Origin of the sequence: Blastococcus sp. TF02A-35, from assembly GCF_004571075.1 — a bacterium.
Classification (GTDB): Bacteria; Actinomycetota; Actinomycetes; order Mycobacteriales; family Geodermatophilaceae; genus Blastococcus.
The window spans coordinates 1-44,477 of the sequence record NZ_SPQP01000032.1 but is presented as its reverse complement, the minus strand read 5'-3'; the positions used below and the strand labels follow the sequence as shown (position 1 = coordinate 44,477).

Sequence of the window (44,477 nt, the reverse complement as noted above, 5' to 3'; positions counted from 1 at the left end):
ACCAGCGGGCGCTGCGCCTCCACGCCCAGCGTCCCGGCGCTCTCGAAGCCCATGAAACCGACGACGCCGAGGACGACGCCGACCGCGAGCCCGCCCCACCGCGCGTCGCCGTCCACCACGGGAGCCGCCGTCCCCGGGCCGCCGTCGGCCGCCAGCAGCAGCACCCCGAGCACGACGACGACCAGCGCGATCGACACCACCTCCAGGGCCAGCGCCAGCCGTGCCGAGAGCTGGATCCCGCGCACCGTGCTGCACCCGGCGAGCACCCCGACCGCCAGCACGAGGGCGACCAGGACGCCGGGGCCGGAGAGCCCGAGCAGCGCCCGCAGGTACAGGGCGCAGCCGACCATCGCCGACATCGACACCGCGGCGTAGCCGATGGCCAGCGACCAGCCGCCGACCAGCGCCCACGAGGGTCCGAGCCCCTTGGCGGTGTAGCTGTAGACCCCGCCGACGGCGGCCATCCGGCGGGCGAACTGGGTGACGCACCAGCCGACCAGCAGCACGAGCACCGTCGCCACGACGACGGCGGGCAGCGCGGCCGCGCCGCTCGCGGCGAACATGATCGCCGGCACCGTCACCACCGCGGCCGACGGCGCGAGCGCCGACACCGACTGCGCCAGCACCTCGAGGAAGCTCAGCCGCCGTCGGTGGAGCCCGGCGACCGGGGACACCCGCGAGAGCAGAGCGGCAGGCGGCACGGGCACTCCTCGGCGGTCGGCGACCCGCCGACGGTTGCAGCCGACCGTTGCGCCGGTGTTTCGGCCCTGTGCTCGGCGCGTGCACGCGGATGAGAAGGCGGTTCCCGTCCCGCCGCACTCGGCGGTGCTGGAACGTTCGCCGGCGGAGACGCAGCGGCAAAGTCCCGCGACCAGGGTCCTGCACCGAACGGCGCCGACCCCGGCGCCGCCGGACCCAGGAGACCGCATGGCCATCTCCGACCCGCCCGCCACCGGCGCGCCGCCGGCTGCCGGCGTCAGCCCCCGTACCCCCGACGTCGCCACCCGCAACCTCACCGGCTCGCTCGGCGTCAGCGCGATCGTCTTCATGGTCGTCGCCGCGGCCGCCCCGCTGACCGTCGTCGCCGGCGCCGTGCCGATCGGCATCGTCGCGGGCAACGGCGCGGGCTTCCCCGCCAGCTACGCGATCAGCGCGGTGATCCTGGCGTTGTTCGCCGTCGGGTTCGTCGCGATGACCCCGCACGTGCCGCAGGCCGGCGCCTTCTACTCCTACGTGCAGCGTGGGCTGGGCCGGGGCACGGGGCTCGGGGCGGCGATGCTGGCCCTGCTCACCTACATCACCATCCAGGGCGCGGTCTTCGGCTTCGTCGGGCAGGCGATCGCCGACCTGCTCGCCCGCTACGGGGTCGCCTCGCCGCCGTGGTGGGCGTGGAGCCTCGCCGTCGTCGCGGTCATCGGCTGGCTCGGGTACCGGCACATCGACCTGTCCAGCAAGGTGCTCGGGCTGCTGCTGGTCGCCGAGGTGGCGATCGTCGTCGTCCTCGACGTCGCCATCGTCGGCCAGGGCGGCGGCGAGGAGGGCCTCTCCGGCGGCATCGTCGACCTGGCGGAGATCACCTCCGGCTCCCCTGCCCTGGGCCTGATGTTCGCCATCGCCGGCTTCATCGGCTTCGAGGCGACCGCGGTCTTCCGCGACGAGGCCCGCGACCCGCAGCGCACGATCCCCCGCGCCACGTACCTGTCGCTGGCGGTCATCGGCGTCTTCTACTCCGTCTCCAGCTGGGCGATCGTCAGCGCCTGGGGCGACGCCGGCGCCCTGGAGCGGGCCGCCGCCGACCCGGGCAGCATGGTCGTCGAGACGACGGAGGTCTTCCTCGGCACCCTCGCCGCCGACGTCCTCAACGTCCTGCTCGTCACCAGCCTGTTCGCCTGCGCGCTGAGCTTCCACAACGTGCTGGCCCGCTACTACTTCAACCTCGGCAACACCGGGGTGCTGCACAGCGGCCTCGGCAACGCCCACACCCGGCACGCCTCCCCCAGCTCGGCCTCGCTCACCCAGACCGTCATCAGCGTCGCGCTCATGGTGGTCTGCGCGCTGGCCGGCCTGGACCCGGTGCTCGAGGTCTTCACCTGGCTGTCGGGCATCGCCACCGTCGGCATCGTCGGGCTGATGCTCCTCACCTGCGCCGCGGTGCTCGTCTTCTTCCGCCGCACCCGCGTCGACACCCGGCCCTGGCAGACGCTGGTCGCCCCCGCGCTCGGCTTCCTCGGCCTCGCCGCCGTCCTGGTCGTCCTGTTGCAGAACCTGGCCCTGCTCATGGGCGGCTCGACCGCCCTCGGTGCCGGTGCCGGCGTCCTGCTGCTGCTCACCCTGCTCGCCGGCCCGGTGCTGCACCGGTTCCGCCCCGACGTCCCGCTGTCCCGCTGACCCCTCAGGAGTTCCCGCTCATGACCATGACCGCGCCGGTCACCACCGCCACCCACCCGCTGTCCCGGCTCACCGCCGAGGAGATCACCGCCGCGACCGAGATCGCGCGCGACGCCGGCCTCGTCGCCGAGCGCACGAAGTTCGTCTACGTCGGCCTGGAGGAGCCGCACAAGCGCGAGGTCCTCGCCTTCTCCCCCGGCGACCCGGTCGAGCGGAAGGTGCGCATGCTGCTGCTCGACCGCGCCACCGGCCACGGCCGCGACGTCACCGTCTCGGTCACCGGCGGCGCCGTCGTCCGGGACGACGTCATCGACGCCCTGGTCGACGGGCAGGTGCCGATCCTCGACGCGGAGTTCGAGGACATCGAGCCGATCCTGGCCGCCGACGAGCGGTGGGTCTCGGCCATGGCCAAGCGTGGGCTGGACGTCGCCGACGTGCGCAGCGTGCCGCTGTCGGCCGGGTCCTACTTCCCCGACGAGCACGGCCACCGCATCGTCCGCGTGCTCGGCTTCCACCAGGCCGACCCGGCCGACCTGCCTTGGGCGCACCCGGTCGACGGCGTCGTCGCCTTCGTCGACATCACCCGCGGCGTGGCCATCGACGTCCAGGACCACTTCGACCTGCCGGTGCCGGTGGAGCGGGCCGACCTCGACCAGGCCACCCACCCGCACGCCGTCCGCGACCTCAAGCCGATCGAGATCACCCAGCCCGAGGGGCCGAGCTTCACCGCGGACGACGACGTCGTCCGCTGGGCCGGCTGGGAGTTCCGCGTCGGCTTCGACGCCCGCGAGGGGCTGACCCTCAACCAGCTGTCGATCGACGGCCGCTCGGTCGTGCACCGGGCCTCGATCTCGGAGATGGTCGTGCCCTACGCCGACCCCTCACCGGTCCGGTTCTGGCAGAACTACTTCGACACCGGCGAGTACCTCTTCGCCCGGTACACGAACTCGCTGGAGCTGGGCTGCGACTGCCTCGGCGAGATCCACTACTTCGACGCCACGCTCGCCGACGAGGACGGCGCCCCGCGGGTCATCCGCAACGCCATCTGCCTCCACGAGGAGGACTACGGCGTGGCCTGGAAGCACACCGACATCTTCAACGGGATGGTCGAGACGCGGCGGTCGCGCCGGCTGGTGATCAGCTTCTTCACCACGATCGGCAACTACGACTACGGCTTCTACTGGTACCTCTACACCGACGGCACGATCCAGCTGGAGAGCAAGGCCACCGGCATCGTGTTCACCTCCGCCTACCGCGGGGAGGAGCACCCGTACGCCACCGAGATCGCCCCCGGCCTGGGCGCGCCCTTCCACCAGCACCTCTTCTCCGCGCGGCTGGACATGGCCGTCGACGGCGTCGGCAACACGGTGCACGAGGTGGACGCCGTCCGGATGCCGGTCAGCGACACCAACCCGTACGGCAACGCCTTCACCCGGAGGCTCACGCCCCTGACCCGGGAGTCGGAGGCCGCTCGGGTCACCGACGCCACCGTCGGGCGCACCTGGCACGTGGTCAACCCGTCGAAGACCAACCGGCTCGGCCAGCCGGTCGGCTACGCGCTCCACCCGGAGGCCTCCCCCGTGCTGCTGGCCGCGGACTCCTCCTCGGTGGCGTCCCGGGCGGCCTTCTCCACGAAGAGCCTGTGGGTGACCGAGTACGACCCGGCCGAGAAGTACGCGGCCGGCGACTTCGTCAACCAGCACCCGGGCGACGGCGGGCTGCCGTCCTTCGTGGCCGGCGACGCACCGCTGGAGGACGCCGACGTCGTCCTCTGGCACACCTTCGGGCTCACGCACTACCCGCGCCCCGAGGACTGGCCGGTCATGCCGACGGACTACAGCGGCTTCACCCTCAAGCCGGTCGGCTTCTTCGACCGCAACCCGGCGCTGGGCATCCCGAGGTCGACGTCCTCCCACTGCGCCGCCGACACGGGCCACTGCTCGTGACGACGACGGTCATCGCCGCCCGGCCGGGGGCTCTCGCCCTCGGCCGGGTGGCCGCCCCCCTCGCGCTGGCGTCCGCCGCGGTGCACCTCCTGCTGCTGGACGCGACCTCCCTCGGCTCGCTGGTCATGGTCGCGATGGCCGCGGCGTGCCTGCCGTGCGCCTGGCACCTGTGGCGCTTCCCGACCGGTCCGGTGTGGCGGTTCACCGCCGCGGTCGACGCGGCGATGCTGCTGGTGCACGCCCAGATGCTGGCGGGGACGGACCCGGGCGCCGGCATGCACCACCACGGCGGCTCGACCGGTGCCGGCGCGCTCATGTGGGTGGGCCTCGCGCTGGTCGTCGGGCAGCTGCTCCTGGCGTCGGCCGCTCTGGCCCGGCGCTGATCGGTGGTCGTGCCCCTCGTGCTCGGTCTGGGCGCCGTCCGGCACCGGGACCACCGGCCCGAAGAGCCCCTCGGGCTCGCCGCTGGTGTCGATGCGGTCCCCGACGAAGTCCAGGCAGGCCTCGACCGCGGTGTCGTCGGCGCGGTAGGGCTGCCCGGTGGCGACGGCCAGGTCCCAGCCGTGCACCAGTACCTCGTTCAGGGCGACGGCGGCCATCGCCGGTGCCGGCAGCCGCACGTCGGCCACGTCCGCCATGCCCTCCCAGGCGTCCGGCTGCCGCCACGCGTCGGCCAGCGCCGACAGCTGGGCCGGGAGCCGGGTGCGCCAGTCCGGCGCGAGGTTCGCCGCGGCGGCGGACGGCCCTCCGGCGAACGGGGTCTTCTCCGCGGCGAAGCGGAACGCCAGGGTCAGCCCGACCAGGTGGTCGAGCAGGGCCGCGACCGACATCCCTTCGCACGGGGTCGGATGGCACAGCTGGAAGTCGCGCACCCCGGCGGCCACGCGGGCCACCTCGGCGGTCTGCGGCCCGAGGTCGAGCGTCGTCGTCTGCATGCCGGTTCCGACCGCCGCAGCGACGGGAACTCATCGGGTGCGGCAGGCTGCAGGTCGTGAGCGACCCCCACGACCTGCAGCGGTTCGTCGACGCCCAGCGCGACACCTACGACCAGGCCCTGTCCGAGCTGCGCGCAGGGCAGAAGCGCACGCACTGGATGTGGTTCGTCTTCCCGCAGGTCGCGGGGCTGGGCCGCAGCGGCATGGCGCAGCGGTTCGCCGTCGCCGACCTCGACGAGGCCCGCGCCTACGTGGCGCACCCGGTGCTCGGCCGGCGGCTGGTCGAGTGCGCCCGTGCGCTCACGGCGCTGGACGTCGACGACCCGGTGGCGGTCATGGGCCCGGTCGACGCGGTGAAGCTGCGCTCCTCGATGACGCTGTTCGCGCACGCCGCACCGGACCAGCCGGTGTTCCGCGAGGTGCTGGACCACTACTTCGCCGGCGAGGAGGACGACGCCACCACCAGCCGCCTCTGAGGCCTGTGGACAACGCCCACGCGGGTTCCGCGACCTGACACGGTGGCCGGCATGACGACGCCCTCCCTCGACGACGCCCCTGTCCGCTCGGCCGCGGAGCTCACCGCGCGCTGGCGGGTGCTGCTCGACCCCCCGCTCTTCACCGCCCGCAGCCTGTGGCTCACCTGGCTCGGGGCCGACGGCCGTCAGCTGCCCATCGTCATCCCGGTCGACGGCGTACCGCTCGGTCCCGACGTCGCGCTGCTGGTGGACCTGCGGCAGGTGCACGGGTCGGTCGTGGCCGACCAGCTCGGCGGTCGCGGCCACCTGGCGCTGGCCCTGTGCCGGCCGGGCACCTGCTCCCCCACCCCGGAGGACGACGCGTGGGTCGAGGCGCTGCGCGAGCTGCTGGACGACGCCTCGTGGAGCCTGCACCTGGCGGCCGACGGCGACGTCGTCGCGCTGGTCGCCGGTCCCGATGTCAGCCGAGGCTCGTGAGCAGCTCCACCGAGCGCAGCCGGTCGGCGTGCTCACCGGCCAGCGGCGTGACGTTGAGGGTGGTCACGCCCGCCTCGGCGAAGGCGGCGACCCGCTCGGTCACGTAGCCGCGGGGGCCGACCAGCGAGACGCCGCGGACGAACTCGTCCGGCAGCGCCGCAGCGGCCTCGTCCTTGCGGCCGGCCAGGTAGAGGTCCTGCACCGTCGCGGCCGCCTCCTCGTAGCCGTAGCGGACGGCGAGGTCGTTGTAGAAGTTCTTGCCGCGTGCGCCCATGCCACCGACGTAGAGCGCCAGCTGGGCGCGCACCCGCTCCAGGGCGGCTGCCTGCTCGTCTGCGTCGTCGCTGACGAGCAGCTGCGCGTCGACGACGATCTGCAGCGGCCCGAGGTCGGGGTCCCGGCGTGCGGTCCCCTCGGCGAGCGCGTCGCCGAACACCGTCACGGCGCCCTCGGGGAGGAAGAACGTCGGCTGCCAGCCCTCGAACAGCTCCGCGGCGAGCGCGACGTTCTTCGGGCCGATCGCCGCCAGCACCATGGGGACGCGCTCCCGGACCGGCTGGTTGATCAGCTTGAGCGGCTTGCCCAGCCCGCTGCCCCCTCGCTCGGGGGTGAGCGGCACGTCGACGTGCTTCCCGTGGTGGTCGAGCCGCTCCCGCCGCCAGACGGTGCGGCAGACCTCCACGACCTCGCGGGTGCGGGCCAGCGGGGCGGTGTACGGGACGCCGTGGAAGCCCTCGACCACCTGCGGTCCGGAGGCACCGATGCCGAGGGTGAACCGGCCGCCGGAGACGAAGTCGAGGCCGGCGGCGGTCATCGCCAGCAGCGCCGGCGTGCGGGAGTAGATGTTGAGGATCCCGGAGGCGATCTCGACCGTCGACGTCCGCGCGGCCAGGTACCCCAGCTGGCTGACGGCGTCGAAGGAGTAGGCCTCGGCGACGAAGACGGTGTCGAGCCCGACGCTCTCGTACTCGGCGATCACCGCGGCGGTCTCGGCAAACCCGCTGCTGTAGGAGATGGGCATGCCGATGCGCACGGGTGCTCCTGTCGCCGAGGGAGGTTCCCCGGCAACGTAGCGAAGCCGACGGCGCTAGCGGAGCCGCGGCACCTCGGTCCAGCCGTCCGCCTCGCGCAGCGCCGTCTTCAGGACCTTGCCGCCGGCGTTGCGCGGGAGCGGCCCGTCGACCAGCCGGATGAACTGCGGCGTCTTGAAGTCGGCGAGCCGCTCGCGGGCGAAGTCGCAGAGCGAGGGGATGAGGCCGTCGACGTCGGCACCCGGCCGCGGGAGGACGACGGCGCCCACCTTCTCCCCCATGACCGGGTCCGGGACGCCGACGACCGCCACCTCGACGATGTCCGGGTGCGCGGCCAGCGCGTTCTCCACCTCGACGGAGTACACGTTCTCGCCGCCGCGGTTGATCATGTCCTTGGCGCGGTCGACGATCCGCACGATGCCGTCGGTGATCGTCGCGAGGTCGCCGGTGTGCAGCCAGCCGTCGACGATCGTCTCCGCCGTCTTCTCCGGGGCGCCCCAGTAGCCGGCGACGACGTTCGGGCCGCGCACCAGCAGCTCCCCCACGCCGGTCTCCGCGTCGGGGCGGTGCAGGCGGACGTCGTCCACCGGGGCCGGGAAACCGACCGCGTCGGCGTGCGTGGCCGCGTACTCGTGCGGGAGGAAGGTGGCCAGCGCCGTCGTCTCCGAGAGGCCGAAGCCGTTGCCGAGCCGAGCCTCCGGGAAGGCGTCGAGGAGCCGGTGCACGAGCTCGGGCGCCATCGGGGCGCCGCCGTAGCTGAGGGTGCGGACGCTGCTGACGTCCGTCGTCGGGAACGACGGGTGGCGCAGGACGAGTTCGTAGATCGTCGGCACGCTGGTGACCAGGGTGATCCGGTGCTCGGGGATCGCGGCGAGGAAGGCGGCCGGCTCGAAGCGCGGCATGATCACCGACGTCCCACCGACGGCGACCTGCGTCATGAACTGCGAGCAGCAGCCGGTGACGTGGAACAGCGGCACCGAGACCAGCGTGGCCTGGTCGGGGTGGCGAGGCAGCTCGCGACAGCGGATGACGCTCTCGACCGTCGTCACGAAGTTGTCGTGGGTGACCATCGCGCCCTTGGGCCGGCCGGTGGTGCCGCTCGTGTAGAAGAGCGCGGCGACGTCGCTGCGGCTCGGGTCCGGGAGGTCGACCGGCTCGCCGTCGGGCAGCGGCTCCCCCGGGCTGACGACGTAGGCGGCTGCGCAGTCCTCGAGGATGTAGGCGGCCTCGGGCCCGGAGAGCCGGGTGTTCATGGGGACGACGACGGCGCCGGCGAGGTGCGCGCCCCAGTAGGCGAGCACCCAGTCCAGGCCGTTCGGCAGGTTGACGGCGACGCGGTCGCCGACCTGGATGCCGCTGGCCCGGAGGCCGCCGGCGACGCGGCGGGCGCGGTCCCAGAGCTCGGCGTATGTGGCGGTCGGGCCGTTCAGCTCGACGACGGCCGTGCGGTCGCCGTGGCGCTCGACGGTCTCCTTCAGCAGCGTGACGACGTTCGCCGTCAGGCCCGTGTAGCGCTTGATGCCGTCGGCGCCGACCTCGATGCCGCTGGTGTCGAACGGTCCCTGCTCGGCCACGTCCACGCGCTCCCTCGTCCCGGCGGCCACGGTTCGGTCGCCCGTTCCGCATTCTGCGCCTGCGGTCCGAGGGCGCTTCACCCGATCCGGGAGCGGAGGACGCGCTGTCCACAGATACGGAACCGACGACGTCCGGTCCTGCGTAGTCTGCGGCGGTGCGTGATCTTCGTGGACTGCGTCGCACCCTGACCGCTGCTGCCCTTGCGGCGCTGGTGTTGAGCGGGTGCTCGGAGAAGCAGGAAGCCAACGACACTCTGCCGACCGCCGCGCCGGAGACGACCGAGTCGCTCCCGCCAGTCGGCCCGGCCGACTTCCCGGTGCCCGACGAGGCCCGCACCCAGGACGCCGCCGGCGCCGAAGCCTTTCTGAAGTACTGGATCGACCTGCTCAATCGGCAACGCGCCGTGCCTGCCGGCCAAGCCATCACCGACCTGGGTCCCGGGTGCCAAGAGTGCGCACGAATCGCTGGAAACTACGACTCTGCGGCATCGGCCGGCAATCGCTACGAGGGCGGTGAATTGACCATCACCGAAAGTGTGGCGCCTCAGATGGGGGACGGCGAAGCGATGATCGCGTTCGTCGCTCGGAGAGAGCCCGTCTCTCTAGTGAACCGGGATGGAGCGATCTTGGAGGCCCGGCCCGACCCGGCCCCGGCGCTGAGCTCCGGCATCACCTTGAACTGGTCCGAATCCGATAAGTCCTGGCTCGTGAAAAGCTTCACGCTCGGATGATCCGTAAGGTCGCTCGGACTCTGACCGTCCTACTGCTGACGGTCGTAGCCATGCTGGCTGATCTTTCCCCTGCGCTGGCCTGCACGTTCGACGACTGCGGCAACACCAATGTCGACAACGGAACGATCGATGTCGGCTTCGAGGGCCGCGGCGTGGCTGACCTCGTCGCCGGTAGCCCCGAGGGCATCGCCGACTACATCTGGCGGCTTCGGCACCTGTGCGTGCTGTCCGACGAGCGTGAGGGCGCGTGTTCGCCCATGGACTTTCGTCCATGCCCGGAGGAACCGGGGCGAGTGATCCGCTATCTAGTGGTCCAGCAGCGCCGAATAGTTCGCGAGGACGGAACGGTCGCACCAAACGCCGACGGAACGCCAGTCGACGTACCAAGTGTGCTGGGTCCGGGTGACCCGGTAGGCGACTGGGTCGATGTACGCCAGGGCTGCATCGACATCACGCCCCTGAACCCACCCCCTTCCGGCGACGAGGTGTTCAGCTACTTCCAGCGGCTGCCACTACCGACCCTCACGACCCAGCACCAGCCACCGGGCAACGGCCTGGCCGGGCTACCGGTGATCTTCTACACCGACTCCCCCACCACCCAGACCTTCACCGTCGACATCCGCGGCTTCAGCGTCGTCATCCAGGCCACCGCCGAGCAGTTCACCTGGCACACCGGCGACCCGACCGGCCAGATCGTCACCACCCACCCCGGTCAGCCCTACCCGAACCAGACCATCGAGCACGACTACCGGTCCGGCACCTACACCGCGCACCTGACCGTCACCTGGGGCGCCACCTTCACCGTGAACGGCAGCGCCCCCGCCGACGTCCCCGGCACCACCACCACCGACGGACCACCGGTCACCTTCGACGTCCTCCAGGCCCGATCGGTCCTCACCAACCCCTACGACTGACCGGACGTCGAGGACAGACCATCGCCGCGGCGGAGCGCTGTCCACAGTTACGGAACTGACGACGTCCGGTCCTGCGTAGTCTGCGGCGGTGCGTGATCTTCGTGGACTGCGTCGCACCGTGACCGCTGCTGCCCTTGCGGCGCTGCTGTTGAGCGGGTGCTCGGAGAAGCAGGAAGCCAACGACGCCCTGCCGACCGCCGCGTCCAGTCCTCAAACAACCGATTCACGACCGCAGCTCGGTCCGGAGGATTTGCCACTCCCCGACGCTGCGCGCACTCAGGACGCGTCTGGGGCTGAGGCATTCGTCCGCTACTACTTCGATCTGCTTAACTACACGGCCACGACTCTGGATGCTGCTCCCCTTCGGCAGCTAAGTGAGAACTGCGATGACTGCGATCGCATCGCTGAGAACGCGGAACTGAGTGCCAAGGCCGGTCACCGCTACGACGGCGGGAAGATCACCATCACGGAAACAGCACCGCCGCTGATCCGCGATGCACGGGCTGACATGGCGATCCGGCTGGATCAGACGCAATTGGTCGTTCGTGACGCGTCGGGCAATCCCCTGGCTGAGGGAGGATCGGACGCCTTCATCGGTCTGCCGGGCAGCGTCGCGCTCAACTGGGACCAGGAGCTTGAGTCCTGGCGGATGACCTACATGGCCTTCGGATGAGAAGAGGCGCGTGGGCTTGCATGCTCTTCGGCGTCGCTGTGCTTGCGCTCGTCCTTCCATCCCAGGCGTCCGCTGACCAGCGCTGTGGGCTGCTGCTCTGCCCCAATGTCGGCTTCAGCCCGGGTTCCCTCTACGCAGCGAACGTCGAAGGCGGCGCGGGCCATCAGTGGGTCGCCAACAATGCCGCCCCGCCCGAGCCTCCCTACCGTTACCAACTGTCACACCCATGCGTCGTCGACGACCGCGACAACGGCGCATGCCGAGCCAGCGACTTCCGCAGCTGCCCAACCGCGCCCGGACGAGTTATTCAGGACTTGGTGCTCGAGAGACAGAATCTGGTGCTTCCGAATCGCCCTACAACGATTGACGGGATACCAGTCCTGCCCGGAACCCCGCCTGGGACTCCGCTAGGTGGGTGGGATTTCCTCGACCGCGGATGCGTGGACGTCACGGCACTGAATCCGCCGCCCTCGCCGGAGGAAGTGTTCAGCTACTTTCAGCAACTCCCGCTGCCGACCCTCACGACCCAGCACCAGCCACCGGGCAACGGCCTGGCCGGGCTGCCGGTGATCTTCTACACCGACTCCCCCACCACCCAGACGTTCACGGTCGACATCCGCGGCTTCAGCGTCGTCATCCAGGCCACCGCCGAGCAGTTCACCTGGCACACCGGCGACCCGACCGGCCAGATCGTCACCACCCACCCCGGTCAGCCCTACCCGAACCAGACCATCGAGCACGACTACCGGTCCGGCACCTACACCGCGCACCTGACCGTCACCTGGGGCGCCACCTTCACCGTCAACGGCAGCGCCCCCGCCGACGTCCCCGGAACCACCACCACCGACGGACCACCGGTCACCTTCGACGTCCTCCAGGCCCGATCGGTCCTCACCAACCCTCACGACTGACGCGGACGTCGAGGACAGACCATCGCCGCGGCGGAGCGCTGTCCACAGATACGGAACCGACGACGTCCGGTCCTGCGTAGTCTGCGGCGGTGCGTGATCTTCGTGGACTGCGTCGCACCCTGACCGCTGCTGCCCTTGCGGCGCTGGTGTTGGGCGGGTGCTCGGAGAAGCAGGAAGCCAACGACACCCTGCCGACCGCCGCGCCGGAGACCACCGAGTCGCTCCCGCCAGTCGGCCCGGCCGAGTTCCCGGTGCCCGACGAGGCCCGCACCAAGGACGCCGCCGGCGCCGAAGCCTTTCTGAAGTACTGGATCGACCTCATCAACCGTCAGCGTTCGATTCCCGATGGCGCCCCGCTGCGGGACCTTGGTCCCGAGTGCCAGAACTGCCAACGGATTGCTCAGAACTACGACGAAGCCGCCGCTGCGGGCACTCGCTACCAGGGCGGCGCCGTTAGCATCGACGACGCGGCGAAGCCGACACTCGCCGACAGCGAAGTGACCATTAGCTTTCTTGCCAGTCAGGCGGCCGTGCAGCGCCTCGACTCGTCCGGCGCGCCAATCGATGCAGGTCAACCGTCCGCCACGGGACTCAGTTCAGGCATCTCCCTGCGGTGGTCCGACAACGAGCGGTCTTGGTTGGTCGAGAGCTTCGATCTCGGATGAACCGCATCGGTGTGGTCCTTGCGTTGGTCGGCTTCTTGCTGGTTGTCCCGAGCGCGGCCTCCGCATGCGGGTACGACCGTTGCCCTGACACCAACCTGAGCGATGGCTCCGCATCAGTCGGCTACTCAGGTGTCGGCGTGACCGGACTGGTGGCGCAGCAACCCAGCGACGCCGTGGACTACATCTGGCGCCTGCGGCACCTATGCGTCCTGTCGGACGAGCGGGAAGGAGCGTGCTCGTCGATGGATTTCCGCCAATGCCCTCAGCAACCCGGTCGAGTCATTCAATACCTGGTGGTGCAACAACGTCCCGTCGTTCGAGCGGACGGAACCGCAGTCGTCGAGGTCGTGCCGGGTCTCGCGCCGGGGACACCCGTTGGTACCTGGGAGGACGTACGCCAGGGCTGCATCGACATCACACCCCTGAACCCGCCTCCTTCCGGCGACGAGGTGTTCAGCTACTTCCAGCGGCTGCCACTACCGACCCTCACGACCCAGCACCAGCCCCCGGGCAACGGCCTGGCCGGACTGCCGGTGATCTTCTACACCGACTCCCCCACCACCCAGACCTTCACGGTCGACATCCGCGGCTTCACCGTCGTCATCCAGGCCACCGCCGAACAGTTCACCTGGCACACCGGCGACCCGAGCGGCCAGATCGTCACCACCCACCCCGGCCAGCCCTACCCGAACCAGACCATCGAGCACGACTACCGGTCCGGCACCTACACCGCGCACCTGACCGTCACCTGGAGCGCCACCTTCACCGTCAACGGCAGCGCCCCCGCCGACGTCCCCGGCACCACCACCACCGACGGACCACCGGTCACCTTCGACGTCCTCCAGGCCCGATCGGTCCTCACGAACCCTTACGACTGACGCGGAAAACTGTCGTACCTGGCCTCTATCCTGCGGTTATGGACGTCAGTGAGCTTCCGAGCGAGGGCGAGCTGCTGCTCGCCACGCGCGAGGACCTGGCGCCGTCCCTCGGCGACTTCGAGCTGGTCGCCGACATCTGGGCAGCCGATGCTCGCGCCGCTCGCTACGCCGCCGAGCTGGCCGGCGCGGTCGCCGCCCTCGCCCGCCGCCGGCACATCCAGCGCGACGCCGAGTTCGGTCACCGCGGCGGCCCCGGCCACGACTCCCGGCTGCGCCGGCACCAGGCCCTTGCCGAGGTCTCCGAGACCTTCGTGCCCGAGCTGGCCATGATCCGCAACTGCTCGGAAGCCGAGGCCGAGACGCTCGCCCTCGAGTCGATCCTGCTGACGACGAAGCTGCGCGGCACCTGGCACGCCCTGTACGAGGGCCGGCTCGACGTGCGGAAGATGCGCGCCCTCGTCGACCTGCTGGCCCCGGTGCGCCAGACGGTGGTCGACCGGATCGAGCAGCAGGTCCTGCCCGCGGCCGAGACGCTCACCGTCCCGCTCCTGCGCCAGCGGGTGCGCCGCCTGATCGCCAAGCTGGACGCCGAGGCGCTCGACAAGCGGCGCGAGGAAGCTGCTCGGCACGCCAACGTCACCCACCGCCCGACCGGCGACGGGCTCGGTCAGGTGGTCATCGACCTGCCGGTCGCCCAGTCCGCCGCCTGCGTCGACGCCATCGACCAGTACGCGCAGATGCTGCGGGCCGATGGCGACACCCGGCCCATCGGCGTCATCCGCGCCGCCGTCGCCGCCGACCTCATCCTCCGGCCGTGGGACACCTCCCGGCCGTCGGTCACCGCCAAGCTCGTCGTCCACGTGCCGCTGTCCTCCCTGCGCCACCCCTCCGGCCGGCCGCAGCCCGCCGCCGAGATCGCCGGTGAGGTGGTCACCGCCGCCGAGTGCCGCGAGCTGCTCCAGCGACTGGGCATGCTCGGCGTCGACGCCGCCCCTGCCGGAGGCTCGGTGCACCTCGCGATCGGCGACCCGTCCGCGGGCCTCGTCGCCCTGGCCTCGCCCCGCGAGCTGGAGCGGGGCGCCGGCGGCCGCGACGGTTGCCGCGGTCCGGGCCTGCGGGCGCCGCGCACCGCACCGGGCTACCGACCGGCGGCCGAGCAGCGGCGCTTCGTGGAGGTGCGGGACAGGCACTGCCGGATGCCCGGCTGCCGCCGCCGACCCGGCCGCCTCGACCTCGACCACGTGGTCTCGCACGCCGACGGTGGAGCCACGACCTGCGAGAACCTGTGCTGCCTCTGCCGCCGGCACCACCGCATCAAGACCTTCGCCAGCGGCTGGCACTTCGAGCTCCTCGACGACGGCCGGCTCATCGTCCGGACCCCGTCGGGGGTCTCGCGCACGACCGTCCCGCCCGGCTGGTGCTTCGACGCCGAGCCCGACCCACCGTGGCTCGACGAGACCGCACCACCGGACCCGATGCGCTGCTGAGCCAAGCCCGCGACCGATCGAGTTCCCAAACCGGGCCGGAGCGAGGACAGTCATCCCTGCGGCGACGCCGCCCGTGGCTCGCCCGCTTGCGAGGGGGACTCGGTATGCGCGCGCGCTCCACCACCATCCAGGGCAGTCCGGAGAGCCTGGACAAGGGCATCCACTACATCAGCGACCGGGTCCTGCCCGCCGTCATGGGCATGGACGGCTTCATCGGCCTGTCGATGCTGGCCGACCGGCAGTCCGGCCGCTGCATCATCACCAGCGCCTGGGAGGACACCGCCGCCCTCCAGCGCAGCGCCTCCGAGGTGAAAGCCATGCGCGCCCGCGCCGCGGAGATCATCGGCGGACCGGCCACCGTCGACGCCTGGACCATCGACGTCCTCCACCGGCTGCACCCCACCGGCCCCGGCGCCTGCACCCGCGTCACCTGGATGAAGAACCGTCCCCTGCACCTCGACGGCATGATCGACGCCTTCGGCATGAGCATCGTCCCGCGCCTCGAGGACCTGCCCGGCTTCTGCGCGGTCAGCATGCTGACCAACCACGACGACGGCCGGAGCACCACCGCCGTCACCTACGACAGCCGCGACGCCATGCTGGCCGCCCAGGACACCGTGAGCGAGATGCGGCAGGACTTCTGCCGCGCCATGGGTGCCGAGGTCGTCGAGGTCGCCGCCTTCGAGCTCGTCCTCGCCCAGCTGCGGGTCCCCGAGACGGTCTGAGACGAGGGGGACGGCGGCAGCTCAGCTGCCGTCGTCGTCCTCGTCCGGCTCGTTCTCGTCCGGCTCGTCCTCGTTCTCGTCGGGCTCGTTCTCGTCCTCGCCGGAGCCCCCGGACCCGCCGTCGTCACCCGAGCCGTCGTCACCCGAGCCGTCGTCACCCGAGCCGCCCTCGTTCTCATCCGGCTCGTTCTCGTTCTCCGTGATGCCCGGGTCGTCGCCGCCCGAGCCCCCGTCCCCAGCGGCGCAGCCGGTCAGACCGAGCCCGATCGCCAGCCCCAGCGCGGCCAGCTTCCTGCGGTGTCGTCGCACGACGCCCCCTCCGTCAGGTCGACCGTCGACCCTCCCCGACCCGCTGCCCACGCGGGCCCGCGACCATGCGCGGTGCAGGGCAGCTCACGGCGAGCGCGTCAGACGACGCGGGTCAGCGCCGGCCACAGCCCGTCGCCGCCGTCGGCCAGCAGCCCCGTCGCCAGCACCCGCGACCACACCAGCTCCGTGCCCGCCTCGTCCCGCCACGACCACAGCCGCCGCGTCAGGTGGTGCAGCTTGTGCTCCTGCGTGAACCCGATCGCGCCGTGCACCTGGTGCGCCAGCCGCGCGACGACCTCGACCGCCGCCCCCGCCCGCACCTTCGCAGCGGCAGCCGCCAGCACGACGTCCGACGACCCGCGCCCCAGCGCCTGGACCGCGGCGTCGACGAGCGCCGTCACCGCGACCACCTCGCCGGCCATCTCGGCCAGCTCCATCTGGATCGCCTGGAACTTCCCCAGCGGCCGGCCGAACTGGTGCCGCTCCCCGGCGTACTGCACCGTCCAGTCGAGCACCCGCTCCAGCGCCGCCGCCAGCTGCACCGACCGCGCCAGCGCGAACCCGGCCCGCAGCTCCTGCGCCTGCCCCTCGGTCAGCGGCTGCACCAGCGCCGGGACGCCGTCCAGCGTCAGCGACCCCCGCGGCTCCCCCGCCAGGTTGTACGCGGACCCGGCCGTCACCCCGGACAGGTCGACGAGCGCCAGCGCGGGCCCCGGCAGCAGCAGTGCCGCGTGCCGCGCCACCCCCGCCCACGGCACGTCGAGAGCCGTCCCGCTCAGCGTGGACCCCTCGCCCGCGGGAGCGGCGCTCACCGAGTCGGCGACGGCGAAGGTCAGCGGCTCCTCCACCGACGGCAGGGGCAGCCCCGCCGCCACCACCGCCGGACCGGCCACCAGCAGCTGCTCGGCCACCGGCACCGCGGCCGCACCGGCGGCCAGCGTCCGCACGATCGCCACCGCGTCCGCCAGCTCGCCGCCGGAGCCACCCGCCGACTCCGGGAGCCCGACGCCGGTCAACCCCGCGGAGGCCAGCGCCGACCACAGCCCGGAGTCCCACCGCCGGTCCGCCGTCAGCACGAACGGCTCGAAGCCGCCGAGGATGTCCCGGACGGTCTCGACCACCAGGTCCTGGTCCGACGCCATCAGCGGAGCCCCAATCCACGCGCCACGATCCCTCGCAGGATCTCGTTCGTCCCGCCCCGCAGCGTGAAGCCCGGCTGGTGCAGCTGCGCCTCGGCCAGCGCCCGCGCCAGCGGGTCCGGGGAGTCCAGCGACGGCGTCACGTCCACCACCCGCCGGATCTCGTCGATGACGTCGGCCTCGAACGTCGTCCCTACGTCCTTGACCAGCGCGGCCGGGATGTTCGGCAGCTCCCCGCGGTCCAGCGCCGCAGCGATCCGCAGCGACATCTGCCGCAGCGCCAGCGCCCGCGCCGAGAGCCGGCCGAGCGCCGCCAGCTGGGCGGCGTCACCGGTGTCGGCGACCCGACGTCCGAACTCGGCGATCAGCGGGTACGTCGACAGGAACCGCTCCGGCCCCGACCGCTCGAACGCCAGCTCCGCGGTCACCTGGTGCCAGCCGTCGCCCTCGGTCCCGAGCAGCATGTCGCCCGGGACGACGACGTCCTCGAAGACCACCTCGTTGAAGTGGTGCCCGCCGTCGAGGATCCGGATCGGGTTGACGGTGATGCCCGGCAGCGACAGGTCGACCAGCAGCTGCGACAGCCCCGCGTGCCGGTTGGACGGGTCCGCGGGCGAGGTCCGCACCAGCACGATCCCGTAGTGCGAGGCGTGCGCGTTCGACGTCCAGACCTTGGCGCCGTTGACCACCCAGTCACCGGACTCGTCGCGGCTTGCCCTGGTGCGGATCGAGGCCAGGTCGGAGCCGGAGTCCGGCTCGCTCATCCCGATCACGAAGTAGCACTCGCCGCGGGCGATGCGCGGCAGGATCTCCTCCCGCTGCTTCTCCGTGCCGTAGCGCAGCAGGTTGGGGCCGGACTGCCGGTCGGCGATCCAGTGCGCGGCGACCGGCGCACCGGCGGCCAGCAGCTCCTCGGTGACGGCGTAGCGCTCCATCGCCGACCGCTCGTGGCCCCCGTACTGCTTCGGCCACGTCATGCCCAGCCAGCCGCGCTCCCCCAGCCTCCGGGAGAACGACGGGTCGACGCCGGACAGCCAGGTGTCGACGTGCGTGCGGAACGTGCCCGCCGCCAGCTCGGCCGCGAGGAACTCGCGCACCTCCGCCCGCACCTGCTCGGCGGCCTCGGACCGCGGCGCGGGCGCCAGGACCAACGAGTTGCTCATGCGACTCCCCACATCGATGTGGCCGTGCTCTCACGCCGTTCTACAGGGCGCCGAGCGAGGGCCGGGCGTCAGGGTCGGGCCGACGCCGTCCAGCGTGCCCGCGCCTCCCGGACGACGGCGTGCAGCGGGTGCGCCGCGTTGTCCGCCTGGTTCAGCGGCGGCGCCAGCCGTTCGATGACGCCGGCCTCCACCTCCCACGGCGCCGGGTGCACCGCCCAGGTGAGCGAGAGGTGCTCGCGCATCCACGCGCTCAGCCGCTGCTCGTCGGCCGGTTCCAGCACGGTCCGGCTGGTCCACCGCGTCCGGTAGCCCTGGCTCCCGGTGAGCAGCGCCGCCAGCGACCGCCGCAGCGTCGAGCTGCCGGTGTTGCCGCCCGCGTGGTTGCCCAGCACCCGGCTGCGGAGCGTGGACCGCGACGTCGTCCGGCTCGGCGCGATCCCGACGTAGAGCAGCTCCAGCAGGGCGTGCGGGTGCGCCGGGCCGGGGATGCCTGGCACCGCACCGGCGGGCGCCCACCACGCGTACAGCCCCGGCTCGGCCGGCACCCCGCCCTCGCCGGGTGGCAGCGCCGCGGACGGCAGCGGCACCGGCGGGCGCACCAGCTGGTCGAGCGCGTCGTCCATCCGGCGAGACTAGGCAGCCCGCGGCGGTCAGTCCTGCGGGGAGTCGTCCTCCGACGGGCCACGGGTCAGCGCCCGCAGCTCGGTGACGACGTCGGTCGCCACGGTTCCCAGCGAGGTCAGCGCCTCGGTCACCAGCCGCCGCACGCCGAGCACGTCCAGGCCGAGCGCGGTCCCGACGCCGGACCCGGCCTCCAGGCCACCGAGCTCCCCGCTGACCGGCGCGCGCTCGGCCAGCTCGGGCGACCAGCGCATCGCATCGCCCGACATCGACCAGTCACCGGTGGCACCGTCGATCGCCTCGGCGACCGGGTTCACGTGAGCCGCTGGGTCCATGACCACCTCCTGGCGGAGTCGTCCCCATGGTGACCCCGATCCGCCCCCGCGGGAAGACGGATCAGACGCGGGTCAGCGCCAGCAGCGCGATGTCGTCCGGCCGGTGCTCCCCGGCCATCTCCGCGAGGAGCCGGTCGCACAGCGCGTCCGGGTCGGCCGAGCATGCCCGCCCCGCGACCTCGAGCAGCCGCGCCAGGCCCGCGTCGATGTCGGCGTCCCGGCTCTCCACCAGCCCGTCGGTGTAGAGCACCAGCGTCGACCCGACCGGCAGCTCCCCCGCCCACTCCTCCGCCGGCTCGTCCGCCCGTGGCGCACCGAACATCCGGGTCGGCCGCACCGGCAGGAACGACGCCGTCCCGTCCGTGCACATCAACGGCGGCAGGTGGCCGGCCGAGGCCACCCGCAGCAGGCCCGACCCCGGGTCCAGCGTTCCGAACAGCGCCGTCGCCATCCGCTGCACACCCAGCAGCGACCAGCTCCCCTGCAGCCGCTCGATCAGCTCGCTGGGCGACGGCCGGTCGGCCAGCAGCGCCCGGCAGACGCTGCGCAGCTGCCCCATCGTCGCCGCCGCGGTGATGTCGTGGCCCACGACGTCACCGACGGCCAGCCCGAGCAGCCCACCGGGCAGCGCGACGACGTCGTAGAAGTCGCCGCCCACCGCCACGCCCTGCGTGGCGGCCACGTACCGCACTGCCGTCCGCAGCCCCGGCACCGCCGGCGGGTCCGCCGGCAGCAGGCTCTCCTGCAGCGTGTGCGACGTCTGCTGCTCCAGCTCGAACCGCTGGGCCTTGTCCACCACCTGCGACACCTGGAGCGCCAGCTGCTCGGCCACCTCCACGTCCGCGGCGGTGAAGGGCGGCCGGTGCCGGTCGGCGACGACGGAGATGACCCCGAGGCGCCGTCCGTCGATCGACATCGGGACGCTCACCACCCCGGCCAGCCCCAGCTCCCGCACCGTCGCCAGCTGCGCCTCGTCGAGCGTCATCGCCGTCACATCGATGTCGTCGGAGTCGCGCGTCCACTGGGTGCGCCCCTCGCGCAGCGCCCGCAGGGCGGGATGGCCGGCGGCCTGGCCCAGCAGCTGCCGCTCGCGCAGCCGCTCCACCAGCGGCTGCAGGGCCGGGTCGCGGTGCCGGGCCACCTGCCGCGGCGTCCCCTGCTCGCCGACCAGGTCGATGACGCAGACGTCGGCCAGCCGCGAGACGGTGAGCTCCGCCAGCCGCGTCACCATCTCCTCCACGTCCACCGCGTCGGCCATGAGCCGGGCCGCGTCCAGCAGGAACCCCAGCCGCTCCGCCTGCCGCAGCGTCTCCGCGTGCAGCCGCACCCGCTCCAGCGCCTGGCCCGCCTGCCGCCCCAGCGTGTAGAGCAGGTCGATCTCGGTGGCGGCCATCTCCCGCCGCTCCCCCGGCTCCACCAGGCTGATCAGCTGCCCGGGCGCCGCGTCCCCCAGCGCCAGCACCAGCACGCCCAGCCGCTTGCCGTCGGCCGCCACCGGCACGATCACCAGCTCGGTGAGCCCGGTCTCCGCCATCGCGCCGGCCAGCTCCGGCTGGTCCCGCCGCAGCCGGTCGTCCAGCACGATCGAGCGCACGCCCTGGGCCAGCTCCAGGGCCAGCCGGCTGCCGGCCGCCTCCCGCAGCCGGCGCAGCAGCTCCCGGGACAGCCCCTCCCAGTGGACCGGCCGCAGCACCGGCAGGTCCGGGTCGCCCGCCTCACCCTGGACGAGCACCAGCGCCGCCCCGCGCGCCTTCAGCGCCGCCCGGCTGCGCTGCACGATCACCGCGGCCACGTCCTCCTCGCTGGTGGCCGCCGCCAGGTCGAAGACGACCTTCTGCACCGTGCGCGACCGCGCCTCGGACTCCTCCGCCAGCCGCTGCGCCGCCAGCAGCTCGCGCTCGTACCGCCGCCGCGCCGTCGCCTCGAACAGCGTCGCGCGCACCAGCTGCGGCGCCCCGTCCGGTCCGCGCAGCTCCACGGCGTTGAGCAGGCAGGGCAGCAGCGAGCCGTCCAGCCGCTGGACGTCGATGGCGATCTCCCGCACCGCCCCCTGCATGCGGAGCAGCGGCACCAGGTGCGTCTCGTGGAAGACCCGCCCGCCCACGCTGAGCAGGTCCTGGAACCGGCTGCCCTTGAGGTCGTCGGGCAGCCGCCCGGTCCAGGCGCAGAACGTCCGGTTCACCTTCACGATCCGCCCGTCGGGCAGCATCGACAGGTAGCCCATCGGGGCGTTCTCGTAGAGGTCGGCGGGGTCCTCCTCCAGCAGCCGGTCCAGCTGCTGCGAGGGCTCGGACGCTCCCGGGCCGGCCATCAGGTCCCGCTGGCGAGGAAGGCGCGGATCGCGGCGGCCGTCTCCTCCGGCGCCGAGAGCTGGGGCACGTGGCCGGTCGCCCGCAGGCGCACCAGCGTGCTGCCGGGGATGGCGCGGTGCACGTACTCGCCCACCACCTCCGGAGCGATCGCGTCGGCGGTGCACTGCAGGACCAGCGTCGGCACCGTGATGCCGGCGAGGTCGGCGCGGTTGTCCGACAGGAACGTCACGCGGGCGAACTGGCGGGCGATGTCGGGCGCGGTGCGGCAGAAGCTGTTGGTCAGCTCCTCGGCCAGCTCGGGGCGATCGGCGTTGCCCATGATCACCGGGGCCATCTCGGCCGACCAGCCCAGGTGGTTGCTGTCGAGGGCGTCCAGCAGGCCGGCGATGTCGGTGCGGCTGAAGCCCCCCACGTAGTCGCCGTCGTCGACGTACCGGGGGCTGGGCCCGACCAGCACCAGCGCGCCGAACAGGTCGGGCGCCTGGTGGTAGGCCAGGACGGCCATCATCGCGGCCACCGAGTGGCCCACGAGGACGACGTCGCGCAGCTCGAGCTCGCGGCAGATCTGCACGATGTCGGCGGCGTAGCCGGCCAGCGAGCCGTACTTCTCCGGGTCGTACGCGGACAGGTCCGAGCGGCCTGCGCCGACGTGGTCGAACAGCACGACGGCGTGGTCGCGCTCGAACTCCGGGGTCACCAGCCGCCACATGCTCTGGTCGCAGCCGAACCCGTGGGCGAAGACGATCGGCCGGGCCGACGCGACACCGCTGACGCTCACCCGGTTGCGCGTCACGACGCTGCCCACGGGCGCGACGGTAGTGGACCCGACGGCAGCTGTCGCCGCTCTGCGGAACGACGGCGTGCCTTTCCCGGCGGCGTTCGGGTCACCGACGGTCACCCGTGCGCGACAGGACGGCGCGGACCGCCGACCCCACCGCACTTCCGGACCGTCGCCGTCCGTTCCACGCTGTCGCCGCGCCCCGGGTCGCCCCTAGCCTGCGCCGCATCCCGCTCCCGAGGAGCTCCCGGACGCCGAACGAGGTGCCGCCCCATGACCGCCACCGCCCTCCGCGCGGCGCTCCCCCGGCCGCGCCGGCCCGTCGACGACGCACCCGCCCCGGGCCGCTCGGGACGCGCGAGCGCCTACCAGCGGGTGCTGCACCAGCTCGTGCGCCGCGAGCTGCGCACGCTGGCCGACGTCGCCACCTGGGCGCCCGACGGCGAGTGCGCGCGCACCGGGACGCTCACCTGCCACGCCGGCCTGGTGGCGCGCGTCCTGCTGCACCACCACGCCGTCGAGCGGGAGGCGGTGTGGCCGGCCCTGCTGCGCGCGGTGCCCGCCCCCGACCGGGACGACGCCGTCGCGGCGGTCGGTGCCTGGGCAGCCGCCTGCTCCCGCATCGACGCGCGCCTCCGCGACCTGGAGACCACCGCTCGGCAGTGGGCGGTCGCGGGCACCGGCCCGGCCCGCGACGCCTTCGCCCGCGCCTGCCACGTCCTCGCCGACGACGTCGGGGTGCAGACCGCCGACGAGGAGGCCTACCTGCTGCCCCTCCTCGACGCCCACCTCCCCGACGCCGAGTGGTCCGCGATCAGCCGCACCGCCCGGTGCGGCCTCTCCGCCAGGCAGCGGCTGATCGTCGTCGGCCTGGCGATGGAGGACTGCTGCGCCGGTGACCGGGCGCGGCTGCTCGGTGGGCTCCCCCGCTCCCAGCAGCTGGCCTGGCGGCTCTACGGCGGCAGCCGCTACCGGGCGGCCGTCGTCCGGCTGCGGCGCCCCGCCGGCGGTCTGAGCGGTCAGTAGCGCGAGGTCCCGCAGTCGCGGCAGCGCTTGCGGTGCGCCGAGACCTCGTGCGTGCAGTTCTCGCAGACCCAGGTGGTCCGCTCCTTCGTGGTCGCGCTCATGGCTCCCCCGTTCCGGGCTCTGGCTGAACGCTAGGAGCCGGATGTGTCCGCGGGGTGACGCCGGAGTTGCACTTGCGGGGCGGTCCGCCGATGAGTTCACGCGCCCGGCGGTCGGCCCCGGTGTGACGACGTCCGTGCTGGTCCTCGACGCAGCGGACGCACCGGGCCGCGCTCCGGCCGAGCTGGCCGAGGCGCTGACCTCCACCGGGTGACGTGGCGGGCGCCACCTCCGGCGCGCATGACACGGCGGGGAAGAACGGCGGAGGATCGGCGGTTGCGCCGCAGGCGCGATGCGCACCCGACCGGGACTCATGAAAGCGATGGCCGTTGTCGACAGTGCGAGACCCGGACGTGCCCGACCCCGAGCTCGCCGCCGAGCAGGGCTACGTCGGGAGCCTGTACCGCCGGCTCGACGAGGTGCGCGCCCGCACCGTGACCCGCCTCGAGGAGGCGCTGGCCACCGTCCCGCACAACCCGCAGGCCGTCGGTGAGCGCGAGGCCGCCGTCGAGCTGCACTCCCAGCGGATCGTCGCGCTCGACGCCGCCGACCACGGCCTCTGCTTCGGCCGCCTCGACCGGCACGAGAGCGACGTCCCGCGCTACATCGGCCGGATCGGGCTGAACGCCGAGGACGGCCGCGAGGAGCCGCTGCTGGTCGACTGGCGCGCCCCGGCCGCGCAGCCGTTCTACACCGCGACCCCGCTGCACGACCTCGGCGTCCGCCGCCGCCGGCACCTGCGCACGCGCGGCCGCACGGTCGTGCAGGTCACCGACGAGACCCTCGACCTGTCCGACCCCGACCTCGCCCAGCGCTCCGGCATGGCCGGCGAGTCGGTGCTGCTGGCCGCCCTCAACGCCACGCGCACCGGCCGGATGAGCGACATCGTCCGCACCATCCAGGCCGAGCAGGACCGGATCATCCGCGCCGACCACCGCGGCGTCCTCGTCGTCCAGGGCGGGCCGGGCACCGGCAAGACCGCCGTCGCCCTGCACCGCGCCGCCTACCTGCTCTACACCCACCGCGAGCGGCTGGCCCGCAGCGGGCTGCTCATCGTCGGCCCCTCGCCCACGTTCCTGAGCTACATCGCCGACGTGCTGCCCTCCCTCGGCGAGACCGGCGTCGTCCTCACCGACATGGGCGGCCTGCGCCCGGGGCTGGAGGCGCACGCGCAGGAGGCGCCGAAGGTCGCCGAGCTCAAGGGACGGCTGGACATGGTCCGCGTCGTCACCGCCGCCGTCCGCGACCGCCAGGCGGTCCTCGACCGGGTCGTCACGCTCACCATCGACGGCACCCCCGTGCGCTTCGCCAAGGGCGACGCCGCCAAGGTGCGCAGCCGCGCCCGCGCGATGTCGCGGCTGCACAACGAGGCGCGGCCCGCGGCCGTCCGCGCGGTCATCGACATCGTGGCCCGCAAGTACGCCGACAAGCTCGGCGAGAACGTGCTCGGCGGGGCGAACCTGCTCGGCGAGGGCGACGTCGCCGCGCTGCGCCGGGAGATCGCCGCCGAGCCGGCGGTGCACTCCCTCGCCGACCGCCTCTGGCCACGGCTCACCGCCGAGCGGCTCATCGGCGAGCTCTTCTCGAGCCGGCGCCGGCTCGAGGCCGCCACCAAGGGCTGGTCCGACGCCGACCGCGAGCTCCTGCTCCGGCCGGCCAACGCCCCCTGGACGCCGGCCGACGTCCCGCTGCTGGAGGAGGCCGACGAGCTCCTGGGCGTCGACGACTCCGCCGAGCGGGACCGCGAGCGCCGCGAGCGGCAGCGCCGGCTGCGGCACGCGCAGGAGACCCTCGACCTGCTGCACGGCTCGCACTCCACCGACTGGGAGACCGAGGAGGAGGCCGAGGAGCTCTCCGCCGGCGACCTCCTCGACGCCGAGGGCCTGGCCGGGCGGCACGAGGAGCGCGACACCCGCTCCACCGCCCAGCGGGCCGCCGCCGACCGGACCTGGACCTACGGGCACGTGATCGTCGACGAGGCCCAGGAGCTCTCCTCGATGGCCTGGCGGGTGCTGCTCCGGCGCATCCCCACCCGCTCGATGACCCTGGTCGGCGACGTCGCCCAGACCGCCACCCTCGCCGGCGCGAGCAGCTGGAAGGAGGTGCTCGAGCCGCACCTCGGCAGCTCGTGGCGCCTCGAGGAGCTGACCGTCAACTACCGGACGCCGGCCGAGATCATGGCCGTCGCCGCCGAGGTGCTCGCCGCCGGCGGCGCGGCCACCTCGGCCGCTGAGTCGGTGCGCTCCACCGGCGAGCTGCCCTGGTCGCACCAGGTGCCCGAGGAGGACCTCGTCGGCGCGGTCGCCGAGGCCGCCGCCGAGCTGGACGCCGAGGAGGGCACGCTCGCCGTCATCGTGCCGTTCAGCCGGCTGGACGCGGTCACCGCGGCGGTGCGCGACCGGGTCGCCTCCGCCTCGGCCGACGGCGACCTCACCAGCGGCGCGGTGGTGCTCACCCCCGAGGGCAGCAAGGGCCTGGAGTTCGACTCGGTGCTGGTCGCCGACCCGGTCGGGATCATCGACGAGGGCGTACGCGGCCACAACGACCTCTACGTGGCGCTCACCCGCGCCACCCAGCGGCTCGGCGTCGTGCACGCCGGCGAGCTGCCGCCGGAGCTCAAGGGCCTCGACCCCCGCTGACGGTCGGCCACCACGCGCGGTGCCGCCCCTTCAGCGGTCGGCCGTCCAGGAGTACCTCGACGTCGGCACCCAGCTCGTGCTGCACGTCGTGGGCGAGCGTCAGCAGTTCCCGCTGCTGCTGCTCCCCGAGGTTCCGCTCGGCCTCCGTCACCGGCGGGGCGTCGCGGACCCAGGCGCCGGAGAGCGACTCCTGCCGGTCCCGCCACGCCTCCAGGCGCGCCGTCAGCTGCGCGGAGAGGCCCAGCTCGGCCGGGTCGAGGAGGTCGGTGCCGAGCACGCCGGGTGACCGGTCGGCGAGCACCGACGGGTAGCAGTAGTCCCACTCCAGCGAGACCACCGTCGGGCGCATGCCCGCAGCATGGCAGTCAGGCGGTGCCGCTGACCCGCAGGACGACGCCGCTCCTCGGCTTCGCCGGGATGCGGTGCAGGGCGATCTCCAGGTCCTGCTCCGGCACCTCGTACTGCAGCCGGGCCAGCCGGACCCCCAGCGCGGACAGCAGCGCGACGGTGATCTGCTCGCCCGGGCAGCGGTGGTTGGTCCGCGGGTCGCCGCCGCCCTGGGGCACCAGCTCGAACTCGCCGATCTCCCGGTCCAGGAAGCGCTCCGGTCGGAACGAGTAAGGGCTCTCCCACAGCTCGGGGTCGTGGTTCTGCCCGTACAGGTCCAGCAGCACCATCGAGTTCTTCCGGATCTTCTGGCCGCCGAACTCCGTCCGCTGCGGTGCCCGGCCGCCGATGAACGGCGCGAACGGGTAGAAGCGGCGGACCTCGTGCGCCCACGCCTCGGCGAAGGCGGGGTCGCCGCTCGCCAGCTTCCCCCGGTTCGCCGGCCAGCGGATCAGCGCGTGCCCGGAGAAGGCGGTGAACCAGGCGACCGCCGTCGTCGGCCGGATGATGTTCAGCAGCTCCACCGCCGCCACCCGGGGGGACAGCTGCGACCCGTCGGCGTCGCGGTGCCGGGCGACGACGTCGACCGCCGTCCCCTCCGCCACCGTCGTGGCGCCGCGGCGCACGTCCTCGACCAGCTGCGCCAGCCACCTCTCCCGGCGGCCGCGCGCCCGGCGGGCGCGGAAGTGCCGGGGGCCGCCGGTGGCGAAGCCGTCGACCATGGCGACGAGGTCGCGGGCGAGGTCGGGCACCTCGTCGTCGCGCACCGGGACGCCGGTCCAGCGCGCCACCGAGCCGGCCAGCACCCGGCTCGCCTCGTCGAACAGCACGATCTCCGGACGGCTCGACCACTCCGGCACGGCCGCGTCCCACGCCGCCGTCGTGCGCTCGACGAGGGAGGCGATGCCCTCGGAGCGCATGAGCAGCGCGACGAACATGGCCTTGCGCACCCGGTGCATCTCGCCGTCGAGGGTGTGCACGGCGCCCTTGCCGAACAGCGTGCCCTGCACCGGCTCGGGGATGGCGTGCGCGCGGCGCACGTGGTCCTCGTCGTAGAGGAACCGTGCCGCCTCGGGGCCCTCGATCCCCGTCGCCGGCAGGCCGCCCAGCAGCACGCCGACCGCGCGGCTGCCGGCGCGGCGGCGCTCGTCGGGCAGCCAGGCGTAGCCCTTGGACAGCAGCTTGAGGCCGTTCTCCAGACGCATGGGGGCTGCCGTGCCCAGCCGTCGCGCCGGGCAACCGTGGTCACCCCGGCCGCTGCTCCTGCGGGCGGTCGTCCCGGTCCTGCGTGGCGACGTCGACGGGTGCGGTGTCGCCGTCGGAGGCGGTGCCGCCGTGCCCCAGCCGGCGCAGCAGCCCGGCCACCTCCATCGCCGCCGTGCTCTCCGTGTCGTGCCGGAGCACGTCGGCCACGCCGCACAGCACCTCGGCCAGCGCGCGCTCCTCCTCGTCGAGCATCCCGCGGTACGCCGGGTCCAGCAGGTAGCCGGTCGGCGGGGTGGAGAGGCAGCCGATCAGGTCCAGCAGCACCTCCAGCCGCCGCGCCGCCTCGGCGGGCGGGACGTCGGCACCGGCCATCGCGACGGTCTCCACGTCCCGCTCCCACAGCCGGGCGCGCGCCGGGTCCTCGCGCAGCGCCAGCACGGTGCCGGTCCGCCGGCCGGTGCACGGGCCCTGCGTCTGCAGCGCGGTGCGCACCTGGTGGGCGATCCGGATCAGGTCGTCGTCGAGCATCGACGTGCCGACGAAGAGCACGTGCCGGGTGAGCAGCAGCGAGTGCAGCACCCCGGCCAGCGCCGCCCCGGTGCTGCCGAACTGCAGGTACTCCTCGCGCGTCAGCACCACGCTCTCCGGGTGCGCCGCGTCGCCGTGCAGCTTCAGCAGCCACGGCGAGCCCGGCTCGGCCTCGTCGTAGGGCAGCACCTTCACCCGGCGGCCGATGTCACCGGCGGCCAGCTCGACCAGGGGGTCGTAGTTGGTGGTGACGAACTCCTGCACCGGCAGGTCGGCGATCAGGGCGTGCGCCAGCGCGTACGGGCCCGGGCCGAACCGCTCCTCGACGAATGCCTCCAGCTTCTCGGTGCCCAGCTCCCGGGCCAGCAGCGCCGCCGAGTCCTGCGGAGGCAGCCGGGACAGGCCCGCGCGCAGCGCGTCGTCCAGGCCGGAGCGGGCGGCCAGCTCGTCGACCAGCTGCTCCCAGGTGGGCAGGCCCGCGGCCGCGCTCACCCCCGCGCCGATGAAGACCGCCAGCTGCCCCCGCCGGGCCCGCTCCCCCATCTCCTCGGCGAGCTCGCGCAGGTGGTCGGGCAGGTCCCAGCCGCCGTCCTCGCCGCGCCGGACCCGCTGCGCGGCGGCCAGGTCGCTCGGCCCGCGCAGCACCAGGGCGACGTCGAACCCGTGCTCGGCGGCCGCCTCGCGCAGCACCGGCAGCAGCTGCTGCAGCAGGTTGCCCCGCTCCCCCGCCGCGCCGCCCCAGCCGGTGCCCAGCGCCGGCAGCCCGACCAGCCGGCGGGCGCGGCCGTGCACCGGCTCGCGCACCTCCCGCCGGGCGACGGCGGCCAGTGCCTCGCGGGCGCCGTCGAGCAGCCACGGCAGCCCTCGGCCACCGTCGTCCACGGTGTCGACGAGCCAGGTGCGGCGCGCGTCGTCAGCGGGCACCTCCAGCACCCGCTCGTCCCCGGACCAGGACAGCCCGACGCAGTCGCCGTCGGCCTGCTCCTCGGTCACCAGCTCCGGCGGCAGCAGCGGCCGCCAGCTCCGGGCCACGCGCAGCGACCGGTCGGTGGGCACCAGGACGTCGTCGCAGGACAGCCGGGTCAGGTCCGCCCCGACGACGAAGACGTGTCCGCTCACGGCAGGCCCATACCCAGGGCCTGCCGGTCATGCGCCGGTCAGGACCCGCATCCGCCGGCGCCGCAGGCGCAGCCACCGCAGCCCGAGCGCACCGGCGCCGGGTCCGGCTGCGCACCGAGGGTGCGCAGGTTGGCCGCGCCGATCAGCAGCGGCAGCCCGAGGACGGCGACGCCCAGCGCGGCCACGATGGTGGCCAGGCCCTCGGCCCGGTCCCAGTCCTGCACCAGCCCGGTGACGACCAGCAGCGCGGTCACCAGCAGCGACCACACCAGCAGCGCCTGCCCGCCGCGACGCGCGGTCCCGCCCCGGGCGAGCAGGCCGGCCGAGGCGACCAGCAGGGCCAGCGGCACGCCGACCACCAGGACCGTGCCGGAGAGCGCGGCCGACGCCAGAGCCACGACGACGGCGGCCAGGCCCGCGACGACGGCGGCGGACCCGAGCGGGCGCGCCCGGCCGGCGAGCTCCGCGTCGACCTCCCCGGCGCCCCGGACCAGCAGCACCCCGCGGGCGACGAGGAACAGCCCCAACGCGCCCAGCAGCAGGCGCGCCCCGGCGGCGTCCCAGGCCACCGCCACCACCGCGACCGCGATCATCGCGACGCCCAGCGCCGCCCAGCGGGGCCAGGTGCGCCGCGCGACGGCGGGGGTCGCCATGCCCGCGGTGGTCGCCGACAGGATTCCGGTTGCGTTCGCCACGCGCCCAGTGTCCCTCACCCGGGCCGGCGACCGGGGAGGCACCGGACCGTGGCACGTGCCACGCTGATCATCTTCGCCGCCCCGTCCCAGGAGGAACCATGAGCATGCGGTCGGCCGGGAGCATGGCCGGGCGGGCCGGCGACAGCGACGCCCTGGAGCACCTGGCCCGCGTCGGCCTCGTCGCCTACGGGGTCGTGCACCTCTTGGTCGCCTGGCTCGCGCTGCAGCTGGCGTGGGGCGGGGCGTCGCGCCCGGCCGACCAGTCGGGCGCCCTGGCCACCCTCGCCGAGTCCCCGCTGGGCGGGCCGCTGCTCTGGGTGCTGGGGCTGGGCCTGCTCGCGCTCGCCGTCTGGCAGGCGGCCGAGGTGCTGCGCTGGCGGCACGGCTGGTCGGCCAGCGGCAAGGCCAGGACCACGGCGCTGCGGAGGTCCGGCCGGGCGGTGGTCAAGGCGGTCGTCTACGTCGCGCTGGCCGTGCTCGCGATCAGGTTCGCCACCGGCGGCGGGCAGAGCAGCTCCTCGTCCCAGCAGCAGACCGCGGCCGGGGTCTTCGGCTGGCCGGCCGGGCGCTGGCTCGTCGCGGCCGCCGGGCTGGTCCTCGTCGGCGTCGGCGCCTACCACGTCTACAAGGGCGTCGCCAAGCGCTTCCTCAAGGAGGTCGACCTCAGCGACTGCCCGCCGGCCGCCACCCGGCTGGTCACCCGCCTCGGCCAGGTCGGCTTCCCCGGCAAGGGAGTGGCCATGGCCCTGGTGGGCGGGCTGCTGTGCTGGGCGGCCGCCACCTTCGACCCGGCCAAGGCGTCGGGGCTCGACGGGGCGCTGCACACCCTGCTCCAGGCCCCGGCCGGGCCGTTCCTGCTGACCCTGGTCGCGCTGGGCATCGCAGCCTTCGGCGCCTACCTCGTGGTGCGCGCCCGCTACCCCGAGCGGACGTGATGGCCCCGCCTCAGGGGTCCGCCGCGAGCCCGCGAGTGATGGGGGGAGGCGGGGTCCTCCGTCGGGTGCACGCCGCCGTCGAGCGGGCCCGGGGCGTCACCGACCACCCGGTGCTCACCCACCTGGCCCGTGTCGGTCTGGTCGCCTACGGCGCCATGCACCTGCTGATCGCCTTCCTGGCGGCGCGGATGGCCCTCGGCCTGCGCGGCGCGGACGCCGACCAGACCGGCGCGCTGCAGACGGTCGGCCACGGGCCCGGCGGGCGCCCCCTGCTGTGGGCCATCGGCCTGGGCCTGGTCTGCCTCGGCGTCTGGCAGGCCGCGGAGATCCTGCTCTGGTGGCGCGGGCTGCTGGACGCCGCGCACCGCCGTCGCACCGCCGTCGTCTGCGCCAAGTGCCTGGCGAAGGGCGGGGTCTACGGGGTCCTCGGGATCACCGCCGTGCTGTTCGCCCTCGGGCTGGAGTACGAGGCCGACGAGCGGCTCCCCGAGCTCACCGACGAGGTGCTGGAGATCCCCGGCGGCACCGTGGCGGTCTGCCTCGCCGCGGCCGGGGTCGTCGCCGTCGGGCTGTACACGCTGGCCCGCGGTCTCACCGGCGGCTTCATGAAGGACATCGACCTGCCCGCCGCCCCCGACCGCTGGGAGCCGCTCATCGAGGGGATCGGGCGGGTCGGGTACGTGGCGAAGGGCATCGCCTTCGGGCTGGTCGGCGTCCTGCTGTGGCGCGCGGCCACCTCGGCCGACGTCACCGACGCCACCGGTCTCGACGGCGCGATGACGGCGATCGCGGGGGTCTCCGCCGGCCCCTGGCTGCTGGCCGGGGTCGCGGTCGGGTTCACCGCGTTCGGGGTCTACGCCCTCGCCCGCGCGCGGTACCCCGACCGCGACCCGTCGTCCTAGGTCAGTTCCGGGGGCCGCCGGCGACGTAGATGACCTGGCCGGAGACGAACCCGGCGCCCTCGCTGACGAGGAAGGACACCGTGTGCGCGATGTCCTCGGGAACGCCGGCGCGGGCGACCGGGATCGCCGCCGCCCGCTTCTGCACGTAGGACTCCCAGTCCTCGCCGATGCGCTCGGCGGTGGCCTTGGTCATCTCGGTCTGGATGAAGCCGGGGGCGATCGCGTTCGCCGTGACCCCGAACTTGCCCAGCTCGATGGCGAGGGTCTTGGTGAAGCCCTGCAGGCCGGCCTTGGCGGTGGCGTAGTTGGCCTGGCCGCGGTTGCCCAGCGCGGAGGTCGACGACAGGTTCACGATCCGGCCGAACTTCGCCTCGATCATGTGCTTCTGCGCCGCCCGGGTCATGAGGAGCGACCCGCGCAGGTGCACGTGCATGACGACGTCCCAGTCGGCGTCGCTCATCTTGAACAGCATGTTGTCCCGGGTGACGCCGGCGTTGTTCACCAGCACGACCGGCGGGCCGAGCTCGGTGGCGATCCGCTCGACCGCCGCCTCCACCTGCTCGCTGTCGCCCACGTCGGCACCCACGGCCAGGGCCGTGCCGCCCGCGGACTCGATCGCCTCGACGGTGCCGCGGGCGTCGTCCTCCTTCAGGTCGACGACGGCGACGGCGAACCCGTCGGCCGCCAGCCGCAGCGCGGTCGCCGCGCCGATGCCGCGGGCGGCACCGGTCACGATCGCGACGCGGGCGCTCACTGCGCGACCCGCTCGAACACCGCGGCGAGACCCTGGCCGCCACCGATGCACATGGTCTCCAGGCCGTAGCGGGCCTCGCGCCGGTCCATCTCGCGCAGCAGCGTGGCGAGGATGCGGCCGCCGGTGGCGCCCACGGGGTGGCCCAGCGAGATGCCGGAGCCGTTGACGTTGGTGCGCTCCCAGTCGGACTCCGTGAAGCCCCACTCCTGGGCGACCGCGAGGACCTGGCTGGCGAAGGCCTCGTTGAGCTCGATCAGGTCGACGTCGGAGAGCTTGATGCCGGCCAGGTCGAGCGCCTTGGCGGTGGCCGGGACCGGGCCGATGCCCATCGTCCTCGGCGGGACGCCGCCGACGCCCCAGGAGACCAGGCGGGCCAGCGGGCGCAGGCCCAGCTCGGCGGCCTTCTCCGGGGTCGTGACGACCGCGACGGCCGCACCGTCGTTCTGGCCCGACGCGTTGCCGGCGGTGACCGTGGCCTCGTCGTCGCGGCCCATGATCGGGCGCAGCTTGGCGAGGGTCTCGACGTTCGAGTCGGGGCGGATGTGCTCGTCCCGGTCGACGACGACCTCGCTCTTCCGCTGCTTGACCGTCACCGGGACGATCTCGTCGGCGAACCGGCCGGCCTCGGTGGCCGCGGCGGCGCGCTGGTGGCTGCGGACGGCGTACTCGTCCTGCGCCTCGCGGGAGATCTTGTACTCGCGCCGCAGGTTCTCCGCGGTCTCGAGCATGCCGCCGGGCACCGGGTGGTTCTGGCCACCGGCGGTGACGCGGCCCCGGGCCAGGCCGTCCTGCAGCAGCACGCCGGGGCCGGCCTTGACGCCCCAGCGCATGGCGGTCGAGTAGAAGGGCGCGTTGCTCATCGACTCCGCGCCACCGGCGAGGACGACGTCGGACGTGCCCGACTGCACCTGCATCGCCGCGTAGACGACCGCCTGCAGGCCCGAGCCGCAGCGGCGGTCGATCTGCAGACCGGACGCCGTCACCGGCAGGCCCGCGTCGAGCGCGGCGACGCGGCCGATCGCCGGGGCGTCCATGGTCGGGTAGCAGTGGCCGAGCAGCACGTCGTCGACCGACTCGGGCGGCAGCCCGGTGCGCTCCATGAGCGCCCGGATCACCGTGGCGGCGAGCTCCTGCGCCGGGACGTCGCGCAGCGAGCCCCCGAATCCGCCGACCGGCGTCCGCAGGGGCTCGCAGATGACCGCTTCCCGCACGGTGGTCCTCCTCGTGTGTCCGCCTTCGGCCCCGGGCGGGCCGGACTGCGGGTCCGAGTCTGCCCCGCGGCCCCGGGCACCGCGCGCAGAGGCCCCCGCCGGCTAGCGACAGGGGCCCTGGACGGACGGGTCAGGAAGCGAGCGACTCCACCCGCTGGCCACCCAGCAGGTCCCACAGGCCGGTGATCTGCATCGGCCGGATGACGGCGCGGCTCGCGGCGAGCACCCGGAACCGGACCTGGTCGGCCGTGGTGCGGCGGTGGACCGTCGCGAGGGCGCAGAGGCCGGCGGAGTCCAGGAAGGTCACCGCGGTCAGGTCGAGGGTCAGGTCGCGGGCGCCGTCGTCGAGCAGCTGCTCGATGCGGGCCCGCACCTGCGGAGCGGTGGTGCAGTCGATCTCCCCGGTGGCCGCGAGGCTGGGCATCGCGGCGGGACCGGACCGGACCAGGGTGACCAGACCCAGGTCGAGGACGTCGGAGGTGGAGGAACCGTCGATGGTGGAAGGACGGTCGAGCGAGGAAGCGGTCACGGAGGTGCCCCTCTCGGGCGGGTACCGGACCAGTGAGCCTGCGGGCGCGAACGACACGACGACCAGCACTGGCAGATCACGGCTGCTGTTGAACCGTCGTCCTGACCGTAGGGACCCGGGAGCGCGGACGCAAGGGCGGCAAGGTCACCGGCTGGCCCGGAACAGCCCTGGTGAGACGAGTGTTACCCGGTGCCGGTCCAGGTCCTGGGGACCGGCGGCGGATACTGGTCGCGTGACCCAGGGCAGCCCGTCGTCCCGCCGTGTCCCGCCGCTGCTGGCGGCGGGTGCCGTGGTGGGCATCGCTGTCGCGGTGGGCGCCTTCGTGCTCCTGGACCCGATCCTCGCGTCGTTCGTCGCGATCGTCGCGCTGGTGGCCGTGGCGATGGCCGTGGCGGCGCACGACTGGGACAACCACGAGTCCTTCGAGGAGCGGGAGCTCACCCGGGCCCGCAAGCGCCAGGAGAAGTGGGAGCGCAACGCCGGCGCCCGCGCGAAGGACCGCGCCCGCTGGGAGGCCCACCAGGCCCGCAAGACCGCCCAGGACTGAGCCGCCCAGGACTGACTCGCCCGAGGGCGGGACGTCGCGCGGCGGGAAAACCACTCGACGCCGCGGGCGGGTGGCCCTACGGTCCTGGCCATGCGGTACTCCGTGCGCCTGCGCACCCTCTGAGCTGACGCGCCGCGGGCCGGGATCTCCCGTCCGCCGTCCGCGCCCGGTCCACCCGGGCGCCCGCTCCCCTGCGTCCTGTCCGGGCCCGACGCCGCCCGCGGACGCCCCGCACCACTCCCCCGCGGAGGTCCCCTTGTCACGCCCTGCCCCCATTTCGCACGCTCCCGCCGCCGAGGCCCGCGCCACCCTGCCGGAGGCGGAGAGCGCCGCGTTCGACCGCCTCGCGCACGCCGTGCTCGCCTCGCCGACCGCCCCGCTGGGCGCGCTGCTCCGCTCGCAGCTGCCCGGCACGGCCGGTGTCCGCTGGCTGCACCAGGAGAACCTGTCCCCCACCACCCGGCCCACCGCGCTGACCGGCGCCCAGTGGGTGTCGCTGTTCCGCTGCTGGAGCGCGGCGACGCCGGTGCCCGGCGCCGGCGGTCCGGGGCGCGGGAAGAAGGGCAGCCGGCCGTCCACCCACGGTCACGCGCCCGGTGCCGCCGCCATCCCGCGCTGGGGCCAGTAGGAGGACCCCCCGACGGGTGAGTCGAGGGTTCGCCCGCGCGCCGAGCGGGCAGGGTGCGGCCAGATCCGGCGAGCGGAGCCGGCAGCGGAGAGGCGGGTCGCGGTGGCGCTCTGGCAGTCCGCGCGCCCGCCGCACCCCTTCGCCGAGATCTGGTGCCAGGAGCTCGCCGGCCTCGGTGAGCTGGCGGCCCTGCGCGCTCGGCTGCGGGCGTCCACGACCGGGAGCCCGACGGTGCGCGACCCCGAGCGGGACCACTGGTCGGAGCGGCTGGTGCTGATCGCCGACGAGCTGACCTCCAACGCCCTGCGGCACGGCGGCGGGTCCGTGGCGGCGGTCCTCGGCCGGTCCGGCGACGAGTGGCTGATCGCCGTGCGCGACTCCGCCGCGGGCGTCCCGCCGACGCCCGCGCAGGGGCGCGACCCGGGCCTCGGCGGGTTCGGCCTCTACCTGGTCGCCGACCTCTCCACGGCGCACGGCTGGTACGCCGACGCGGGCACCAAGACCGCCTGGGCCGTGGTCGACGGGAGCGACACCGCTCGCTGAGCCCGACCGGGCGACCCCCGCTGTGGTGCCTGTGTGTCACAGGTAACGTGCAGCCATGTCGCTCGCCGAAGAGCTGGACGCCGTCGACGCCGGTACCGCGGGCACCGTCGACCGCCACAGCACCACCGAGACCTTCGAGTCGACCGCCCCCGCCAGCGGCGCGGTGGTCGGTGTGTTCCCCGTGCACGACGCCGCCGCGGTCGAGGAGACCGTGGCGAGGGCGCGCACCGCGGCCGAGCAGTGGGCGGCCCTGGGCTGGGACGGCCGCAAGCAGCGCCTCTCGGCCTACCGCGGCTACCTCGCCCGGCGCATGCACGAGCTGGCCGACCTGGTCCACCGAGAGAACGGCAAGCCGCACGCCGACGCGATCCTCGAGATCACCCTGGCCGTCGACCACCTCGCATGGGCCGCCGGGCACGCCCGCAAGACGCTGGGCCCCCGCAAGGTCCCCACCGGCCTGCTCGCCGCGAACCACACCGCGTACCTGGAGTACCAGCCGCTGGGCGTCATCGGCGTCATCGGCCCGTGGAACTACCCGGTGTTCACGCCGATGGGCTCGATCGCCTACGCCCTGGCCGCCGGCAACGCCGTCGTCTTCAAGCCCTCGGAGTTCACCCCCGCCGTCGGCGCCTGGCTGGCCGCCGCCTGGCGCGCCGCCGTGCCCGACTGCGCGGACGCCTTCCAGCTGGTCACCGGCTACGGCGAGACCGGCGCCGCGCTGTGCCGCGCCGGCGTCGGCAAGATCGCCTTCACCGGCTCCGCCGCCACCGGCAAGAAGGTCATGGCCACCTGCGCCGAGACCCTCACGCCGGTGCTCATGGAGCTCGGTGGCAAGGACGCGATGATCGTCGACGACGACGCCGACGTGGTCGCCGCCGCCGACGCCGCCGTCTGGGGCGCGATGAGCAACGGCGGGCAGACCTGCATCGGCATCGAGCGGGTCTACGCCACCGAGGCCGTCTACGACCGGTTCGTCACCGAGGTGACCAACCAGGTCCGCAACCTGCGCCCGGGCTCCGACGGCGAGGCCACCTACGGGCCGATGACCATGCCCTCGCAGATCGACGTCGTGAAGCGGCACGTCGCCGACGCGCAGAGCGCCGGCGCCCGGGTGGTCACCGGCGGCACCGATGCCGACGCCTTCCCGGCCGAGGGATACGTCGCCCCGACGGTGCTCCTCGACGTCCCCGAGGACTCCGCGGCGGTGCAGGAGGAGACCTTCGGCCCGACGATCACCATCACCAAGGTCCGCGACGCCGAGGAGGCGCTCGAGCGCACCAACGCCACCACCTACGGCCTCGCCGGCTCGGTCTTCTCCCGGTCGAAGGAGAGGGGCATGGACCTCGCCCGCAGGATGAGGAGCGGCATGACGTCGGTGAACTCGGTGCTCACCTTCGCCTCGGTGCCGGCGCTGCCCTTCGGCGGCGTGGGCGACTCCGGCTTCGGCCGCATCCACGGCGAGGACGGGCTCAAGGAGTTCACCCGCGCCAAGGCGATCACGCGGCAGAACTACGCGCTGCCGCTGAACATCATGAGCTTCGGGCGGCCGGCCTCGGCCGCCGACGCCCTCGCCCGCGTCATGGGCATGGTCCACGGGCGGCACCGGTGAGCGCCACGCACCTGCAGGAGTACGACGTCGTCGTCGTGGGTGCCGGCTCGGCCGGCAGCGCGGTGGCCGGCCGGCTGTCGGAGGACCCGTCGCTGCGCGTCCTCGTGCTCGAGGCCGGCGGCCCCGACAAGGTCCTCGAGGTGCAGATCCCCGCAGGGCTGTACAAGGTCTGGCGCACCCGCCACGACTGGAACTACACGACCGACGAGCAGCCCGGCCTGGGCGGGCGCAAGCTCTTCTGGCCGCGCGGCAAGCTGCTCGGCGGCTCCTCGTCGATCAACGCGATGATCTACATCCGCGGCGCCCGGGCTGACTACGACGAGTGGGCCGAGCTCACCGGCGACCCGTCCTGGTCCTACGACCAGGTCCTCCCGCTGTTCAAGCGGATGGAGGACAACGCCCGCGGCGCCGACGAGTGGCACGGCGTCGGCGGCCCGCTGCGGGTGGAGGACCTGCGCAGCCCCCACCCGTGGACGACGGCGGTCGTCGAGTCGGCGGTGGCCCGCGGCTACCCCCGCAACGGCGACTTCAACGGCGCCACGCAGGAGGGCGTCGGCCAGTACCAGGTCACGCAGAAGCGCGGCCGCCGCTGGTCGGCCGCCGACGCCTACCTGCACCCCGCCGCCGGCCGGCCGAACCTGACCGTGCGGACCGGTGCGCTCACCACCCGGGTGCTGGTCGAGAACGGCCGCGCGACCGGCGTCGAGTACCGCTGCGGGGGCAAGCTGCACACGGTGCGGGCCACCCGCGAGGTCGTCCTCTCCGGCGGTGCCGTCAACTCCCCGCAGCTGCTGATGCTCTCCGGCATCGGGCCGGCCGACCACCTGCGCGAGGTGGGCGTCGACGTCGTCCACGACCTCCCCGGGGTCGGCGGCGGCCTGCAGGACCACCCGCTGGTGCCGGTGGTCTGGAACGTCCGGTCGGGCAAGTCGCTGCGCCTGGCCGAGACGCCGCTGAACATGGCGATGTGGAAGGCGGCCGGTCGCGGCCCGCTGACCTCCAACCTCGCCGAGGCCGGGCTGTTCACGCGGTCCAGCCCCGAGCTGGCCGAGCCGGACCTGCAGATGCACTTCCTGCCGGTGAAGTTCTGGAAGCAGGCCGAGATCGACCCCGACGCCGAGGCGTTCACCGCGGCCGTCGTCCTGGTGCACGTGCACTCGCGCGGCTCGGTGCGGCTGCGGTCGGCGGACCCGACCTGGGCACCGGCGATCGACGCGGGCTATCTCACCGACCCCCGCGACCTCGACGCGCTGGTGTCCGGCGTGGAGAAGGCGCGGGACATCGGCACCGCCGCCCCGCTGTCGTCGGTGCTCGCCGACGAGTGGTCACCGGGCAGCGGCACGCAGGGCCGCGAGGCGCTGCGCGCCAAGGTGCGCGACACCCTCGAGTCGCTCTACCACCCGGTGTCCTCCTGCCGGATGGGCACCGACGAGCAGGCGGTCGTCGACTCCCAGCTCCGGGTGCGCGGCATCGAGGGCCTGCGCATCGCCGACGCCTCGGTCATGCCGACGCTCGTGCGGGGCAACACCAACGCGCCGTCGATCATGATCGGCGAGCGCGCCGCCGACCTGGTGCTCGGCCGCACGGCCGCCCCCCGGCTCGCCGCAGCGGCCGGGTAGCGCACCCCGGGGTCATCCGAGGCGCTGGGCCTGGGCGGCGTGGATGTCGCCCACCCACTCCCACCCCGGCTCGGCCGACGGGCCGAGCCGGGGGTCGTCGGGGTCGCGGCGGTCCCGCAGCGCGTGGACGTAGGCGCGGTCCAGCGCGATCCGCCCGCGGACCTGGGCGCCCCGGCCGACCGAGCCGTGCCCCGGGACGACGACGTCGACGTCGCCGGCGACGGCCTCCAGCCGCTCCAGCCCGACCAGGTAGTCCGCCACCGGGTCGTTGTCCCCGGTGGCGTCGTCGAGCATGGGGACGAACACGTCGGACAGCATGTCGCCGGCCAGGAGGACGCCGCGGTCCTCGACCAGCAGCGCCGCGTGGCCCGGGGCGTGCGCGGGGTGCTCGACGATCCGCACGGCCGGGCCCTCCCACGGGACCCGCGCCGTGCCGGCCGGCAGGCCGGTGATGCGGCCGTAGAGGTCCAGCGGGACGTCCCCGGCGATCTCCGGCGGCAGCATCCCGTCGGCGCGGGCCTGCCAGTCCGGGTCCTGCAGCACCGCGGCCGCGACGGCTGCGCAGCGGTCGGTGCCGTACCGGGGCGCCGCGCCGAGCGCGGCGTCCCACAGCACGTGGTCCCAGTCGGGGTGCGTCGCGAAGCCCGCCACGACGGGCAGGCCGAGGCCGGCCAGGTCCGCCGCGAGGCAGGCCATCTCCCCGCCGGTGAGCCCGGGGTCGACGAGCAGCACCCCGGCCGGTCCCAGCACGACGACGGTGTTGTTCCGGAGCAGCTCGCTCCGGTGCACCAGCACGTCCTCGGCGATCTGTGTCAGCACGGGTTCCTCCGCTCGTCGTCCACCACCAGCAGGACAGACCGCCGGACGTCCCGGAACTCATCGGCACCGGTCGCCGGACCGGTCGGCCCGGCGACCGGTCCTCAGCCGTGGGCCTGGTCGGCAGCCGCGGAGACCCGGTCGGTGGGGAGCGTGGTCGCCGGCGGCCGCGGCCGGTCGCGGCGGATGGAGACCGACATCGCCGCGGCGGCCACGCAGAGGCCGCCGGCCAGGTACCAGGCCAGGTCGTAGGAGCCCGTGACGTCGCGGATCACCCCGCCGCCGAACGCGGCGAACGCCGCACCCAGCTGGTGGGCGGCGAAGACCCAGCCGAACACCACGGGCGCGCGGGCACCGAAGTGCTCGCGGCACAGCGCCAGCGTCGGGGGCACCGTGGCCACCCAGTCCAGGCCGTAGAACACGATGAACGCGACCATGCTGATGTGCAGGTCCGGCCCGAACAGCGGCGGGAGCAGGAAGAGCGAGAACCCGCGCAGCCCGTAGTAGGCCAGCAGCAGCACACGGGGGTCCACGCGGTCGGTGAGCCAGCCGGAGAGCACCGTGCCGGCGATGTCGAAGACCCCGACGACGGCGAGCAGCCCGGCGGCCGTGGTCACGGGCATGCCGTGGTCGTGGGCGGCCGGGATGAAGTGCGGCTGCACCAGGCCGTTGGTCGACAGCCCGCAGATGAAGAAGCCGCCGGCCAGCAGCCAGAACGGACGACGCCGCGCCGCCTCCGACAGCCCCCGCAGCGCGGTGCGCGCCGCCCCGGCCCGCACGGGCTCCGTGTCCTCCGGGATGCGGTCGTCGTCGGCGGTGCCGCCGTACGGGGTGACGCCGAGGTCGCGGGGCCGGTCGCGGAGCAGCCACGCCACCAGCGGGACGACGGCGAGCGCCGCCGCGGTGGTGCCCAGCGACGCCGAGCGCCAGCCCCAGTTCTGGTCGGCCCACGCGACCAGCGGGAGGAACACCAGCTGCCCGGTGGCCCCGCCCGCGGTGAGGACGCCCGACACCAGGCCGCGCCTGGCGACGAACCAGCGCCCGGTCACGGTGGCGACCAGCGAGAGGGCCATCGACCCGGTGCCGAGGCCGACGGCGAAGCCCCACAGCAGGACCAGCTGCCAGCTCGCCGTCATGAAGACCGTCAGCCCGCTGCCCAGCGCGGTGAGCAGCAGCGCGCCGACCACCACCCGGCGGATCCCGAACCGCTCCATCAGCGCCGCGGCGAACGGCGCGGTCAGCCCGTAGAGGGCCATGTTGACCGCGACCGCCGCCGAGATGGTGGACACCGACCAGCCGAACTCGTCGCGCAGCGGGTCGATGAGCACGCCGGGGACCGCCCGGAAGGCGGCCGCACCGACCAGCGCCAGGAAGGTCACGGCGGCGACCCACCACGCGGGGTGGATGCGGCGCGTCGTCAGGGAGGCGGTCACGGCGGAGAGCATGTCCGACCGCGCGGCGGGCAACGAGTGGCCGGGCGGCCAACATGTGCAAGGATCCGGCCATGCTGAGCGCCGACCGGCACGAGGTGGCCGTGCTGGCCCTCCCCCACGCGATGGCCTACGAGATCGGCCTCCCCGACCAGTTCCTGGGCAACGCCAGGGACGCCGAGGGCCGCCGGCTCTACCGCGTCCGCGTCGCCACCGTCGACGGCGGACCGGTGCCCACGTCGGCCGGCTTCTCACTGCTCCCCGAGCACGACGCCTCGGTCCTGGAGACGGCGCAGACGGTGGTGGTCCCGGGGATCCTCGGCACCTCTGCCATGACCGACGGCACGATCCCCGACGAGCTGGCCGACCTGCTGCGCCGCACGGCACGTCACGCCCGCATGGTCTCCATCTGCACCGGCGCCTTCGTCCTGGCCGCCGCGGGCCTGCTCGACGGCCGGCCGGCCACGACGCACTGGGTGCACAGCCCCGCCTTCGGCCGGCTCTTCCCCCGGGTGGACCTCGACGCGGACGTGCTGTTCGTCGACGACGGCGACGTCCTCACCTCGGCCGGCAACGCCGCGGGCATCGACCTCCTGCTGCACGTCGTCCGCCGCGACCACGGCAGCGAGGTGGCCAGCCGGGTCGCCCGCCGCAGCGTCGTCGCCCCCTGGCGGGAGGGCGGGCAGTCGCAGTTCATCGAGCGGCCCCTCCCCGACCCCGGGGACGTCGGGACCGCGGCGACCCGCGCGTGGGCGCTGGAGCGGCTGGGCGAGCCGCTCACCCTGGCCGACCTCGCGGCCCACGCGCGGATGAGCGTGCGCACCTTCACCCGCCGCTTCCGCGAGGAGACCGGGCTGTCGGCGACGCGCTGGCTGGTGCAGCAGCGCGTGGCCCTGGCCCGCCGGCTGCTCGAGTCCACCGACGTCCCGGTCGAGCGGGTCGCCGAGCAGGCGGGCTTCGGCACCACCGCCTCGATGCGCCAGCACCTGCACGCGGCCATCGGGGTCGCCCCGCTGGCCTACCGGCGCACCTTCCGCGGACCGGCGGCTCACCCGATGTGACCCGTCCCTCCCCCTCGGTGGGACCACGCGGGCGCCGCGTCTGGTTGAGTGGGGCATACCGGCGCCGCCCTCGCTCAACCGGAGCGGCAGGAATCGACGTCGGGCCCAGGCTGCGCCACCGAGGCGCGCCAGGCTGACCGACGTCCCGCCGACGATGCGAGCCCGCCCTGCCCTCGCGCAGGTGCGCCGCGCTCGCCCGCGCCGAGGTGTCGTGCGGCCACTCGACCTCGAGGAACCGATGACTTCGCAGAACAGCACCCCGTCCACCCCCGCCGCCGACGGGCGACCCCGCCGTCGGCGTGGCGGCCGCGGCCGGGGCACCGGGGCCCGCCCCGCCGGCGAGCAGCAGCACACCGCGCAGGCTCCCCAGGCCGCCGTCCCGGCCCCGCCCGTCGTCCCCGTCGGCTCGGACGCCACCGTCCTGCCCACCGACACCACCTTCGCCGCCCTCGGCGTCCCCGCGCCGATGGTCGAGGTGCTCAGCACCAGCGGCATCACCGCGCCGTTCCCGATCCAGGTCGCCACGCTGCCCGACAGCCTCGGCGGCCGCGACGTGCTCGGCCGCGGGCGCACCGGCTCGGGCAAGACGCTGGCCTTCTCCATCCCGCTGGTCGCCCGGCTCGCCGCCTCCGACAGCCGCCGGCAGGCCCGTCGTCCGCGCGCGCTCGTGCTGGTGCCGACCCGCGAGCTGGCCAACCAGGTGTTCGCCGTCGTCGACCCGCTGGCGCGGGCCCTCGGCATGAACGCGACGACGATCTTCGGCGGCGTCGGGCAGAACCCGCAGGTGCAGGCGCTGGCCAACGGTGTCGACGTCGTCATCGCCTGCCCCGGCCGGCTCGAGGACCTCATCGGCCAGGGGCACTGCGACCTGTCCGCCGTCGAGATCACCATCCTCGACGAGGCCGACCACATGGCCGACCTGGGCTTCCTGCCCGGCGTGAAGCGGATCATGGACCGGACCCCGCAGACCGGCCAGCGGCTGCTGTTCTCCGCCACCCTGGACAACGGCGTCGACGTCCTGGTGAAGCGCTACCTGAGCAGCCCGGTCACGCACTCGGTGGACCCGGCCGTGGCGCCGGTCTCGACGATGACCCACCACGTGTTCCAGGTGCAGAACGGCGACAAGGCCGAGGTCGTGCGCCAGCTGGCGTCCGGGCTGGGCCGCAGCGTGCTGTTCACCCGCACCAAGCACCAGGCCAAGAAGCTTGCCAAGCAGCTGACCGCGGCCGGGATCCCCGCCGTCGACCTGCACGGCAACCTGAGCCAGAACGCCCGCGAGCGCAACCTCGAGGCGTTCAGCAGCGGTGCCAGCCGGGTGCTGTGCGCGACGGACATCGCCGCCCGCGGCATCCACGTCGACGACGTGGCGCTGGTCGTGCACGTCGACCCGCCGGCCGAGCACAAGGCCTACCTGCACCGCTCCGGCCGCACCGCCCGCGCGGGCGCCGAGGGCGCGGTCGTCACCGTCTCCACCCCGGACCAGGCCGGTGAGGTGCGGCTGCTCGCCCGCCAGGCCGGCATCTCGCCGAAGGTCAGCGTCGTGCGCCCCGGCTCTGCGGAGATCGAGGCCCTGACCGGCCCCGCCGCCCCGTACGTCGAGCCGGCCCCCGTGGTCGAGCAGCCCCAGCAGAGCGGTGGCGGCCGCCGTCGCAGCGGCGGCGGCTCCGGCCGGGGCTCGTCGGCCGGCGCCGCGGCGTCCGGCGGTCGCAGCAGCTCCGGCGAGATC

At 74.0% G+C, this 44,477-nt stretch carries 43 protein-coding genes; 23 read left to right on the top strand and 20 right to left on the bottom strand.

Annotated features, from left to right (window positions below; translation table 11 throughout):
- The coding region (locus tag E4P43_RS19995) for an amino acid permease (RefSeq protein WP_167759197.1) at positions 1-701 on the bottom strand (701 nt) is incomplete at its 3' end.
- A 226-nt stretch (positions 702-927) separates the two neighbouring features.
- Here E4P43_RS19995 and E4P43_RS14840 point away from each other — a divergent pair.
- Positions 928-2,388 carry an APC family permease gene (locus tag E4P43_RS14840; RefSeq protein ID WP_135146238.1) on the top strand — a complete coding sequence of 487 codons (1,461 nt, stop codon included), beginning with the start codon at positions 928-930 and terminating at the stop codon, positions 2,386-2,388.
- A gap of 20 nt (positions 2,389-2,408) precedes the next feature.
- Positions 2,409-4,334 carry a primary-amine oxidase gene (locus tag E4P43_RS14835; protein ID WP_135146237.1) on the top strand — a complete coding sequence of 642 codons (1,926 nt, stop codon included), beginning with the start codon at positions 2,409-2,411 and terminating at the stop codon, positions 4,332-4,334.
- Here the strand turns inward: E4P43_RS14835 and E4P43_RS14830 are convergent.
- Positions 4,223-5,269 carry a TIGR03086 family metal-binding protein gene (locus E4P43_RS14830; protein WP_135146236.1) on the bottom strand — a complete coding sequence of 349 codons (1,047 nt, stop codon included), beginning with the start codon at positions 5,267-5,269 and terminating at the stop codon, positions 4,223-4,225. The two genes, E4P43_RS14835 and E4P43_RS14830, sit on opposite strands and share 112 nt — an antisense overlap.
- Before the next feature lie 56 nt (positions 5,270-5,325).
- Between E4P43_RS14830 and E4P43_RS14825 the strand changes: the two genes are divergently transcribed.
- Together E4P43_RS14825 and E4P43_RS14820 are read left to right on the top strand one after the other, a co-directional pair.
- Positions 5,326-5,745, top strand: coding sequence for a DUF1810 domain-containing protein (locus tag E4P43_RS14825; RefSeq protein ID WP_135146235.1), 420 nt, complete (start codon positions 5,326-5,328; stop codon positions 5,743-5,745).
- 51 nt (positions 5,746-5,796) lie between these two features.
- Positions 5,797-6,222: a hypothetical protein gene (locus E4P43_RS14820; RefSeq protein WP_135146234.1), complete on the top strand. Its 426-nt coding sequence runs from the start codon at positions 5,797-5,799 to the stop codon at positions 6,220-6,222.
- Here the strand turns inward: E4P43_RS14820 and E4P43_RS14815 are convergent.
- Entirely contained in the window at positions 6,206-7,255 is a 1,050-nt protein-coding gene (locus tag E4P43_RS14815; RefSeq protein WP_135146233.1) for an LLM class F420-dependent oxidoreductase, read from the bottom strand. The genes E4P43_RS14820 and E4P43_RS14815 overlap by 17 nt on opposite strands.
- A 54-nt stretch (positions 7,256-7,309) precedes the next feature.
- On the bottom strand, positions 7,310-8,827 hold the full coding sequence (locus tag E4P43_RS14810) for an AMP-binding protein (protein WP_209313897.1): 1,518 nt from the start codon (positions 8,825-8,827) through the stop codon (positions 7,310-7,312).
- 155 nt (positions 8,828-8,982) lie between these two features.
- Between E4P43_RS14810 and E4P43_RS14805 the strand changes: the two genes are divergently transcribed.
- The 8 genes from E4P43_RS14805 to E4P43_RS14770 all read left to right on the top strand — a co-directional run bounded on the left by E4P43_RS14805 (position 8,983) and on the right by E4P43_RS14770 (position 15,811).
- Positions 8,983-9,558 (top strand): hypothetical protein, encoded by a 576-nt coding sequence (locus tag E4P43_RS14805; RefSeq protein WP_135146231.1) that lies wholly within the window; start codon positions 8,983-8,985, stop codon positions 9,556-9,558.
- The gene (locus E4P43_RS14800; RefSeq protein WP_135146230.1) at positions 9,555-10,472 is read left to right on the top strand and encodes a hypothetical protein; all 918 of its coding nucleotides are present in this window, start codon (positions 9,555-9,557) and stop codon (positions 10,470-10,472) included. The genes E4P43_RS14805 and E4P43_RS14800 overlap by 4 nt, the downstream gene beginning before the upstream one ends.
- A gap of 118 nt (positions 10,473-10,590) precedes the next feature.
- A complete protein-coding gene (locus E4P43_RS14795; protein WP_135146229.1) occupies positions 10,591-11,145 on the top strand; it encodes a DUF6318 family protein in 555 nt (184 codons plus the stop codon).
- A 440-nt stretch (positions 11,146-11,585) separates the two neighbouring features.
- Positions 11,586-12,056 carry a hypothetical protein gene (locus tag E4P43_RS20615; RefSeq protein WP_245159147.1) on the top strand — a complete coding sequence of 157 codons (471 nt, stop codon included), beginning with the start codon at positions 11,586-11,588 and terminating at the stop codon, positions 12,054-12,056.
- Positions 12,057-12,145: 89 nt separating this feature from the next.
- A complete protein-coding gene (locus E4P43_RS14785) occupies positions 12,146-12,721 on the top strand; it encodes a DUF6318 family protein (protein ID WP_135146227.1) in 576 nt (191 codons plus the stop codon).
- The gene (locus tag E4P43_RS14780) at positions 12,718-13,599 is read left to right on the top strand and encodes a hypothetical protein (RefSeq protein WP_135146226.1); all 882 of its coding nucleotides are present in this window, start codon (positions 12,718-12,720) and stop codon (positions 13,597-13,599) included. The genes E4P43_RS14785 and E4P43_RS14780 overlap by 4 nt, the downstream gene beginning before the upstream one ends.
- Positions 13,600-13,637: 38 nt before the next feature.
- Positions 13,638-15,086 (top strand): HNH endonuclease signature motif containing protein, encoded by a 1,449-nt coding sequence (locus E4P43_RS14775; protein WP_135146225.1) that lies wholly within the window; start codon positions 13,638-13,640, stop codon positions 15,084-15,086.
- A gap of 104 nt (positions 15,087-15,190) precedes the next feature.
- Positions 15,191-15,811, top strand: coding sequence for a hypothetical protein (locus tag E4P43_RS14770; RefSeq protein ID WP_135146224.1), 621 nt, complete (start codon positions 15,191-15,193; stop codon positions 15,809-15,811).
- 21 nt (positions 15,812-15,832) lie between these two features.
- Here E4P43_RS14770 and E4P43_RS14765 read toward each other — a convergent pair whose 3' ends face one another.
- From E4P43_RS14765 to E4P43_RS14735, 7 genes are all read right to left on the bottom strand, one after another.
- Positions 15,833-16,120 carry a hypothetical protein gene (locus E4P43_RS14765; protein WP_135146223.1) on the bottom strand — a complete coding sequence of 96 codons (288 nt, stop codon included), beginning with the start codon at positions 16,118-16,120 and terminating at the stop codon, positions 15,833-15,835.
- Between the two features lie 98 nt (positions 16,121-16,218).
- A complete protein-coding gene (locus tag E4P43_RS14760) occupies positions 16,219-17,262 on the bottom strand; it encodes an acyl-CoA dehydrogenase family protein (RefSeq protein WP_135146222.1) in 1,044 nt (347 codons plus the stop codon).
- Entirely contained in the window at positions 17,262-18,422 is a 1,161-nt protein-coding gene (locus E4P43_RS14755) for an acyl-CoA dehydrogenase family protein (RefSeq protein WP_135146221.1), read from the bottom strand. The genes E4P43_RS14760 and E4P43_RS14755 overlap by 1 nt, the downstream gene beginning before the upstream one ends.
- Positions 18,423-18,490: 68 nt before the next feature.
- The gene (locus E4P43_RS14750) at positions 18,491-19,045 is read right to left on the bottom strand and encodes a GIY-YIG nuclease family protein (protein ID WP_135146220.1); all 555 of its coding nucleotides are present in this window, start codon (positions 19,043-19,045) and stop codon (positions 18,491-18,493) included.
- 27 nt (positions 19,046-19,072) lie between these two features.
- Positions 19,073-19,378: a hypothetical protein gene (locus tag E4P43_RS14745; protein WP_135146219.1), complete on the bottom strand. Its 306-nt coding sequence runs from the start codon at positions 19,376-19,378 to the stop codon at positions 19,073-19,075.
- Between the two features lie 61 nt (positions 19,379-19,439).
- Positions 19,440-21,689, bottom strand: coding sequence for a SpoIIE family protein phosphatase (locus E4P43_RS20870; RefSeq protein WP_135146218.1), 2,250 nt, complete (start codon positions 21,687-21,689; stop codon positions 19,440-19,442).
- Positions 21,689-22,495, bottom strand: coding sequence for an alpha/beta hydrolase (locus E4P43_RS14735; RefSeq protein WP_135146217.1), 807 nt, complete (start codon positions 22,493-22,495; stop codon positions 21,689-21,691). Before E4P43_RS14735 ends, E4P43_RS20870 begins: the two co-directional genes overlap by 1 nt.
- Before the next feature lie 246 nt (positions 22,496-22,741).
- Here E4P43_RS14735 and E4P43_RS14730 point away from each other — a divergent pair, with 246 nt between their 5' ends.
- Together E4P43_RS14730 and E4P43_RS14725 are read left to right on the top strand one after the other, a co-directional pair.
- Positions 22,742-23,494 carry a hemerythrin domain-containing protein gene (locus E4P43_RS14730; protein ID WP_135146216.1) on the top strand — a complete coding sequence of 251 codons (753 nt, stop codon included), beginning with the start codon at positions 22,742-22,744 and terminating at the stop codon, positions 23,492-23,494.
- A 452-nt stretch (positions 23,495-23,946) separates the two neighbouring features.
- The gene (locus E4P43_RS14725) at positions 23,947-26,232 is read left to right on the top strand and encodes an ATP-binding domain-containing protein (RefSeq protein WP_135146215.1); all 2,286 of its coding nucleotides are present in this window, start codon (positions 23,947-23,949) and stop codon (positions 26,230-26,232) included.
- Here E4P43_RS14725 and E4P43_RS14720 read toward each other — a convergent pair.
- From E4P43_RS14720 to E4P43_RS14705, 4 genes are read right to left on the bottom strand one after another with little or no spacing between them, the layout of a single operon-like run.
- Complete coding sequence (locus tag E4P43_RS14720; RefSeq protein ID WP_135146214.1) at positions 26,210-26,581, bottom strand: hypothetical protein; 372 nt, start codon at positions 26,579-26,581, stop codon at positions 26,210-26,212. The two genes, E4P43_RS14725 and E4P43_RS14720, sit on opposite strands and share 23 nt — an antisense overlap.
- A gap of 16 nt (positions 26,582-26,597) precedes the next feature.
- Positions 26,598-27,824 carry a cytochrome P450 gene (locus tag E4P43_RS14715; protein ID WP_135146213.1) on the bottom strand — a complete coding sequence of 409 codons (1,227 nt, stop codon included), beginning with the start codon at positions 27,822-27,824 and terminating at the stop codon, positions 26,598-26,600.
- Between the two features lie 40 nt (positions 27,825-27,864).
- A complete protein-coding gene (locus E4P43_RS14710; protein WP_135146212.1) occupies positions 27,865-29,472 on the bottom strand; it encodes an SIR2 family protein in 1,608 nt (535 codons plus the stop codon).
- 38 nt (positions 29,473-29,510) lie between these two features.
- On the bottom strand, positions 29,511-30,167 hold the full coding sequence (locus E4P43_RS14705; protein WP_135146211.1) for a hypothetical protein: 657 nt from the start codon (positions 30,165-30,167) through the stop codon (positions 29,511-29,513).
- A 98-nt stretch (positions 30,168-30,265) separates the two neighbouring features.
- On the opposite strand from E4P43_RS14705, the gene E4P43_RS14700 reads away from it, so the two are divergent.
- Positions 30,266-31,102, top strand: a complete 837-nt coding sequence (locus tag E4P43_RS14700) for a DUF1206 domain-containing protein (protein WP_135146210.1) — start codon at positions 30,266-30,268, stop codon at positions 31,100-31,102.
- Positions 31,103-31,167: 65 nt separating this feature from the next.
- Positions 31,168-32,004, top strand: a complete 837-nt coding sequence (locus tag E4P43_RS14695) for a DUF1206 domain-containing protein (protein ID WP_245159146.1) — start codon at positions 31,168-31,170, stop codon at positions 32,002-32,004.
- Position 32,005: 1 nt separating this feature from the next.
- On the opposite strand, the gene fabG is transcribed toward E4P43_RS14695, so the two are convergent.
- The 3 genes from fabG to E4P43_RS14680 form a co-directional block, all read right to left on the bottom strand.
- Positions 32,006-32,758: a 3-oxoacyl-ACP reductase FabG gene (gene fabG / locus E4P43_RS14690; protein ID WP_135146208.1), complete on the bottom strand. Its 753-nt coding sequence runs from the start codon at positions 32,756-32,758 to the stop codon at positions 32,006-32,008.
- Positions 32,755-33,969, bottom strand: coding sequence for an acetyl-CoA C-acetyltransferase (locus E4P43_RS14685; RefSeq protein WP_135146207.1), 1,215 nt, complete (start codon positions 33,967-33,969; stop codon positions 32,755-32,757). The genes fabG and E4P43_RS14685 overlap by 4 nt, the downstream gene beginning before the upstream one ends.
- A gap of 130 nt (positions 33,970-34,099) precedes the next feature.
- The gene (locus E4P43_RS14680; protein WP_135146206.1) at positions 34,100-34,498 is read right to left on the bottom strand and encodes an STAS domain-containing protein; all 399 of its coding nucleotides are present in this window, start codon (positions 34,496-34,498) and stop codon (positions 34,100-34,102) included.
- 232 nt (positions 34,499-34,730) lie between these two features.
- On the opposite strand from E4P43_RS14680, the gene E4P43_RS14675 reads away from it, so the two are divergent.
- From E4P43_RS14675 to E4P43_RS14655, 5 genes are all read left to right on the top strand, one after another.
- On the top strand, positions 34,731-35,045 hold the full coding sequence (locus tag E4P43_RS14675) for a hypothetical protein (RefSeq protein ID WP_135146205.1): 315 nt from the start codon (positions 34,731-34,733) through the stop codon (positions 35,043-35,045).
- 256 nt (positions 35,046-35,301) lie between these two features.
- Positions 35,302-35,673, top strand: a complete 372-nt coding sequence (locus E4P43_RS14670) for a hypothetical protein (RefSeq protein WP_135146204.1) — start codon at positions 35,302-35,304, stop codon at positions 35,671-35,673.
- 102 nt (positions 35,674-35,775) lie between these two features.
- Positions 35,776-36,216, top strand: coding sequence for an ATP-binding protein (locus E4P43_RS14665; protein WP_135146203.1), 441 nt, complete (start codon positions 35,776-35,778; stop codon positions 36,214-36,216).
- Between the two features lie 55 nt (positions 36,217-36,271).
- Positions 36,272-37,825, top strand: a complete 1,554-nt coding sequence (locus tag E4P43_RS14660) for an aldehyde dehydrogenase family protein (RefSeq protein ID WP_135146202.1) — start codon at positions 36,272-36,274, stop codon at positions 37,823-37,825.
- On the top strand, positions 37,822-39,444 hold the full coding sequence (locus E4P43_RS14655) for a GMC family oxidoreductase N-terminal domain-containing protein (RefSeq protein WP_245159145.1): 1,623 nt from the start codon (positions 37,822-37,824) through the stop codon (positions 39,442-39,444). The genes E4P43_RS14660 and E4P43_RS14655 overlap by 4 nt, the downstream gene beginning before the upstream one ends.
- Positions 39,445-39,456: 12 nt before the next feature.
- Here the strand turns inward: E4P43_RS14655 and E4P43_RS14650 are convergent, their stop codons facing one another.
- Entirely contained in the window at positions 39,457-40,263 is an 807-nt protein-coding gene (locus E4P43_RS14650; protein WP_135146201.1) for an MBL fold metallo-hydrolase, read from the bottom strand.
- A gap of 101 nt (positions 40,264-40,364) precedes the next feature.
- On the bottom strand, positions 40,365-41,693 hold the full coding sequence (locus E4P43_RS14645) for an MFS transporter (protein WP_245159144.1): 1,329 nt from the start codon (positions 41,691-41,693) through the stop codon (positions 40,365-40,367).
- A gap of 71 nt (positions 41,694-41,764) precedes the next feature.
- Here E4P43_RS14645 and E4P43_RS14640 point away from each other — a divergent pair, with 71 nt between their 5' ends.
- Together E4P43_RS14640 and E4P43_RS14635 are read left to right on the top strand one after the other, a co-directional pair.
- On the top strand, positions 41,765-42,751 hold the full coding sequence (locus tag E4P43_RS14640) for a helix-turn-helix domain-containing protein (RefSeq protein ID WP_245159143.1): 987 nt from the start codon (positions 41,765-41,767) through the stop codon (positions 42,749-42,751).
- A 238-nt stretch (positions 42,752-42,989) separates the two neighbouring features.
- A partial coding sequence (locus E4P43_RS14635) for a DEAD/DEAH box helicase (protein WP_135146198.1) occupies positions 42,990-44,477 on the top strand: 1,488 nt, incomplete at its 3' end.

Coding starts and splice junctions, on each gene's coding strand:
- E4P43_RS14840 (WP_135146238.1), top strand. CDS start 928: ATGGCCATCTCCGACCCGCCCGCCACCGGCGCGCCGCCGGCTGCCGGC.
- E4P43_RS14835 (WP_135146237.1), top strand. CDS start 2,409: ATGACCATGACCGCGCCGGTCACCACCGCCACCCACCCGCTGTCCCGG.
- E4P43_RS14830 (WP_135146236.1), bottom strand. CDS start 5,269: ATGCAGACGACGACGCTCGACCTCGGGCCGCAGACCGCCGAGGTGGCC.
- E4P43_RS14820 (WP_135146234.1), top strand. CDS start 5,797: ATGACGACGCCCTCCCTCGACGACGCCCCTGTCCGCTCGGCCGCGGAG.
- E4P43_RS14800 (WP_135146230.1), top strand. CDS start 9,555: ATGATCCGTAAGGTCGCTCGGACTCTGACCGTCCTACTGCTGACGGTC.
- E4P43_RS14780 (WP_135146226.1), top strand. CDS start 12,718: ATGAACCGCATCGGTGTGGTCCTTGCGTTGGTCGGCTTCTTGCTGGTT.
- E4P43_RS14775 (WP_135146225.1), top strand. CDS start 13,638: ATGGACGTCAGTGAGCTTCCGAGCGAGGGCGAGCTGCTGCTCGCCACG.
- E4P43_RS14770 (WP_135146224.1), top strand. CDS start 15,191: ATGCGCGCGCGCTCCACCACCATCCAGGGCAGTCCGGAGAGCCTGGAC.
- E4P43_RS14760 (WP_135146222.1), bottom strand. CDS start 17,262: ATGGCGTCGGACCAGGACCTGGTGGTCGAGACCGTCCGGGACATCCTC.
- E4P43_RS14755 (WP_135146221.1), bottom strand. CDS start 18,422: ATGAGCAACTCGTTGGTCCTGGCGCCCGCGCCGCGGTCCGAGGCCGCC.
- E4P43_RS14750 (WP_135146220.1), bottom strand. CDS start 19,045: ATGGACGACGCGCTCGACCAGCTGGTGCGCCCGCCGGTGCCGCTGCCG.
- E4P43_RS14745 (WP_135146219.1), bottom strand. CDS start 19,378: ATGGACCCAGCGGCTCACGTGAACCCGGTCGCCGAGGCGATCGACGGT.
- E4P43_RS20870 (WP_135146218.1), bottom strand. CDS start 21,689: ATGGCCGGCCCGGGAGCGTCCGAGCCCTCGCAGCAGCTGGACCGGCTG.
- E4P43_RS14730 (WP_135146216.1), top strand. CDS start 22,742: ATGACCGCCACCGCCCTCCGCGCGGCGCTCCCCCGGCCGCGCCGGCCC.
- E4P43_RS14720 (WP_135146214.1), bottom strand. CDS start 26,581: ATGCGCCCGACGGTGGTCTCGCTGGAGTGGGACTACTGCTACCCGTCG.
- E4P43_RS14715 (WP_135146213.1), bottom strand. CDS start 27,824: ATGCGTCTGGAGAACGGCCTCAAGCTGCTGTCCAAGGGCTACGCCTGG.
- E4P43_RS14700 (WP_135146210.1), top strand. CDS start 30,266: ATGAGCATGCGGTCGGCCGGGAGCATGGCCGGGCGGGCCGGCGACAGC.
- E4P43_RS14660 (WP_135146202.1), top strand. CDS start 36,272: ATGTCGCTCGCCGAAGAGCTGGACGCCGTCGACGCCGGTACCGCGGGC.
- E4P43_RS14640 (WP_245159143.1), top strand. CDS start 41,765: ATGCTGAGCGCCGACCGGCACGAGGTGGCCGTGCTGGCCCTCCCCCAC.